The organism is Enterococcus sp. AZ077, from assembly GCF_051714965.1.
GTDB lineage: Bacteria > Bacillota > Bacilli > Lactobacillales > Enterococcaceae > Enterococcus_B > Enterococcus_B hirae.
In genome coordinates this window covers 926,715-967,500 of sequence record NZ_JBIOSX010000001.1, presented here as the reverse complement: position 1 = coordinate 967,500, position 40,786 = coordinate 926,715, and the positions used below count along the sequence as shown (strand labels likewise).

The 40,786-nt window shown below is 38.1% G+C and carries 33 protein-coding genes and 1 rRNA gene (2 of these 34 only partly in view); 4 read left to right on the top strand and 30 right to left on the bottom strand.

Annotated features, from left to right (window positions below; translation table 11 throughout):
- From IGL28_RS04505 to IGL28_RS04480, 6 genes are all read right to left on the bottom strand, one after another.
- Positions 1 to 1,091 (bottom strand): 16S ribosomal RNA (locus IGL28_RS04505) (it extends 469 nt beyond the left edge of the window).
- Between the two features lie 666 nt (positions 1,092 to 1,757).
- Complete coding sequence (locus tag IGL28_RS04500) at positions 1,758 to 3,257, bottom strand: HAMP domain-containing sensor histidine kinase (RefSeq protein ID WP_010719635.1); 1,500 nt, start codon at positions 3,255 to 3,257, stop codon at positions 1,758 to 1,760.
- A complete protein-coding gene (locus IGL28_RS04495; protein WP_005875038.1) occupies positions 3,254 to 3,940 on the bottom strand; it encodes a response regulator transcription factor in 687 nt (228 codons plus the stop codon). The genes IGL28_RS04500 and IGL28_RS04495 overlap by 4 nt, the downstream gene beginning before the upstream one ends.
- 187 nt (positions 3,941 to 4,127) lie before the next feature.
- Entirely contained in the window at positions 4,128 to 5,549 is a 1,422-nt protein-coding gene (gene gndA / locus IGL28_RS04490; protein ID WP_063626846.1) for an NADP-dependent phosphogluconate dehydrogenase, read from the bottom strand.
- A 209-nt stretch (positions 5,550 to 5,758) separates the two neighbouring features.
- Complete coding sequence (gene rpmF / locus IGL28_RS04485; RefSeq protein ID WP_010719637.1) at positions 5,759 to 5,938, bottom strand: 50S ribosomal protein L32; 180 nt, start codon at positions 5,936 to 5,938, stop codon at positions 5,759 to 5,761.
- A gap of 56 nt (positions 5,939 to 5,994) precedes the next feature.
- Complete coding sequence (locus IGL28_RS04480) at positions 5,995 to 6,564, bottom strand: YceD family protein (RefSeq protein WP_010719638.1); 570 nt, start codon at positions 6,562 to 6,564, stop codon at positions 5,995 to 5,997.
- Positions 6,565 to 7,069: 505 nt separating this feature from the next.
- On the opposite strand from IGL28_RS04480, the gene IGL28_RS04475 reads away from it, so the two are divergent.
- Entirely contained in the window at positions 7,070 to 7,972 is a 903-nt protein-coding gene (locus IGL28_RS04475) for a LysR family transcriptional regulator (RefSeq protein ID WP_053765615.1), read from the top strand.
- Between the two features lie 255 nt (positions 7,973 to 8,227).
- Here the strand turns inward: IGL28_RS04475 and pyk are convergent, their stop codons facing one another.
- The 3 genes from pyk to dnaE form a co-directional block, all read right to left on the bottom strand.
- Positions 8,228 to 10,012 carry a pyruvate kinase gene (gene pyk, locus IGL28_RS04470; protein WP_010719640.1) on the bottom strand — a complete coding sequence of 595 codons (1,785 nt, stop codon included), beginning with the start codon at positions 10,010 to 10,012 and terminating at the stop codon, positions 8,228 to 8,230.
- 120 nt (positions 10,013 to 10,132) lie between these two features.
- On the bottom strand, positions 10,133 to 11,095 hold the full coding sequence (pfkA, locus tag IGL28_RS04465) for a 6-phosphofructokinase (RefSeq protein WP_010719641.1): 963 nt from the start codon (positions 11,093 to 11,095) through the stop codon (positions 10,133 to 10,135).
- 167 nt (positions 11,096 to 11,262) lie between these two features.
- Positions 11,263 to 14,577 carry a DNA polymerase III subunit alpha gene (gene dnaE, locus IGL28_RS04460; protein ID WP_081128650.1) on the bottom strand — a complete coding sequence of 1,105 codons (3,315 nt, stop codon included), beginning with the start codon at positions 14,575 to 14,577 and terminating at the stop codon, positions 11,263 to 11,265.
- A 224-nt stretch (positions 14,578 to 14,801) separates the two neighbouring features.
- Between dnaE and IGL28_RS04455 the strand changes: the two genes are divergently transcribed.
- The gene (locus IGL28_RS04455; protein WP_010719643.1) at positions 14,802 to 14,990 is read left to right on the top strand and encodes a YjzD family protein; all 189 of its coding nucleotides are present in this window, start codon (positions 14,802 to 14,804) and stop codon (positions 14,988 to 14,990) included.
- 272 nt (positions 14,991 to 15,262) lie between these two features.
- On the opposite strand, the gene IGL28_RS04450 is transcribed toward IGL28_RS04455, so the two are convergent.
- Entirely contained in the window at positions 15,263 to 16,459 is a 1,197-nt protein-coding gene (locus tag IGL28_RS04450; RefSeq protein WP_010738119.1) for a multidrug efflux MFS transporter, read from the bottom strand.
- A 351-nt stretch (positions 16,460 to 16,810) separates the two neighbouring features.
- Positions 16,811 to 18,247: an NCS2 family permease gene (locus IGL28_RS04445; RefSeq protein WP_034700533.1), complete on the bottom strand. Its 1,437-nt coding sequence runs from the start codon at positions 18,245 to 18,247 to the stop codon at positions 16,811 to 16,813.
- Between the two features lie 310 nt (positions 18,248 to 18,557).
- Here IGL28_RS04445 and IGL28_RS04440 point away from each other — a divergent pair, with 310 nt between their 5' ends.
- Entirely contained in the window at positions 18,558 to 19,367 is an 810-nt protein-coding gene (locus IGL28_RS04440; RefSeq protein ID WP_301554821.1) for a Cof-type HAD-IIB family hydrolase, read from the top strand.
- A gap of 72 nt (positions 19,368 to 19,439) precedes the next feature.
- Here the strand turns inward: IGL28_RS04440 and IGL28_RS04435 are convergent, their stop codons facing one another.
- The 6 genes from IGL28_RS04435 to IGL28_RS04410 form a co-directional block, all read right to left on the bottom strand.
- Positions 19,440 to 21,593, bottom strand: a complete 2,154-nt coding sequence (locus IGL28_RS04435) for a peptidoglycan D,D-transpeptidase FtsI family protein (RefSeq protein ID WP_010738122.1) — start codon at positions 21,591 to 21,593, stop codon at positions 19,440 to 19,442.
- 259 nt (positions 21,594 to 21,852) lie between these two features.
- Entirely contained in the window at positions 21,853 to 22,701 is an 849-nt protein-coding gene (locus tag IGL28_RS04430) for a MurR/RpiR family transcriptional regulator (protein WP_010719648.1), read from the bottom strand.
- Between the two features lie 360 nt (positions 22,702 to 23,061).
- Positions 23,062 to 23,916, bottom strand: coding sequence for a hypothetical protein (locus IGL28_RS04425; RefSeq protein WP_081128648.1), 855 nt, complete (start codon positions 23,914 to 23,916; stop codon positions 23,062 to 23,064).
- A gap of 274 nt (positions 23,917 to 24,190) precedes the next feature.
- Positions 24,191 to 26,131 carry a threonine--tRNA ligase gene (thrS, locus tag IGL28_RS04420; protein ID WP_438843899.1) on the bottom strand — a complete coding sequence of 647 codons (1,941 nt, stop codon included), beginning with the start codon at positions 26,129 to 26,131 and terminating at the stop codon, positions 24,191 to 24,193.
- Positions 26,132 to 26,457: 326 nt separating this feature from the next.
- Positions 26,458 to 26,637: a 2-hydroxymuconate tautomerase gene (locus IGL28_RS04415; RefSeq protein ID WP_002287649.1), complete on the bottom strand. Its 180-nt coding sequence runs from the start codon at positions 26,635 to 26,637 to the stop codon at positions 26,458 to 26,460.
- A gap of 113 nt (positions 26,638 to 26,750) precedes the next feature.
- Positions 26,751 to 28,544, bottom strand: coding sequence for a heavy metal translocating P-type ATPase (locus IGL28_RS04410; protein WP_081128644.1), 1,794 nt, complete (start codon positions 28,542 to 28,544; stop codon positions 26,751 to 26,753).
- A 198-nt stretch (positions 28,545 to 28,742) separates the two neighbouring features.
- Between IGL28_RS04410 and helD the strand changes: the two genes are divergently transcribed.
- The gene (gene helD / locus IGL28_RS04405; RefSeq protein ID WP_081128642.1) at positions 28,743 to 31,022 is read left to right on the top strand and encodes an RNA polymerase recycling motor HelD; all 2,280 of its coding nucleotides are present in this window, start codon (positions 28,743 to 28,745) and stop codon (positions 31,020 to 31,022) included.
- 111 nt (positions 31,023 to 31,133) lie between these two features.
- Here helD and IGL28_RS04400 read toward each other — a convergent pair whose 3' ends face one another.
- From IGL28_RS04400 to IGL28_RS04340, 13 genes are all read right to left on the bottom strand, one after another.
- The gene (locus tag IGL28_RS04400; RefSeq protein WP_010719653.1) at positions 31,134 to 31,772 is read right to left on the bottom strand and encodes a hypothetical protein; all 639 of its coding nucleotides are present in this window, start codon (positions 31,770 to 31,772) and stop codon (positions 31,134 to 31,136) included.
- A 295-nt stretch (positions 31,773 to 32,067) separates the two neighbouring features.
- Positions 32,068 to 32,787, bottom strand: a complete 720-nt coding sequence (locus tag IGL28_RS04395; RefSeq protein WP_010719654.1) for a YebC/PmpR family DNA-binding transcriptional regulator — start codon at positions 32,785 to 32,787, stop codon at positions 32,068 to 32,070.
- Positions 32,788 to 33,069: 282 nt separating this feature from the next.
- Entirely contained in the window at positions 33,070 to 34,224 is a 1,155-nt protein-coding gene (locus IGL28_RS04390) for a nucleotidyltransferase (RefSeq protein ID WP_010738126.1), read from the bottom strand.
- A 376-nt stretch (positions 34,225 to 34,600) separates the two neighbouring features.
- Positions 34,601 to 35,341 (bottom strand): class I SAM-dependent DNA methyltransferase, encoded by a 741-nt coding sequence (locus IGL28_RS04385; protein WP_010719656.1) that lies wholly within the window; start codon positions 35,339 to 35,341, stop codon positions 34,601 to 34,603.
- A gap of 1 nt (position 35,342) precedes the next feature.
- The gene (gene rsfS, locus IGL28_RS04380; protein ID WP_010719657.1) at positions 35,343 to 35,666 is read right to left on the bottom strand and encodes a ribosome silencing factor; all 324 of its coding nucleotides are present in this window, start codon (positions 35,664 to 35,666) and stop codon (positions 35,343 to 35,345) included.
- Between the two features lie 56 nt (positions 35,667 to 35,722).
- Positions 35,723 to 36,310, bottom strand: a complete 588-nt coding sequence (gene yqeK / locus IGL28_RS04375) for a bis(5'-nucleosyl)-tetraphosphatase (symmetrical) YqeK (protein WP_010719658.1) — start codon at positions 36,308 to 36,310, stop codon at positions 35,723 to 35,725.
- Positions 36,300 to 36,947, bottom strand: coding sequence for a nicotinate-nucleotide adenylyltransferase (locus IGL28_RS04370; protein ID WP_081128640.1), 648 nt, complete (start codon positions 36,945 to 36,947; stop codon positions 36,300 to 36,302). Before IGL28_RS04370 ends, yqeK begins: the two co-directional genes overlap by 11 nt.
- 12 nt (positions 36,948 to 36,959) lie before the next feature.
- Positions 36,960 to 37,271 (bottom strand): ribosome assembly RNA-binding protein YhbY, encoded by a 312-nt coding sequence (gene yhbY / locus IGL28_RS04365; protein ID WP_010719660.1) that lies wholly within the window; start codon positions 37,269 to 37,271, stop codon positions 36,960 to 36,962.
- Positions 37,272 to 37,286: 15 nt separating this feature from the next.
- On the bottom strand, positions 37,287 to 38,396 hold the full coding sequence (gene yqeH, locus IGL28_RS04360) for a ribosome biogenesis GTPase YqeH (RefSeq protein WP_010738128.1): 1,110 nt from the start codon (positions 38,394 to 38,396) through the stop codon (positions 37,287 to 37,289).
- On the bottom strand, positions 38,393 to 38,920 hold the full coding sequence (locus IGL28_RS04355) for a YqeG family HAD IIIA-type phosphatase (RefSeq protein ID WP_010719662.1): 528 nt from the start codon (positions 38,918 to 38,920) through the stop codon (positions 38,393 to 38,395). The genes yqeH and IGL28_RS04355 overlap by 4 nt, the downstream gene beginning before the upstream one ends.
- Positions 38,921 to 39,196: 276 nt before the next feature.
- Positions 39,197 to 39,931: an amino acid ABC transporter ATP-binding protein gene (locus tag IGL28_RS04350; RefSeq protein ID WP_010738129.1), complete on the bottom strand. Its 735-nt coding sequence runs from the start codon at positions 39,929 to 39,931 to the stop codon at positions 39,197 to 39,199.
- 13 nt (positions 39,932 to 39,944) lie between these two features.
- A complete protein-coding gene (locus tag IGL28_RS04345; RefSeq protein ID WP_438843898.1) occupies positions 39,945 to 40,634 on the bottom strand; it encodes an amino acid ABC transporter permease in 690 nt (229 codons plus the stop codon).
- Between the two features lie 12 nt (positions 40,635 to 40,646).
- Positions 40,647 to 40,786 carry the 3' end of a transporter substrate-binding domain-containing protein gene (locus tag IGL28_RS04340; RefSeq protein ID WP_081128638.1) on the bottom strand. Its footprint extends 688 nt past the window's final position, so only the last 140 of its 828 coding nucleotides appear in the window; its start codon lies beyond the right edge, outside the window; it ends in the stop codon at positions 40,647 to 40,649.

Sequence of the window (40,786 nt, the reverse complement as noted above, 5' to 3'; positions counted from 1 at the left end):
CGAGCTGACGACAACCATGCACCACCTGTCACTTTGCCCCCGAAGGGGAAGCTCTATCTCTAGAGTGGTCAAAGGATGTCAAGACCTGGTAAGGTTCTTCGCGTTGCTTCGAATTAAACCACATGCTCCACCGCTTGTGCGGGCCCCCGTCAATTCCTTTGAGTTTCAACCTTGCGGTCGTACTCCCCAGGCGGAGTGCTTAATGCGTTAGCTGCAGCACTGAAGGGCGGAAACCCTCCAACACTTAGCACTCATCGTTTACGGCGTGGACTACCAGGGTATCTAATCCTGTTTGCTCCCCACGCTTTCGAGCCTCAGCGTCAGTTACAGACCAGAGAGCCGCCTTCGCCACTGGTGTTCCTCCATATATCTACGCATTTCACCGCTACACATGGAATTCCACTCTCCTCTTCTGCACTCAAGTCTCCCAGTTTCCAATGACCCTCCCCGGTTGAGCCGGGGGCTTTCACATCAGACTTAAGAAACCGCCTGCGCTCGCTTTACGCCCAATAAATCCGGACAACGCTTGCCACCTACGTATTACCGCGGCTGCTGGCACGTAGTTAGCCGTGGCTTTCTGGTTAGATACCGTCAAGGGATGAACAGTTACTCTCATCCTTGTTCTTCTCTAACAACAGAGTTTTACGATCCGAAAACCTTCTTCACTCACGCGGCGTTGCTCGGTCAGACTTTCGTCCATTGCCGAAGATTCCCTACTGCTGCCTCCCGTAGGAGTTTGGGCCGTGTCTCAGTCCCAATGTGGCCGATCACCCTCTCAGGTCGGCTATGCATCGTCGCCTTGGTGAGCCGTTACCTCACCAACTAGCTAATGCACCGCGGGTCCATCCATCAGCGACACCCGAAAGCGCCTTTCAAATCAAAACCATGCGGTTTCGATTGTTATACGGTATTAGCACCTGTTTCCAAGTGTTATCCCCTTCTGATGGGCAGGTTACCCACGTGTTACTCACCCGTTCGCCACTCCTCTTTTTCCGGTGGAGCAAGCTCCGGTGGAAAAAGAAGCGTTCGACTTGCATGTATTAGGCACGCCGCCAGCGTTCGTCCTGAGCCAGGATCAAACTCTCATAAAAAGTTCGAACAATCTTACGATTGTTAAGCTCAATTGTTTGCTAGCATATTGCTTGCTTGTTAAAAATGTTTGTTGTCTTGAATCAATCAAGACGCCCTACACATTTGGTTTGTCTTTGCTTTGTTCAGTTTTCAAAGGTCTACATTTTTCTTTCAACAACTCTTATATCTTAATATTTTCTTAAGGTTTTGTCAATAACTTTTTTCAAGTTTTTTTGACGGAGTTGTTTGCCGTGTTCTTAACGACTTGATTATCATATCATTTAAATTGTTATTTGTCAACAACTTTTTTCATTGATATTTCAATCTTTTCGTCACTTCTTAATTAAGCGACTTCGTTATTATAACATGGTGATTTTTCATCGTCAATATGTTTTTTCAACAAATTTTAAAGTGAAATTCATCACGCTTTATCAGAACAAATAATAATATATCAAGGACTGTCGAAAAATGCAATAGAAAAAAACATATTTTTCACTATAATTTTTAAAAGCGAATATTCCTCTCGATAATTAGTATTTTGACGTTTTTTTATAGTTTTTTCAGCGCGTTTAACACCAATTCAGATACAAAAGTTCGGTTCCGCGTATTTACGTTTTTTATAAATTCGAGCACTTCCCTATATTGTTTGTTTTTTGAATAAAAAAAACAAGTAAAGTTAACCCCCTTTACTTGTTTTCTTCTTTTACAATCGGAATAAAGATCCTAAAAATGGTACCCTGCCCAACGACACTTTCTGCATTGATTCTTCCTTTATAATTTTCAACCAATTGCTTAGCGATGGATAAGCCTAACCCATTACCACCTTTTGTTCGTGCTCTGGCTTTGTCGACACGATAAAAGCGATTGAAAATCTTATTAAGGTCTTCTTGTGGTATGCCTTCTCCAAAGTCTTGAATCGCAATTTCAAATTCGCTCAATGTAGAAGAAATCGAAATATGCACTTCTTTTCGATTGGTTGAATACTTCACTGCATTATCCAAAATAATAATGATTAGCTGTTCAAAGTGGTTACGATAAATTTGCAGAGTCACTTCTTTTGCTAAATCGTCATCTAAAGTAATGACATAATCTGGATATAGTATTTTGAAGTTATTGTAAACCTGGTAAGTGACTTCTTTCGCTAATGTCGTTTCATTCGCATAATGCATATCCACTTGTTCTGCTCTGGAAAGATCAAGCATTTCCTGAACCAAACTCTTCATTCGGCTAATTTCCTGCATGCTTGCAGCTAGTGATTCTTCTAAGATTTCAGGATCATCTTTCCCCCAACGATTCAATAAACTCAAGTGTCCCTCAATGATTGCTACTGGAGTTCTTAATTCATGAGAAACGTCTTCCACAAATTGTTCTTGCTGTTCAATATAAAGACGCATGCGATCAAGCATCTCATTGAAGATTTCAGCAAGATCAGCTAGTTCATCATTCGTATCGATTTCCGGCATATGAATATCTGATTGTGGGTCTTTACGAATCGTATCCATCGTGTCTCGTAAGACCTTTAATGGTTTTAAGAAATAAGAGGATAAGAAAAACCCGAGTATACTACTTAAAATCAAGGAAACAACTTCTAATACGATGAGTGTCAATAATAACTTGTTCCGAATATCATAAAAAGATGAAAGTTCATAAAAACTTTGAGCATAACCAATCTTTTCTCTCGTTTCTTTAGAATAGATCGGCTGGACAGAAAGAAAACCAGTTTTGCCATCTAACGTGACGATCGTTGGCACTTTTCTAGTTGTTTGGATCAATGAACGATCTTTTTCATGCGTTTTAAAAATTAATTTTTCATCTAAGTTATAGACATATAGATCCATTGAAGATTGTCCTAATTCAGAAATGAACGAATCGATTTTCATCAAATTACCTTCAATGATTGATGTGTCACTGATGCTCGTATTATTTTCTGCATTTGTTAAGTTGCGATAGGTGTTGACTAATGTCAGCTCTTCATTTGCATTGGCTAATCGTGAAGCGACTTCTGAGATCGTTCGTTCGTCATTGTTTCGCTCTTTTGCCACGATTAGATTGATTGAAGACTTATACGTAATGACCGCAAAAATGGTAAAAACAACGAATATAAAGAAAGAACTTGCAAAGGCCCACTTGATTGTCAAGGAGGGACCTTTAAGTTCTCTTTTTTCAGAATTTTTCGGTTTTATCACGAGCGCATCACATAGCCTGTTCCACGGACAGTTTGGATATAACTTTCTTCTCCAGGAACATCAATTTTATTACGAAGATAACGAATATAGACATCCACAACATTCGTTTCGACTTCTGTTTCGTATCCCCATACTTTGTTTAGTAAAACATCACGGGCTAATACAACATTTACATTTTCCATCAAAGTAAGTAACAATTCATATTCACGTTTTGTTAACTCAATGACTTCACTGCCACGTCGTACGACACGATTTTCTTTTTCGATCGTTAGGTCACGATAGGTGATCGTTGTTTGTTTCGCTACATTCTTGTCTCCTTCAATGTCGATACGACGTAATAAGGCACGTAAACGAGCTAATAATTCTTCAATCGCAAAAGGTTTAACGATATAGTCATCTGCACCATGATCTAATCCTGAGACACGATCGATTACTGAGTCTCTAGCAGTCATCATAATGATTGGTGTATTTTTAACTTGACGGACACGACGGCATACTTCTAGTCCATTTAATTCTGGTAACATCAAGTCTAATAAAATAGCATCCCATTCATTGTTTAACGCTGCATCTAATCCTGTACGGCCATTGTAATGTACTTCTGCATTGTAGCCTTCATGCTTTAATTCTAACTCGACAAACCGAGCTAAGTTTTTCTCATCTTCAATGATTAGAATATTACTCATCAATTTTTTTCCTTTCTATTCTACGGGCTTTTCAAAACTCTATTATTATACCGATAATCTACTTAAAAATCTATAACCATTTTATCATGGATAACAATTTTTAAAAAGAGCTGAAGTCTTCTCTTTTCAGTTGACTCCAGCTCTCATGTCATCTTTTATTTTTCTTCATCTTCAAGAAGCGAAAAGATTACTCTTCATGATACCATGAATAATGGAAGATTCCTTCTTTATCTACCCGTTCATAGGTGTGCGCACCAAAATAATCACGTTGCGCTTGGATAATATTTGCCGGTAAGCGTTCTGCTCTATAAGAATCGAAATAAGCAATCGCAGAAGAAAAAGTTGGTACTGGAACGCCTGCTTGGACAGCTAGTGCGACTACATCTCTTACTGCTTGTTGGTATTTATTGGTGATGTCGACAAAATAATCATCTAATAAAAGATTTTCGATATCAGAATCCTTGTCATACGCATCAGTGATTTTTTGTAAGAAACGAGCACGAATGATACACCCAGCGCGCCAGATCTTAGCAATTTCACCAAATGGCAGATCCCAACCATATTCTTTAGAAGCAACACGTAATTGAGCAAAACCTTGTGCATAACTCATAATTTTGCTGAAGTACAATGCTTCACGGATTTTTTCGATTAACTCTTTTTTATCTCCAGTAAATGAAAACTCATTCGTGCGGGTTAGCACTTTGCTTGCTTGGACACGTTCGTCTTTGTACGCTGAAATGTAACGAGCAAAAACAGATTCTGTGATCAATGGTAAAGGAACACCTAGGTCTAACGCACTTTGGCTCGTCCATTTTCCTGTTCCTTTGTTACCAGCAGCGTCCATGATGACATCAACGATTGGTTTCCCAGTTCCTTCATCATCTTTTCTTGTTAGGATATCTGCAGTGATCTCAATCAAGTAACTGTCTAACTCACCTTGATTCCATTCTTTAAAGATGTCAGCCATTTCTTCAACTGATAAGCCTAAGATGTTTTTCATCAAGTCATAAGACTCTGCAATCAATTGCATATCGCCATATTCGATGCCGTTATGAACCATTTTGACATAATGACCAGCACCATTAGGACCGATGTAAGTCACACAAGGGGCCCCGTCTTCTGCTTTAGCAGAGATTTGCTCTAAGATTGGCGCAACCAATTCATAGGCTTCTTTTTGCCCACCAGGCATGATTGAAGGTCCTTTTAAGGCTCCTTCTTCCCCACCTGATACACCTGTGCCGATAAAGTTGATACCAGAGTTAGCTAGTTCTTCATTCCGACGAATCGTGTCTTTGAAGAAAGTATTTCCTCCATCGATTAAAATATCTCCTTTATCTAAATGCGGAAGTAATTCTTGGATGGTTGCATCCGTTGCCGGACCAGCCTTTACCATTAGAAGGATTCGACGTGGTTTTTCGATCGAATCGACAAATTCTTCGATTGAATAAGTTGCTTTAAATTTTTTGTCTGGGTGTTCTTCCACCACAGCAGTTGTCTTTGATCCAGTACGGTTAAAGAGGGCAACTGAATACCCACGACTTTCAATATTAAGGGCTAAGTTTTTACCCATTACGGCCATACCGACAACGCCGATTTGTTGTTTTGACATATGAACTCCTCCTACATATGGGATGTTCTCCCTAATCTCTATCATTATAGCTTAACATGGCGCTATTGCAAACCAAAGAAGCATATATTTTTATGACGTTGTTTTAATATTAATGGACGAGCTAGGAAAGTTTTAAAGTATCACAAAAAAATAAACCTCAAGGCTCCATGGTTAGCCTTGAGGTTTTTACATTTTCTAATTAAAATGTATTAAGCTTCTTTAGACATTACGTCCTTACCATCGTAGTAACCACAATTTGCACATACGTGATGGCTTTTTTTCATTTCACCACAGTTTGCACATTCGTTTAAACCTTTGATTGTCAATTTGTAGTGTGTACGACGTTTTGCTTTTTTAGCTTTTGATGTTCTTCTAGCTGGTACTGCCATTTTGCTACACCTCCTTGTAAAGTCTTGCACCTTAATTGATGCAATATATTCCAATCTTACGCTTTATCATCTTCATTTGATGGTTCATCAAAAAGTTCCGATAATTTTGCAAGACGAGGATCTACTTTTGTCTTGGCATCTTCTGATTTTCTACGCTCATATTCTTCTTCGGAAACGACTTCCCAATCTGTTCCTTTCGGTAGGTCAGTTGCGAGTTCTTCTTCCTCTGTTAATACGCGCATCGGAATTGCCAATAAAATGTTGTCTTCAATTGATTCTGTCAGGTCAAGTTTTGCATCTTCGATTAACAAAATCTCTTCTGCAGACAATTGGTCATCTCTGAGTTGATATTGTTCTTTTGTCATAAACAATTCGTCAACAGCAAAGTCCATCGGTAATTCAACCGGTTCTAAAGAACGCGTAGATGGAACAGTCAGAGTCGTCTGCACAGTGTAATGAACCAGATAGCCTTTTTTATCAACTGAGACTAACCCTTGGACTGCAACAGGCGCAACATCTAGTATTAAATTGTCTCGCTCCATGAGTTCCGCTTTAAGATCAAGGGTCTCATGAAATGTTAACGGTGTCTCTTGGTATTTTCTCAATTCGAGTAAGGACCATTTCATTTTTCATCACTCCTAAGCAACAAAAGCAATTATACAGGGCAAAAAGGTCCTTGTCAATGAAATTTTCTTGACACCTTACACTTCATTAAAAAACATTTTTTTTATTTATTCGTTATGTTGTCTTATTTTTATTTACGAACAAATTTCCATGGCAACCCGCAACTAATAGAGAAGCCATTTTTTTAACTAAACTTTTTCTCTATTACGTGAAAGACTCTCTGTAAATTTTGACTTTTTCTCCTTATTGTTTCGTAAACTATATGTTTACCCCAAAAATTAACTGATGATTTTTAGAATAACATTCGATCATTCCTACAGAAGAACGATTTTTACTAACCAAGAATGATAACTAACGGTATAAAAACAGCAGTTTTGATCGTTTATCCGGCTAAATTCTTCTACAAGTTGTTCTGTGGCTTACATACTTGATGGTTTCTATTTGCTCAAGTATTCAAGATGAACTACAATAAACAATATTTATAAGAAAAAGGAGCAGACGCTTGTTATGAACACACGAGATATCGAATATTATGTTCAAATCGTCAAGCAAAAGAATTTTACCAAGGTAGCCAAGTACTTTCAAGTTAGTCAACCGACGATCACTTACGCACTTAAGCGCCTGGAAAAAGAACTTGACGCAGTTCTTATCACGAGAGATCGTTCACACCACGAATTAGTGATTACCCCTGCTGGCAAACAGTTATTTATCCATGCACAATCTATCTTGCAAGAGATCAAGATGGCAAAAGCAGAGATTACGCAATTGCAGAAAAAGAAATTACGATTTGGAATGCCACCAATCATTGGCAATGAATATTTTCCGAAATTATCCAGTTATTTTATTAAATCTCAGCTAATGGACCAAATTGAGATTACAGATGGTGGCTCTAGAGATTTGTATGGCATGATCCACCAAGGAAGAATCGATTTAGCGATCCTAGGCTCCACCCAACCAATTATCGATCAAAAATTAGAGATCGAATTACTTTTAGACAAGCGATTCATGATTGTTGTTGCTCCTACTCATCCTTTCGCTGACCGACAAACGATTTCTTTTAGCGACCTAACAGCTGAACAATTCGTTTTATTGAACGAGCATTACGTTCATCCTGCAGCTTTTAAAAAGTTAGCTAAACAGGCACATATTGAACCTAAAGTTGTTTACCAAAGCAATGACTTAGCCATATTGAAAAGCATGATTCGAGAAAATATCGGGATTGGTTTTTTAACTGAAATTGCTATTCACCCTGAAGATCATCTCGTATCGATCCCACTTTCCGATCAGCTCCAGCCGCACTTTCTGATTTCACTTGCTAAGCGTACTCAGCAAATTCCGACTCCTTTACAAGAAAATGTGGTTGAGGTCATCCAACAATTTATGAAAACTCAAAAGAAGAACAAATCTTAATTGAATGGCTATTAATAGAAATGAATAATAATTAACACTTTTGAATAAACAATAAATTATGATTGGACGGTAGTCTGCTGGTCCTCTCTAATTGACACCTTAGGTAACATCAGAAAAATTTCGTTTTAAACCCGTAGACTAAACACTAGAACGATCATTCTGCCACAATGAATGTTGTCTCATGATCCCTCTAAAAATCAACAAAAAAAGGATAAGACCTAGGTCTTATCCTTTTTTGATGATCAGCGAAGCCAATTAGATTGCTGTTGTTTCGCCACGGTATACAATACCACGACGTGAGTCTACAGTTACTAACTCGCCATCAGTGATTGTTGAAGTTGCATCTTGTGCACCAACGATTACAGGAATGTCTTGTGCAATTCCTACAACTGCTGCGTGTGAAGTCAATCCGCCTTCTTCAACGATAACTGCTGCTGCTTTTTCAATTGCAGGCATATATTCTTTATCAGTTGTTGGAACAACTAAAACCATGCCGTCTTTTGCTTTTTTGATTGCTTCTTCAGCTGATGAAGCAACAACTGCATTTGCAACGACTGATTTTTGACCAACGCCTTGAGCTTCTAATAATTTTGAACCAATCATTTGAATTTTCATTACGTTAGTTGTTCCACGTTCACCAACTGGTACACCAGCAGTGATCAAGATCAAATCGCCTTCTGAAGCAAAGCCTAAGTCAACTGCTTTTTGAGCAGCTAATTCAAACATTTCGTCAGTTGTTGTTGGTTTTTCAGCAACTGTTGGGTAAACACCCCAGTTAAGCATCAAACCACGTTTTGTACGTTCGTCAAAAGTAACAGCCAAGATGTCAGCATCTGGACGGTATTTTGAGATCATTTTAGCTGTATAACCAGATTCAGTTGCAGCTACGATTGTTTTAACGCCTAAGTTTTTAGCAGCGCGTGCTACAGATAGACCGATTGTTTCAGTCACATCAGTTTTATCAAATTCGTTTAATTGGAAAGTACCTAATTCTGATAATGCATTTTCAGCTTGTTGGTCAATACGAGCCATTGTTGCAACAGCTTCTACAGGGTAGTCACCGTTTGCTGATTCTCCTGATAACATTGTTGCATCAGTTCCGTCAAATACGGCATTGGCAACGTCAGAAGCTTCTGCACGTGTTGGACGTGGGTTTTCTTGCATTGATTCCAACATTTGTGTTGCTGTGATTACTGGGATACCAGCTGCATTACATTTTTTGATAATGCGTTTTTGAACCATTGGAACTAATTCGGCAGGAATTTCAACACCCATGTCACCACGAGCGATCATTACACCATCAGAAACTTTGATGATTTCGTCGATGTTGTCGATTCCTTCTTGTGATTCAATTTTAGGGAAGATTTGAACGTGTGTCATATCTTTTTCTTCTAAAATTTCACGAATATCTAAAACGTCTTGCGCTTTACGAACAAAACTTGCAGCGATAAAGTCGATATCGTTATCTAGACCAAAACGAATATCATCTGCATCTTTAGGAGTAATCCCTGGTAAGCTGATTGAAACGCCTGGTGCATTAACCCCTTTACGAGATCCTAGCATTCCAGCATTCTTCACTTCTACAACTAATTCACGAGTTGCTTCGTCTTTTTCAATGATTTCCATATCGATCAAGCCATCATCGAATAAAATGTGTCCACCTACATGAACGTCTTCAAATAGTCCAGGGTAAGTAACAGCGATTTTTTCTTTTGAACCTACATGTTCAGGATCCATTGAGATACGAGTTTTATCTCCTACTTCAAATTTGATGTATCCTGCACGACCAAAATCAGCTTCAGTTGTGCCTTGAACAGTTGTACGAATTTCAGCACCTTTTGTATCTAAAAGGATACCTACATCTTTACCTGTTTTTTTAACTGCTTCACGGACCATTGTCATACGTGATAATTGTTCTTCATGATCACCATGTGAAAAGTTAAAGCGGAAGACATTTGCCCCAGATTCAATCAATTTAGAAATAGTTTCTACTGAATTACTTGCTGGTCCTAATGTACTAACGATTTTGGTTTTTTTCATTTTACAAAACTCTCCCATTCAATTTTGTTTATTTAAAGCTGGTTAAAGCCTAAATACAAAGATAACAAGCTATACCTATTTTTAACTATAGCTTAAATTTCAAATAACAGGCTTTCAATCTTAGAATGAAAGTGAGTTATTTAAGTCATAAAGTGATAAGTCTGGTTTGTGTTTGTTGCTTTCTAGTGTTTCGATGATATCTGCAGCGACCATTTCATTGTCGCGGATACCCACACATAGACCACCTTTACCTGCACGAAGCAAGTCAACAGCATAAGCACCAAATTTGCTTGCTAACACACGGTCACGTGCGCTAGGTGAGCCACCACGTACTACGTGTCCTAAAATGGATACACGTGTATGGTAATCACCATATTCAGAAAGTTTTTCGGCAAATTCATTTCCGCCCATTACGCCTTCTGCTAAGATGATCAAGCAATGTTTTTTACCACGATCGCGGCCTTCTTGGATTTTTTTAGCCACAGATGCCATATCAAAATCATGTTCAGGAATGATAATTTCATCTGCGCCACCGGCAACACCTGACCATAATGCGATATCGCCAGCGTTACGTCCCATTACTTCAATAACAAACGTACGAACGTGTGAAGTTGCTGTATCACGAATGCGGTCGATTGATTCTAAAACTGTGTTGATTGCTGTATCAAAACCGATTGTGAAATCAGTTCCTGGAATATCGTTGTCAATTGTTCCTGGAACACCAACAGCTGGAAATCCACGTCTTGTCAATGCCATTGCTCCATGGTAAGAGCCATCTCCACCGATAACAACTAAACCTTCGATACCGAATTTTTTCAATTGTTCGATCCCTTTTAATTGACCTTCTTCAGTCGCAAATTCAGGGTAACGTGCAGAGTACAAGAATGTCCCACCACGTTGGATTTTATCACCCACATCTGCAACATCTAGACGACGAATATCTCCTGCAACTAATCCAGCAAATCCATAGTTGATTCCATATACTTCGAGCCCTTCATAAATCCCTTTACGAACAACGGCACGAATAGCAGCATTCATTCCAGGTGCGTCTCCGCCACTGGTCAAAATTCCAATGCGTTTCATAATAATCATTCACCTCATTAAAATACTTTATCCTAAGCAATGCTTAGGTTAATAACCTTCTTTGCGTTAACCACGACTAACATTCTAACATTATTTTTAGCAATTGTCTTGATTTACTGATAAAAAAATGAAAAAAAATGAAAGCAAATAGTATATTTTACCGTAAGTTATTTGAAAACAACATTTTCTGGTTGGAGCAAGTAAGCTAATTGACTCTTCAAGCTCTTACTTCCATCGACCCAATAAGCTTCTGCCAGCACTACTTTCCGTTGATTCTTTTCATGGTACATCACGACTGGAATGTACCCAGAATGTTTCTGAAAAATAGTTTGCAATTGTTTCATCGTTTGCGGATCGTCAAATTCTTCTTTGATTCGTAAGTAGCAAGTCTGATCTTGATATTGTTCTTCTAATTCTACAGGATCAGCAAAATTTTCGCCAATCAATTGCAACTCTTGGTTGTATTTACTCGTTTCTGTTCGTCCTTGAACAAAGATCACTTTATTCAACTCAAACAATGAACGAAATTGTCGATAGGATTTGGGGAATACAGTGATCGTGATTTCTCCACTGATATCTGTTCCTTCAACAAAAGCCATCAACTCCCCTTTTTTAGTTCTGATTTCACGGATATTTTTAATCATCACTAATACACTGACTGTTTGTTTCGGAATAACTTCAGTAATTAACCGGATTTTTTTAGCTAATTTCAAGCGTTCATAGCCTTCTGTTGGGTGCCCTGAAAGATAAACGCCTAAATATTCCTCTTCTAATTGCAGCTTTTCTTCTAAAGAATAGTCAGCCACTTCTTCTTCTTTTAAAGCCATGATCCCTAGGAGATCTAAGCTTCCACCACTATAAATGATGTTTTGTATTTTTCCTTCTAAATCGAGCATCAATTGTTTTCGGTTTGGTGCCAATTCATCAAACACACCTACTGCTACTAATGACTGGATCAACTCTAATTTTAGCCAGCGTTTATCTAAACGAATCAAGAATTGATCCACTGATTGATAAGCGCCATTTTCTTTTCGATCTTTTAAGATATCCTCAATGAAGTCTTTTCGGACACCTTTGATCGCAGTTAGACCAAAACGAATCTCTTCTGGATTAATCAGCTCAAAGCCATAATAGCTCTGATTAATGGAAGGTGCTGCTAGTTTTAATTTTTTCTTTCTTGCCTCAGCGATGTATTCTTTTAATTTGGTCGTATTGTGTCGAACCGAATTTAGTAGACTAACAAAAAATGCGCCTGGATGGTGGGCTTTGAGGTACGCCATTTGGAACCCAACAAATGAATAAGCAAACGCATGCGAGCGATTGAAACCATAATTGGCAAAACGTTCGATATAGTCATAGACTTCGACCGCTTTTTCTTTCGAATAGCCCTGACTTACTGCCCCACTGACAAAGTGTTCCCGCTCTTTGTCAATCACTTCTTTTTTCTTTTTACTGATTGCCCGACGCAAAATATCCGATTGGCCCAAAGAAAAACCAGCCATCTTTGCAGCGATTTGCATAATCTGTTCCTGATACACGATGACACCATATGTGTTTTTTAAAATAGGCATTAAGGAATCATCAGGATAATGGATCGTTTCTTTTCCTTTTTTGCGGGAAATAAACGTATCGATATTTTGCATTGGTCCTGGACGATATAACGCATTGACTGCCGCAATATCTTCAATTGTTTCTGGTCCTAATCGGCGTAAAACATTGCGAATACCCGCAGATTCAAATTGGAAAACCCCTGTAGTATCTCCTTGTTGAAAGAGAAAAAGTGTCTTAGGATCATTTAAAGGAATTTGTTTCAATCGAATTTCTTTCTTTTCTACTTTTTTAATAGCTTTCAATGCGTAATCAATGATCGAAAGATTTCGCAATCCTAAAAAATCCATTTTGAGTAGTCCGATCGCTTCCACGTCATTCATCGTATATTGAGTTAAAAATGCTTCATCTGATCCTTTTTGTAATGGAACCAGATCTAATAGATTCTTATCACTGATCACAACACCCGCTGCGTGAGTCGAGACATGTCGAGGCAATCCTTCTAAAATCGAAGCTGTTTTAAATAGTAATTGATTTTTTTCACTTAACTGAACTAACTCCACTAAGGGTTTCGATGTCCGATATGCTTCGGGTAAGGTAATTTTCAACTGATTAGGGATCGCCTTGGACCATCGATTGGCTTCGCTTTGTGATAAACCAAAGACACGAGCCACGTCCCTTAACACCATCTTAGCCGCCATCGTCCCAAACGTTGCAATTTGCGCCATATGGTATTGTCCATATTTTTCTCTGACATAATTCAAGACTTCTTCTCTACGATTATCAGGGATATCCAAATCGATATCTGGCATCGTATAACGTTCTGGGTTTAAGAAACGCTCAAAAAGCAACTCATATTGCAAAGGATCGACATCGGTGATCTCCAAGATATATGCAACTAATGAACCAGCCGCTGATCCTCGTCCAGCGCCAGTCACGATTTTTTCTCGATGAGCAAACGCCATGACGTCCCACACGATCAAGAAATAATCATCAAAGCCCATTTGATGGATAATCGACAACTCATATGCTAGACGCTCTTGATATTTAGGAGTGATTTCTTCGACTCGCTCTGCTAATTTTGCTTGGCACAATTCATCAAGGTACTGACCAGCACTTTTCTGATCTGGTACTGGGTAATGAGGTAGCAGCTTTTGATGAAATTGAAATTCAAAGGAAACCGATTGAGCTAAACGTTGCGCACCCTCTAGCGCATCAGCCAACTGTGCTTCATTAAACCGTTGGATCATTTCATTTTCAGCAAGTAAAAAACCTGTTTTAGTTTCTATCTTTTGTTGGTTGATTGCTTCCATAGAAAGTTGGCTCCCAGCTCGAAGATGTTTCATCGTCTCAAGCGCAAACAGTTCTTCTTGTCTTAAGCTGGCAATAGGTTGTAATGCACATAAGGAATAATTGTTTTCTGCTAGGAACGTTACCCAACCACTTGGTAGTTCTGAGAAACTTTCAGCGATTCCAACATAAAAATCTTGTCGACCTACTTTTTCTTTGAGTGCTTGCCAATGGGCAGTAAAGGTCTCCGTTTGATTAAATTCAGCTACTACAGAATGTTGGGGAGGAACGACGAAAATCAAATGATCTGATTCCGTAAATTCTGATAATGCGAGACTTTCTTGAATCATTTTTTTACTCGACAGCTTCATCAATTGCTGGTAGCCAACGCCATCTTTCGCATATACCAATAAATCAAAAGCTTGGGACTCATAAGTATAAGTAAGGAGCATGCCAACAATTGGCTTTATTCCTTCTTTGATACATGTTTGATAAAACTCAGGTATCCCATACAGTACATCTTGATCAGTTATTCCTAGGACTGTATAACCTAGTGCTTTTGCCTTTTGGACATAATCTTGGATCCTGATCGTGCTTTGCAACAGCGAATAGGAGGTTTTTGTATATAATTGTGGGAAAAACATGGTCATTCCACCTTTTGTATAGTTAGACAATTAATCAATGCGTTCATTTATCTACTATGAATATAGGATAAACGACAACGCATTTGTAATCATTCTCTTTGATTTGCATTTTTATTATTTTATCACATGGACTGGTTAAATCATAAAACTTGTTTTTTTACAACTAGCTTTCTTTACATTCAGCAAAATTCTGGTAAACTAAGCTTAGAAAAGAGGTGTTCTTTATGCGATATATCGTCACATTATTTTGGTCATTTGTCTTAGGTCAAGTCGTAGGTTACATTGGTGGGGCTCTTACAAGCGGTGGCTATGATTTTACTTTAACAACGATTATTTCATTGGTTGCAGGCGTTGTTGTCATTTTACTTGGTGCATTGGCAACTCCTAGAAAAGAAGCCTCATCACATTCATAAAAGCCAAATGAGGGTGGGACGCAGTCTCATCCTTTTTATGTATTTTGATAAAATCATTTCGCTTTCCATTAACTTTTTGGAGTGGAAAAGTTAAGCCTGGGACAAAAGGTCGTCCCGGGCTCTTTATCATGCGCAAAAATGAATAATTGTTGTTCCTTGAAATAAGCCTGAATTTCTCAAAACATGAGCGGTTATTTCAACAAATTCTTCCCTAGTGTCATCGGAACTGCGAGGTTTTAAAGACAGCGACACACGATCTTTTCATCATCTGATCAGAAGCGTTGTCGAAGAACTTTTCTGAAGTTAAATAAAGATAATAAGATATTAGATAAAACAAAGAGACTTGTAGCAATGAACACTGCGCGATAGTTAAAGGCATGCGCAACCGTCGAGCCCACCATCGGTCCAAAGACTTGTCCAAAATTACTACACATTTGATTGTAACTATAGATTCGACTCACTCCTTCTGGCGGCGTGATCTTACTGATGAGTGTATTGATGGATGGCATTAACGCTCCCGTTGAAAAACCAAGAATAAACCGTAAGATCCCCAACTGTAAAGGGGTTGCTACAATAGCCATGGGCAAGTAGCAACAAAAAGATAAGGTTAGCCCTGCAAGCAGTACTTTTTGGTTCCCTATTTTATCCCCTAATTTCCCTAGTTTAGGAGATGAAAAAACTGCAGACACACCTGAAATCGAAACGATTAACCCACTAACAAATAAAATATTTCCTGAATTCCCGCTTAGCTCACGAATATATAGGGTCAAAATAGGACTGATAGTTGTGATACCAATTTGAAGAATCAAAGTGGTCACAAATAATCCGATCAGAATGGATAAATGATCCATTTTGGCAAAGATTTCTTTTGTACTGATCATATCATTTTTTTCTACTGGTTGAAAATCTTCTTTTACCAAGAAAATGGTTAAAAGTGTTGTCACAAGTAATAATACCCCAGTAATCAAGAAAACATTCTCCATACCAAACCACTGCGCCAACGCCCCTCCCATTGATGGTCCGATCAAACTGCCGGCAATTGCTCCAGTCGATAAAGTTCCTAATGCCCAACCGCTTTTTTCTTTTGGCGCTTGTGAAGCAATCATCGCAGTCGCGTTAGGAATATAACCTGATAAAATGCCATTTAAAAAACGCATGACCAGTAACCAATACGCATTGGGAACAAAGGCCAACGATCCCATCGTTACCGTCATCCCTGCGGCAGCTCGGATCATCATGAGCTTTCGCCCTTTACGATCTGCCAAATTCCCCCATATTGGCGCTACGATAGCTGAAGCAAAGGCAGTAACAGATATCGCTAGACCGGAAAACAACTCAACTTGATCACTTGGTGTACCCAATTGTTCTACATATACAGGAATAAATGGCATAACTAAACTAAAACTAGCCCCTGTAAAAAAGCAGCCGATCCAAGCCACGAATAAATTTTTCTTCCATTGTATCTTCATTGATCATCCTCATTTCTTTATGTTTCTTTGCAAAAAATTTCTTTTTGAAACAGCATAAATTATGTATTGTTACTATATAAACGAAAGGCTTTGTTCCGAGCAGTACTATCTTCTACTTATTTACTATCTTAACAGTGAAAATCTTATGTTACAAAAAAACACTCTTAACAACTATATAAAATCGTTAAGAGTGCAAATACTACTTTTTTCGAATCATTCAAACGGCGATGCAAAAAGTGTTTTTTCTTATTAAGTTTGTGCTACTTTTTATTGTAAACTTACTCATGTTGCTGTTTCCTGACTTTTTAGCTGGTTCTTTAAGAAAATAGTTCAGCTACCAGTTAGGCTGGTTTACATCGTTGCTAAAATAATAAAGTTAAGGATAAACAAGACCACAACGATCCATAATGGGATTGAAATTTCTTTGAATTTCCCTTTGATTACTTTGACGATCGTGTAAAAAATGAAGCCGACAGCAATCCCATAAGAGATGCTATAACATAATCCCATAAAGATTGAAGCAAAGAATGCTGGTAGTGCTTCTTCCAGGTCAAGCCAATTGATATCTGTGAATGAAGCCATCATCATCACACCAACTAAAATCAATGCAGGTGCAGTTGCTTGAGTTGGAACGATAGAAATCAATGGTGAAAAGAAACTACTTAATGCAAATAAGACTGCAACCACTACTGAGGTCAAACCTGTTCGTCCACCAGCACCGATACCTGCAGCAGATTCTACATAAGTCGTCGTATTTGATGTTCCAAAGATTGCTCCTACAGATGTCGCAATGGCATCGGCAAAGAGCGCTTTATCCATTTTTGTCTTGAAACCTTTGCCATCTTCTAATGCTTCTTCATCTTCTTTTGAGAAGATCCCCGTACGGCGACCTGTTCCAATGAACGTCCCAATCGTATCAAATGTATCCGATAAACTAAACGCAATGATTGTCATGATTACTTGTGGAATCTTTGAAGAATCACTAAATAATGATTGCATCCCCTCTGGTCCAAAAGCAGCACCAAAAGTCGTGCCTAATTCTTTGAATGAACTTCCTAATGAATTAGCTTGCCAATCAATCGTACTTAAATCAACGACCCCCATCATAATCCCTAAGATAGTGGTTGCCACGATCCCGATCAACATCGCACCACGAACATTTTTTACCACCAGGATCGCTGTTAAAATCAAACCGATCACAGCTAATAAAATCGGTGCATTATTGAAGTTGGCTAAAGCTGGAACGATCCCACCATTGATTGTGACATTCGTTGCCTTGCCTCCGTCAACCACCGAACTAGTGATTGCTGCCTGATCAGCTGAAAAAGAGAGAAATCCTGCATTTTTGATCCCAACATAAGCGACAAAGATCCCGATCCCGCCTCCAATCGCATGTTGTAGACTTTCAGGAATGGAATGAATGATCAATTTTCGTATTTTGGTCACAGTAATAAAAATGTTGACCATCCCACAAATAAAGACCATCGCTAAAGCTTGTTGCCAAGAATAACCTAATCCAAAAACTACTGTAAAAGTAAAAAAGGCATTTAATCCCATTCCAGGTGCTTGCGCATACGGTACATTTGCAAACAACCCCATTACCAAAGTACCAATGATCGAAGCGATGATTGTTGCTAAGAACACTGCCTGAAAAGGCATCCCTGATGCTGACAAAATGGTTGGATTTACAAATAAGATATAACTCATTGCAAAGAATGTCGTAACCCCAGCCATGATTTCTGTTGGTACATTTGTCTTATTTTTCTTTAATTGGAAAAACTTTTCCATAAAAAATTTCCACTCCCTGAATTTTTTTGACGTAAAATCAAATAATAAAATAAAATAAGTCAATTATTCCGTTTACGTCGAACAATTATTGATTATAATTACAATTCGTTCGCTTTTCAATAAAATCATTAAAAAAAGCAATAAAAAAATGCTTAATGTTCGTGTTTTGCCTTATAAATGGTTATTGAACAAAATGTATCCGTTCTCTTTAATTTAAAAAAGACTTCTTTTTCCCTTACATTTGCACCTTGTTAAAAAAAATATATGTGCTAGACTGAAACACATACTAGCATTGAAAGGAATGACATTTTTGAATAGAAAGCTCATTGCCATTGATTTAGACGGAACAACTTTAAATCCGGATTCAATCATTACTTCAAAAACTGAAGAAACATTAAAAAAAGCGATTAACGCTGGTCACCATGTCAGTATTGCTACTGGGCGCCCCTTCCGAATGAGTTATCATTATTATCAGCAATTAGGATTGTCTACACCGATGGTCAACTTTAACGGTGCTTTAGTACATATCCCTAATCAATATTGGGCTCATGAAAAAGAAACCTCGATCGATAAACGCATCGTATTCGAGATTTTAGCTCAAAAACGCCAATTGAATTTAGATTTCATTGCTGCAGAAAATCGTGAAACTTATTTTATTGACAGCTTTGATTTTTTTGATGAAAAAATTTTTGCTGCATCAAATCCTAGCCCTCAAAATTTATTATCGCCTAAAAATCTGACAACTGATCCAACCTCTTTACTGGTTCGAACAGAAAAATGCTATGCTGAACAAGTTTCAGCTGAATTAACCCGTCAATTCGGTCATTTTGTTGATGTTCGTACTTGGGGAGGACCAATGGCCATTTTAGAAATCGTTTCTAAAGGAATTGAAAAAGCCAAAGGCGTTCATCGCATTGCCAATTACCTTGATATCGATCAAAAAGATGTCATTGCTTTTGGTGACGAACATAACGATTTGGAACTATTAGAATATGCTGGCTGGGGAGTTGCAATGAAAAATGGTACCGATCAATTAAAAGGCGTTGCTAACGATGTCACTGAACACACCAACCAAGAAGATGGCCTAGCTACGTATTTAGAAGACTTATTAGCCCTTTAAAATCAAAAAAATACCGTTCCAGAGAAAACAAATTGTATTTCTCTGGAACGGTCTTTTTAGTTGTTGGTCTTTTTATTTTGCCATGAACATATCGTAGTAAGTGTCCATGATTTCTTTTGCAATGACTAGATTCATATGATCTTTTTCATCTAATAAGTTCGGTAGAACGACACTAATTGCAATTTGTGGGTTATCACTCGGACCATAGGCCACGATATTACTATTTACTGTGGTAATATCTGGATGACCTTCAGCTACAGTTTCGGCTGTACCAGTCTTAGCAGACAAATCCATTTTTGCACTAGCTAAAGGTTTAGCTGTCGTATACGCATCTGTTCCATGAACAACTTGATGGAATCCTTCACGAAGGATCGACATATCAGCTGGAGAAATATCAACGGTATCTTCGACTTTTGTTTCCAGCTCTTTTTTCACCGGACCAAGGTTCCCATTTTCATCATTTCCATAGATTCCCTTGACTAAACGAGGTTGGATTCTCTTACCACCATTGGCTACAGTTGAAGCATATTGCGCTAATTGGATCGGTGTATAGGTATCAAACTGACCAAAAGCTAAGTCAGTAAAGTTACCTGGTGTGTACCATTGAGCACCATTATCTGCATTAAATTTCTTCATAAAATCAACAGAACGAGAAATCCCTGGTGATTCATTTGGTAGATCAATCCCAGTTTTTGTTCCTAAACCAAACTGTTTGAACGCTTTACGTAATTCTTCATAGGCTTTTGACTCTTCATTTAATGAAGGAAGTCCCATATTTGGTGTATATTCCAATCCCAGCATTTTCAACGCAACTTTGATCATATACGTATTCGATGATAGTTCAAGTGCTTTGACTGCATTGATTGCAATACGCCCGCTTCGGTTAAAGACCGAGCTCTTTTCAGAAGAGCCTTGTAATTTGATTGGCTCATCGACTAATACTTGGTTACCTGAGATCACATTCGTTTGCCAACCAGCAGTTAACGTACCTGCTTTGACTACTGACCCTGGAGTAAAGGCGCTAGTAATATTCCCCAAAGCATTTTCTGTCAACTCTTTGGACCCTTCTTGGTGGCTAAATCCTGTCATAGCCAATATCTCACCGGTTTGTGGATTCATCGCTACTGCATACGCCCCTGGCGAATAAGTTGCTTTTCCACTATCCACTAATTTTTGGTAGTTTGTCTTTAAGATATTTTCGACTTTGGCTTGGAAATCAGCGTTAAGAGACAACATGAGGTTGGACCCTTTTTCACCAGCAAAGATTTCTTTTTGATTCGTTACATTCCCATTACTATCGAGGGTTACTTCATATTGGGTTTTTGTTCCTTGTAAAACATCTTCATATTGCTTTTCAAGGTAACTTTGTCCCACACGATCATTACGAGAATAGCCTTTAGCTAAGTATTCATCTACTTCATCAGCTGGTAAACCTTGTTTTTCTGTTGTCACACTACCTAAAATACTTTTGATTGAGTCAGCAGCCGTGTATTGACGTGTCCAGTCGGTTCCTGTGGATACTCCAGGTAGTTCTGAAGCATGTTCGGAAACAACCGCTAATTCTTGATCAGTCACACCTGAATTTTTGATAAATACCGTGTTCAACTCATACGCACTATTCATGCGTTTAAAAATCGTCGCGATTTTTAATTGTTCTTCATTGAAGTTGATTTCACTATCGGTTACTTTATCAACTAACGCTTTGTATTGATCGCTGGAATCAAGTTGTTTTTCCTTTGCTGTTAAGCGTTCCGTTGCTTCTTTCAAATGCTTAGGATCAGCTAACCAAAAGTCTTTTTTATCTCGTTCAGTTAAATTTTCATCAACTGGCACATTGATTAATTGATTTAGTCTTGTCGCTACTTTAAGCAGATCCTCTGCCGTCATTTTTGTTCCTCTGGTGAAAGTAATTGCTTGATTCGCTTGGTTCGTCACCAATGGTTTACCTGTCGAATCGTAAATCATCCCCCTCGGAGAACTGGTTTGGATCGTTAGTGTCGATGATGATTTCACTTTGGCTTCCATTGCTTCGCCATTAACGATTTGTAGATAACCTAATCGTGCAATCAATGCGACGAATAATGTAAATATGATGAAAAAAAGAAAATTCAACCGAAAAGGGACATGTGAACGTCGAAATGTTTTGTTTTTCGGCTCTTGTGCACCTTTTTTCAATTTATCCATCCATGAATTGTTTAATAGTTTTTTCATAAACTCTCTCATCATTCCTATCTTTTTCCTACTTACGGTTATGTTTCATTGTACCTAAATTTCTTGAAATAAAAAAGAAGAAACGAAAATCACTAATAAATTCTTTAACTTATTTCAAGTTGATATTCTTTTTTTGTTTCACAGGATAAAATCGTGTCAAGTTTTCAAACAATTCAAACCTTTAAAAAATAAAGTTTTTTATTTAATTTATCATTTTCTTATCGTGAAACACAACAAATGATATTTTTACTGTGGAAAACTTTTTATAATGCTCTTACCGTTTTGAACCAAAGTATCCTTTAATTACTTGTCTGGTTTCACGAACTTTTTCCTTCAACTGTTCATTCTTTGTCATATATAAATAAAAAATAATATCGATAGTAACAAACTGAGCCAGCAAAGAATTTGTAGCAGCGCTTCGATTGGTAATTTCCTTTGGACGTGAGGTTTGTACAACAACATCCGCCAACTTACTTAAAGGATTATTTCCAAATTGCGTTAAAGCAATTACCTCAATCCCTAAATCTTTTGCGATTTCTCCAACTGCTACGACATCCGCGCTACTACCAGAATTGGAGACTAACCATAATACTTTTTTGGTTTCATTGCTTACTAATTGAGGAAGTAAAACATGGATATCTTTTTCAAAAATAATGGGTTTGCCTACTCTAGACCATTTTTGCAAAATGTCTTCCACCACTAAAGATGAAGCGCCCACGCCATATAAAAAGACTGTTTCAGCACTTTCCAGGGTCTCAACCACTTCTTGAATTTTTTCTTCATTTAAAATGTCCACCGTTTCTTTGATTGCCACTTGCGCATTATTTCCCAAAATGTGTTTGATCGAATAAAATGATTCGTTTGGATGAATATCACTGAAGCCTTCAACGATACCGGTTTGTAACTCGGTCGAAATATTTATTTTGAAGTCAGTCAAACTTTGAAACCCAATTTTTTTGGAAAATCGGACAACTGTGGGCGCACTTAACCCAGCAGCTTCTGCTAACTCGTTCGCAGTCATCGTGGGAATTTTTTCTACATTTTTGATGATATAATCAGCGAGCTTTTTTTCAGTTGAAGAATACTCCTCCATCATGCTCTCAATACGGCTAATAACGCTCATTTGTCTCACTTCCTTTTTCTCTTCCAGTCTAGCTAAGTATACCATATCCCACTAATAAGATCGTGACGTCTGACAAGAAAATTTTGTCATCATCTGTAAATAAATGTTGGAGAAAAAGTATGAGGCTAAAAAATAATTGATGAGGTTCGGCTACAGCAATAAAGCCCAAGGCAAGCCTTGGACTCTTAGATAAAAGATTAATTTTCAAGAAGAATGGACGATTGCAGCTCCTGGTTATCCTATCATTCATATGATAGTTGCACTCTTTATCATGAAAATTTTGTTGTCTCACGTTGAATACTCTTGATAGAAGTCACGAGTATTTAACTCTAATTTATAAATGATGTCATGACAGAACTTTTAGAGTTGGTGTTCCGCATGTGCTGCTCCTAATTGATTCCTAGAAGTTGAGAAGTTCATAGCATGTTGGATTTTCTCACTTATTTGTGCTAGTCTTTCTTCCTTAGTATTCTCGAATGGTTGTATTGATCGACTGAAAAGTTGTTCTGGCATATTATTTCTATTTGACGATCTTGCTAATATTTGTTCCATTGTTAACAACACTTGTTTTTCTTCATATTTTTCTTGCTGTATTTTTTCTACTACTATTTTGTTTAGGTCTTGATTCCTCATTTTTTGGCTATTGGAATATAACAGTCGTTTGAAAAACTGCTTAAACAAATTTTTTCTGAGACCAAGTTTAGTCTGCTCTTCATTTCTTTGTTTCATTTTGATTTTCGTTATAGGTAAAATATTCTCCATTTCATTCTTAGCACGAGGAGCTATTTCGATTTGATTCGTAAAATTACTTTTATGAGGAATCAAAGTTGTTTTGAACGCACGAATTTTTGTTGCCATTCTTTTCCGATCGTTTCTTATGTAACTGATCATTTTTGTTCTGAAAGAGCGGTCAAGCTTATGGATTTCCTGGTAAGTATTATTTAGTACTTTCTCAAGCATAGAAAAATCTCGCCTAATCAATTCCAACATTCGTTTAGCGGGACCAACGGACTTCGAATTTTTTTGATTCGTGGATTTATGTTGACTCCTTTGTTTAATCGCATGTTCAATTTTTACGATTAAATTTACTGCTAAGTTCTTTTTTTTACGATTGGCTTGTTTTGACTGCATTTCGTTTGTTTGCTCGCTTAACTCATTTTGAGCTACGTTATTTCCTTTTTTATTTAGCCTTTTATTTGTAAAAAAAGTTCCCATTTTCAGCCCTCCTTTTTTCCTTTTCAACCTAATAATAGCATAAGATGAAAGGCTTGCTTATTCATCTTTTCGTAATTTCAGAAAAAAAGATTCTCATTATCGCTTTGTTGTTTCAAATTGCACGATTTAGCTTTAACTCTTAAAAAGATATGGGAGAAGCGTAACAATTCACTTAGTAAAAAACCGATGGTATCAAAAATCGTTTTCGATTTTCGATACCATCGGTTTGATCTTACATTCTAGGGTAGTCAGGTCACTTTTTCGACTATTGAAATTAACCTTGTCTACTATAATTTTGGACTTCAGCAACCATCGCATCAACGAACATGTTGAGATCTTCTACCGAAGTTTCTTTGCTACCATATCGGCGAATATTGACCGTTGCATCAGCCACTTCTTTATCACCAACGACTAGTTGATATGGTATTTTTTGTGTTTGTGATGCACGAATCTTATAACCCATTTTTTCATTGCGGTCATCTACTTCGACACGTAGACCTTTCATTTGTAGACGTTCCTTGATTTCATAAGCATAGTCACTATGCGCTTCAACTGAAACAGGAATGATCGTTGCTTGGATCGGTGCTAACCAAGTTGGGAAAGCTCCTTTGTAAACTTCAGTTAAATAAGCAACAAAACGTTCCATCGTTGAAACGATCCCACGGTGGATAACTACTGGACGATGTGTATTTTCACCATCTTCACCAACATAAGTTAAATCAAAGCGTTCTGGAAGCAAGAAGTCTAATTGGATCGTTGATAATGTTTCTTCTGTTCCTAAAGCTGTTTTGACCTGAACATCCAATTTTGGACCATAGAAAGCAGCTTCTCCTTCTGCTTCGAAGTATTCCAATTCCAATTCATCCATTGCGGCTTTTAACATCACTTGCGCTTTTTCCCACATAGCATCATCATCAAAATATTTATCCGTGTTGTTCGGATCGCGATAGCTCAAACGGAAACGATAGTCTGTAATATTGAAGTCAGCGTAAACTGCGACCATCAATTCCAACGTACGTTTAAACTCATCTTTGATTTGATCAGGACGTACAAAGGTATGCCCATCGTTCAATGTCATTTCACGAACACGCTGTAAACCTGATAGCGCACCTGATTTTTCGTAACGGTGCATCATGCCTAGTTCAGCGATACGGATTGGTAATTCGCGGTAGGAATGGATCGCATTTTTATAGACCATCATATGATGCGGACAGTTCATCGGACGAAGAACTAACATTTCACCATCACCCATATCCATTGGTGGGAACATGTCTTCTTGGTAATGATCCCAGTGACCTGATGTTTTATACAATTCTACATCTCCCATGATTGGTGTGTAGACATGTTGGTAACCTAAGCTGATTTCTTTATCAACGATATAACGTTCAATTGTTCGACGAATCGTTGCACCTTTAGGTAACCAGAATGGTAAGCCTGAGCCAACTTGTGGTGATACCATAAATAGATCTAGTTCTTTTCCTAATTTACGGTGGTCTCTTTCTTTTGCTTCTTCACGTAGACGAATAAATTCTTTTAAGTCTTTTTTATCAAAGAATGCTGTCCCATAGACACGTTGCATCATTTGATTGTTTGAATTTCCACGCCAGTAAGCTCCAGCTACAGATAATAGTTTGAAGACTTGGATACGACCGGTTGATGGGACATGTGGTCCACGGCATAAATCGATAAATTCCCCTTGTTGATAAGCAGTGATTACTTCCTCATCTGGTAATTCACTGATCAATTCTACTTTATAAGGATCACTTGCAAAGATTTCCAGAGTTTCTTCTTTAGAAAGAACTTTACGTTCGATCGGTAAGTTTTCTTTCACGATTTTCATCATTTCTGCTTCGATTGCTGGAAGATCTTCGGCACTGATTTGGTTTTCACCGTTGTCTGTGTCATAGTAAAATCCTGAATCGATTGCTGGTCCGACACCGAAATGGATATTTGGGTACAAGCGTCTCATAGCTTGTGCCATCAAGTGTGCGGTTGAGTGACGTACCAATGCTAATGCATCTTCGTGGTCAGGTGTAACGATCTCGATTGATGCATCTTCTTCGATGCCACGATTCAAGTCAATCAATTGACCGTTCACTTTACCGGCTAATGCTTTTTTAGCTAAACTTTTAGAAATACCTGCAGCAATCTCAGCAGTCGTGATTCCCGCATCAAACTCTTTCACTGCGCCATCTGGAAAAGTAATTTTTATCATTAAAATAGCCTCCTTTGATTTTTTGATTGAATGAGTTGACACCAATAAAAAAGTCCCAGCACCTCATAAAAGAGATACTAGGACGAAAGATTCGTGGTTCCACCTAATTTCGAACGTTTACACGTTCCTTGAGCGTTATAACGGTACGACCGCCTTTGTTTCAACAAAGGTTTCGAAAGTGGTCATCCTTTGGTTTTCTTCTGGAAAAGTTTCAGCCTGGCTTTTCCTCTCTTATCGAAGACTCTCAAATTCAGTTGTCTTTCTCATCAATCAACTATGTGTTTATTTAACCACTAATAAAAAGAAAAATCAAGTGTGGGTGTGACTTATTTTTTCCATTCACCATTTACACCATAAGTGCCTTTTTTCATTTCATTGATAATCACATGGATATGTTCTTTTGGTGCTTGGGTATTTTTATGAACAGCTTCTGTAATATCTTTCATCATATTTTCTAATTGTTCTGGACTACGTCCTTCAACTAGTTCTACGTGTACAAATGGCATTGTCTCGTCTCCTTTTAATAATTGCTATCTTAAATGTAAGTGGTCTTTTCAACCCTTCTTCTATGCTATGATCATACCGCAAAAAAAGCAAAGAGAAAAGATCTTTTCTGATGTTACGTGTGGGATCGCTCATTTTTAGCCCGCAACGCACTTAAAATCGAAACAGTGTCTACCACTTCTTGGAGAACCGCTCCAAACAAAGCGGGGATTACACCCGTACTAGCAACCAGCATTAAAAAAACACAAATAAAAATACCGATTAAAACAGATTGTTTCGCTACTTTCATCGTATCTCTGGAAATCGTTATAGCAGTAGCAACTTTTGTCAAATCATCTTTTAGTATCACCGCATCAGCACTTTCACTAGCTGCCGTTGATCCGTGTGCGCCCATGGCTATTCCAACATCTGCGATCGTCAAAGCTGGAGCATCGTTGACCCCATCGCCCACCATCGTTACGGGACGTTCACTTTCGGGAATACTCTCAAGGATATTCAATTTGTCCTGCGGCAAACAACGAGCATGAACAGCCGTGAGCCCAACCTCCTTTGCAATTGATTCAGCGATAGCCGGTCCATCCCCTGTGATCATCATCAAATCCGCTACACCCATTGTTTTCAATTGTTCAATCGTTGCTTGTGCTTCTGGACGCAGCACGTCTGAAAATAAGATCGTACCCGAAAAATGGTCATCAATTGCAACATAGATAGCTGTTTTAGTAGATTGGCTTTCTTTGGCACCGACAAATGAAGCTCTGCCAACTTTAACGAAATGTCCATCTACTCTAGCTTGTATTCCTTGCCCCGTGATCTCTTTTAATTCATTCACTGGCAATAACTTTTCGTTATCGACTTCATGGACTAGTGATCGGGCTAAGATATGACTTGATTCTTGTTCGGCACTTGCCGCATAGACCAAGAGCGTTTCTGATGTTACACCAACTTCTGGATGAATACTTGCTACTTCGAGGACCCCTTTAGTGATGGTACCCGTTTTATCAAATGCAACTGTCTTGGTTCGTGCTAATTTTTCCACAGCAGTTCCTGTTTTGATGACGATTCCGTTTTTACTTGAACGACTCATTCCAGCCACTAAAGCAATCGGTGCAGCTAAAATCAAAGGACAAGGTGAAGCAACAACGAGAACTTCTGCGAAACGAACAGGATTCTTCGTGACCCACCAGGAAATACCTCCGATCAAATAAGCGATCAATGTAAAAGGCACCGCATAGCGATCCGCTAAGCGAACAAAATGAGCTGGTTTTTCTTTTGATTCTTCGACCAATTTAATAATTTGTTGGTATTGACTATCAGCTGCTCTTCTTTCAACGATCATTTGAACGGAACCGTCCCCATTGACTGAGCCAGACATCAGTTCATCGCCTGCTTTTTTTAATACAAGTTTGGCTTCACCCGTTAATGAAGACTCATCAAATTGCGACTCACCTTTCACTACCTTTCCGTCAACGGGCACTAATTCTCCTGGTTTCACCACTAATAAATCATTGATCTCAACAGCTTCTACTGGAATATCTTTCAATTGGTCATTCATCAATTGATGCGCTGTGCGTGGTGTATTGTCCAATAACGTTTGCAATTCTCGACTAGCTTTTTTATTGGCATAGTCTTCCAAACTGTCTCCGCCAGTCAACATGATCAGGATCATCAAACTGGCCCAGTACTCTCCTACCACTAATGTCGCAACAATCGCTGTGATAGCAAGAATGTCCACACCATATTTACCTGAACGTAATGTTTTAATCATCTCAATAAACATAAAGAAAGCCAAAATACCACCCGTGATCGCGATAATCAGAAATGCAAGTGTGGGTCGTTTAAAAATAAATTCGCAAATAAGTGCCGTCATTCCAATCAAAACAGTGATTGAAAATTTTTTAAAATGTGTCATATTGTTCACTCCCTACAATTTTAGGATACTGACTTAGAACTAGAATGAAAACTATTTACACTTAACTGAAAACAACTCTCACTCTCATTGATTTTCTTCTTTCACTTTCCTTCAAACGAATAGTCAAAGATACCTTTTTCTCACTTTTTGTGCTATACTTTTAATTCGTTATTTACGGCGGAAGGAGTAATATACGCAATGAATGAAAGACAACTAGAACAACAACACGTGGATGAAACCATTCAGTTGATCCAGCTTGAACAAAAGCTATTAAACACTAAACAACAATCTCTTACCCAAGAGATGCAAGATTCTACGAAAGACACCGCCAGCCATAAAATCAGAGGTGGGTCTAATGAATCCTTTTATGAATCAGCTGTCGAATACCGCCAACATGAGCAAGAATTGCTTTTAAAATACCATACGCTTGAATCGCAGCAAAAAAGGCTCCAAACGTTAACAGTTATGGAAGACAACCCTTACTTTGCCCGAATCGATTTTAAAGAAGAAACAGACGCAGAGACACTTTATCTAGGAATCGCTTCTTTAAGAGATCTCTCTGAAGAAACAATCGTAATCGACTGGCGTGCCCCAATTGCTAACCTTTATTACGAAGGGGAAATTGGACCAGCCTTCTATGAAACAGATACTGAAAAAATCAATGTTGAATTACTGCTGAAACGTCAGTTTAAAATCTTAGATGGAAAAATTATTTCGATGGTGGATACTTCTGAAGTGATCAACGATGATTTCTTACTAGAGATCCTAGACGATGCCTCAAGTGCGCATATGAAAAATATCGTCTCTACGATCCAAAAAGCCCAAAATGCCATTATTCGTGATACAACAAGTCAAGTGATGTTGATCGAAGGAATCGCTGGTAGTGGAAAAACATCTGCTTTATTACAACGGATCGCCTTTTTACTTTATCACAATCGAAAATGGTTAGATGCCGAGAACGTTTTACTTTTTTCTCCTAATCATCTTTTCTCTGACTATATTTCGACTGTTTTGCCTTCTTTAGGTGAAAGTGGTGTACCTACGCAAACCTTCAAGTCTTATTTGGAACAGTTATTACCTGAATTTTCATTGTTAGAAGAAGAGCAACAAGAAGTTGGTTTTTTATCTGGAGACAAGGACCCGATCCAAACCTTCAAAAGCGGTCTTCAACTAATCCATCAGATTGATCGTTATATCGATCATATTACTGGTTTTGGTCCCTTGTTTAGAGATATGAAAATTAACGGTCGGACGATTTTAGCAAAAGAATCGATCCGCAAATGGTATCAAGAAACCAATGAACTCTTACCGTTACATCAACGTCTCTCCTTGTTGCAAACAAAATTATTAAAAAAATTGGGTGGACTCCAAAAAGATGAGATGCGTCAAAAATGGGTCAAAGAATTAGCAGAAGAACAATTGCAAGACTTATATGCGAATGATCCGAACCTTGAGTATACGGAGCAAAAAGAACAGTCTTTACGGAAAAAACTAGCGAATCAAATCGTGAAGAAAAGATTCCGTCGAATCTACCGCGGTATCAATCAGTTTCAATTTGTCAATTTGACCAAACAATACCTTCACTTTTTACAAACCGTACCTCAGGCGCTGTTGGCTAAAAATGACATTAGCGCAACGATGTGGAACGATCATTCAGCCTTATTAAAAGAGAAGCTTCGTCAACGAGAACTACGACAAGAAGATGCAGTATTATTCTTCTTGCTGATGCGTCGCATCCATCCAGTGTCTGTGATGCAAAAAGCTCGCTATATCTTTATCGATGAAATGCAAGATTTCGCTCCCGCTCAGGTAGCACTTTTACAAGCGATCTATCCAAAAGCTAATCTCACTTTTTGTGGTGATCTAAATCAAAATGTTTTCGGCAATGAAACGATTACTGGCTCTTTGGATCAACTATTTAAAGACCAAGAAATCACACACTTCCAGTTAACGACCAGCTATCGTTCAACAAAAGAGATCACGGATTTTGCGAATCATTTTCTTACTGAGGAAAATCAAGTAGAAACGACGGCTCGCAAAGGTACGCTTCCTTCTATCGTGAAAGGTTCCTCCTTAGAAGAACGATTAAATTGGTTAAAAACTACGCTTGAAACGACTCAAGAAAATACCCGTTACTGGCGTACCGCAATCATTGGTAAAACACAGACTGAGTGTGAACAACTCTATGAACAGTTGCCCGAATACTTAAAAGATCATATCCAATTGATTTCTGATGAAACAGATTTTATGAAACGACAAATCGTCCTACTACCAGCATTCTTGGCAAAAGGGCTCGAGTTTGATCGCGTTTTCTTATGGGGCATCGATGATACAAACTTTGCCACTAACCAAGATCAATTAGTTCTTTACACCATGTGTACAAGAGCCATGCACGAACTCTTTTTAGTTACTTCTGAATCTGAAAGTCCTTTGATTGAATCCATGGACCCAGCATTATATACCACTATCAATATATAAAAATAAAGGGTTGTGACAAAATTTTTGTCACAGCCCTTTATTCTTAATAAACGGTGTTAAAGAAGTAGCTTCAAGAATAAGAAGCTAACCACTTAGTCACAACCTCGCCTTTTAAACAAATGATTCAGTATCTGGATACTTTAATTTAACTAATGAAATAATCATTCGCAATTCTTCTATATTTTCAGGATACTCAGGATCAAAGACTTTACTATGACGCCCAATCCCCCCGTTATCTATCAGCCGATAAATTCGATTCCAATCAATAAACTGTTCGATTGATCGGAAGTTACTGATCGGATAGCCTCCACTATCAAGGATTTCTGATAAACGAAAAGCTAGATAAGCACTGTCGATCACTTTTACTTTTTTAGAATCATATTTTTCATTTTTTTCAATTAAGATTTTTGTTGGTTGATGTTTTAAGCTCCATTCTAACAAACGAAAGAAAGCTTCCATACGATAATTTTCTTCAAATAATCGAAAGGTTGAATCTGAACGTCTAAAAAGTAAAGGGATTAAATAATTTCTTTTGTAAATCAACATGGGGACGCGATCAACCATACATTCCAAATAGCGATTAAGGTAACCAGTACCTACGTAATTTCCTAAACGATAACCTTCTACACCATAATGGGCATATTTTTTTGCTAATTTTGAACAGTCTGTGATATTCACAGCTAACTCTTCGATCTTTTGGTAACCGCTTAAAATACGTTCAAAAGGCTCTAAACTAATTTTTGCTTCCATAAAATTTCCCCGCCTACATCCACATTCCTATGTATCATTTTTCCAATAATACGTCTATATCAATAATAACACAGGACGAAACAGAATAAAAAATAAAACATACGAAAAAAAGATAAAATCATTGATTCGTCATAAACTACTGTTTTTTCAGAACGAATGATCTTCTCTTAAGCGTAAAAAAATAGTCTGAGAGACGAATCGTCCCAGACTATTAGCAGGTGTAAAAACGAAAAACGGATAAATCGCAAGTCGGAAGCTATCCGATGCTTTCACAACCTTCATTCGTTTTTATCGTTTAGTCTTCCAATGCTACATTATGGAAAACATGTTGAACATCTTCCAATTCTTCCAACGCATCAATCATTTTTTCAAATGTTTCTTGGTCTTCTGGTGAAAGTGTCACTTCATTTTGAGGAATCATTTGGATCTCAGCAATTGAAAAATCAGTGATTCCTTTTTCTTTCAATGCTTCTTGGATACTGTGGAAGTCAGCAACTTCACCATAAACGATGATTTGTCCATCTTCTTCCATGACATCACGTACATCAATCTCTTTATCCATCAAATATTCAAGGATCTCATCTGCATCATCGCCGGCAAAACCAAAAATCGCTGTATTGTCGAACATGTAAGAAACAGCTCCAGAAACACCCATATTTCCGCCGTTTTTACCAAAAGCAGCACGTACATCAGCAGCTGTACGGTTCACGTTGTTTGTTAAGGTATCAACGATGACCATTGAGCCATTTGGTCCGAATCCCTCATAACGTAATTCAGAATAAGTTTCATCTCCCGCACCTTTTGCTTTTTCAATTGCACGGTCAATAATATGTTTAGGTACATTATAAGTTTTCGCGCGTTCAATGACGAAACGTAGTTTTTGGTTAGCGTGTGGGTCTGGATCACCTGATTTTGCTGCTGCATAGATTTCAATCCCGAATTTTGCATAAACTCGGCTATTATTTGCATCTTTTGCGGTTTTTTTCGCTACGATGTTTGCCCATTTACGTCCCATATTCTCACTTCGCTTTCTAATTTTGATCGTTCATTTCTGATAGTGGTTAAGCACAAAAACGTCCTGTTCCATTATACTTGTGAATCTGGATTCTGTGAAGTATTTTTTCTAAATCTAGTCATTTTTTAGGGAGGTGTTTCCTTTTATGATCGATTATAGTCGTCTCTTGGAATAGCTACTCAACAAGCTAGACAAAGAATTTTTTACAAAGCGACATATTCAAAATATTGAACTAAACTTTCATTCAGATTAGTCATTTCACTTTATTCCCACCAACCAGGTTTATTTCGAAACATAAGGTCTTCTTCCAAAATTTTGTTCAGGTATCGCCCCACCGAGTTGATAGATTTGATCACTCCGAACCAAAAGGTGTGCCAATTCTGCTTCTTTTTTGCCGATTTTTGAGATCAAGGGTATCTCTTTCTTTTCTTTTAAAAACTGTTGTCCTGCCTTGGTAAATCCTAAAATATTCAAGTAACATTTAGCTTGTTGGTCATGGATTTCCTCATGATGGATGTTCAATAATACGTAACAAGCTAAACGTTGGATTCTCGTCCAAGTATATCTTTTCGTCTTGACTAAAGTGACAAATTCCTCGAAAGAAGTGGCTTTCTTCGCAGCCGATTGCATTCTCACTTCAAGTCCTTCCGTCATCTGATAGATAGTTTTCAAATTGGCTAGCTCCGTAGAAAGCAAACGATAACGTAACAAGGGCCAGTAATTCGCCCATGTTTGTTGCGAACCTGCTTCGATCATCGCTGCGGTGGCAGCAGGTATAAAATTCGTTACGGAGCGTTGTTCACTGAGCGCTTTGCGAATAGCGGTCGCACTTGCGATGGAGGAACTGCTCCATTCTTCATCGTGATAACCAGCACTTTTTCTGGTAATCGGTACTAATTTCATTGGCTGGGCATACTGGGCATTTTCTTTCGCATAGCTTAACCCTAAAATGTGATTAGGAGAAGAAAAATCGAGAGCGATTTCTGGATAAAGTGTGTTGAACACTGCTGTCATCTTCTGCGGATAGCTCATTCCTTGATCAGATAAACGTTGAAATTCACGGTCAATCCTTAATTGGTTTTGCTGTACAAATTTCCCAAAAGCTTCGTAATTAAATGTCGACTCTTCTTCTGTACCAAAACAAAGATGTGTACAGCCGAGCATCTGTAATAATCGCACAGCTCCTTTGGCAAAGTAATCTGCTGATTGCACAGACCATTCTATTGGTAGTTCAATGACCAAATCCACTCCGTTTTGGAGGGCAGCAGTTGCTCTGGACCATTTGTCGATAATTGCAGGCTCACCACGCTGTAAAAAATTTCCACTCATCACTGCTATCACGATATCTGCGCCCGTTTGTTCACGAGCCATTTCCGCATGGTAGCGATGCCCATTATGGAAAGGATTATACTCAACAATAATGCCACAAATTTTCATCACATTTCCTCCTTTTCTTAATAGGAATAAAACAAACAGTTCATTCTTTCGGTCAATCCAAAAATGATCGATTCGGTTTTTTACTGTAAAAAAATAAGCAGGAGAAATCGAAAAATCGTTTCTCCTGCTTTTTAAATGACGCTTCAGCTTATTTTTCATCAAGATATTTCTAAAGTATTTTTTTCGTTTTTTAGCAGAAAAACGTCACTATTTGGCGCAGACTTTGTTGATGATTTACTCGTCTTGGCCATTATTCGTTACTTTTATACTATTATAATACTATCTGAAACAACGCGATTCACGACAGTTTTTTTTTTGCGATTACACCTCGCGATAAGGTAATGTTTCGTATTCAACAAAAGACTTTTTTCGTGTCCTATTCCTTATATGCCACAAAAAAGAGACGTTTTGTATCTTCCTTTGGTTGTTCGTCGGTGAAATCACCAAATGCTTCTACCTTAGAAAAGCCACTGTTTTCTAACATTCTTAAATAATTATCCAAAGAATAAGTTTGCTCTTGATGCAGTTCGTCTTCTCGAATGAACTTACCTGCTTCTTCGGGATCTTCCACGAAGAAAGTCAAGAAATGTTCAATACTATGCTTTTCCTTACCTGGGTAGCTATCCCATAAAAAGGCAAACTGATCATTTTGATAATGGTAACTGTATTCAGGAAAAACCGTGTCGATTTGATAGATAGAATGAACATCGAATATAAAACGTCCATTTTCTTCCAACGCTTGATACACTTCGTCAAATACTTGCTGCACTTCTTGTTCATTCTTCATATAGCACAAAGAATCTGAGAAACAAGTGATTGCTTGGTATTGACCAATTTCTGACAGATCAAGCATGTTTCCTTCAACAAATTGGATTGGTGTTTCCTCTTCAAACGCACGTTGGCTAGCAATCATCAACATCTCTTCTGAAAGATCTAACCCTGTGACATGGTACCCAGCTTTAGCAAAGGCAACAGCTAGAGCACCTGTTCCGCAAGCTAATTCTAAAATATTACATGTTTCACTTGGTAAGTGTCGTTTTGAGAAATCTAACCATTGTTGATATAAGGTTTCATCCATTACCTCATCATAAACGAAAGCAAATGTTTCGTAAGCCATATTAATCGATCCATTCATTTAGGTCAACAAGTGGTGCATCTGACCATAATTTTTCTAAATTATAGAAACTTCTTTCTGGCGCATGGAAAACATGGATGATCAGATCTCCTAAGTCGATCAGGATCCATTTTCCGCCTTCTTTTCCTTCGATACGTTTTACTTCGTAATTGTTTTCTTCTTCTTTTTCAATGATTTCTTCTGTAATTGCATTTAGTTGTCGTTCACTGTTTGCCGAACAAATCATGAAGTAATCTGCTAGTAAAGATACTTCTCTCACATCTAAAGCAACGATATCTTCTGCACGTTTTGAATCGGCAGCTTGCACTGCAATTTGTAGTTGTTCTTTGCTATTTATAGTAATTTCCTCCTAATGGGTAGAGATTATTTTTTAGCTACCCAATGATTATATGTTTCAATTGTTTTTGGATAAATCTGTTGTTCTTGTTCAATCAAGTGAGCTAATGTGTGCTTTGTCTCAAAAGCTACCGCTTCGTCTAAATCAAGCAACGCTATTTCACGCGCATCTTGGACTCCAGGAAACGAGCGACCAGGTTCAATATAATCTGCTACATAGATGATTTTATCTAATAAAGACATTTCAGCCGCACCAGTGGTATGAACCCGAATGGCATGAAGGATCTCTTCATCTGTGATACCAAGCTCTCTTTCAACAAAAGAGGCGCCAACTAAACCATGCCAAATCGCATTTCCATAATGAAGAAGCGCTGGGTCATAGCCATCTCGCTTGATAACTAAAATAAATTCATCATCAGGCCGTTCTTTCGCATAATCATGTGTCAAAGCAGCAATACTAGCTTTTTCTAATGAACAGCCGTATTTGCCGGCAAGGGCAATCGCCGTCTCTTCCACCCCAAGAACATGCTTGAAACGTCGTTCACTCATTCGCATTTGGACTTTTTGCATCAACTCTTCTCTTGAGTAAGTTGTGTATTTATTACTATAGTCCATCTTGATATAGCCCTTCTTTCTCGATATACTCAATGACCTTATCAGGTACTAGATAACGAACGGAACAACCTTGCTGGATCTTCTGCCGTATTTTAGTTGAGCTGATATCAATGGTTGGCACATCGACCCAAATCACTGGGTAAGGCGTTTCGGTTGAGTAACCTGCTCGACGAATACCAACAAAATTGACCATTGTCACTAGTTCATCGATTTTATACCATTTTGGTAGATATTCTACCATGTCGCCACCGATAATAAAATAGTAATCGGTATTAGGGTTGTTTTGTGTCAGAGCTTTCATCGTATCATAAGTATAGCTTTTGCCTTTTCGAGATAACTCGATCGGTTCAATAGCTAAAAAAGGATTATCTGCTATCGCAAGTTCAAGCATGTTTAAGCGATGATTGGCAGCGATTGTCGTTTTTTCATCCACATGTGGTGGTTGATAAGAAGGCATTAAATAGACCTTATCCAACCCTAAATTTTTTCCTGCCTGTTCTGCCATAACCAAGTGTGCCAGGTGAACTGGATTAAAAGTACCACCTAAAATCCCCACCTGTTTGCGTTTTTCAAAAATTTGAGGCATCTCTTGAGGAAATACTTGAGATTCGACAAAAGCTTCCGCTTGCGATTTCATATTAACCACTCCTTAAATTGCGTTTACTTCTTTAGAGATACGTTGATATTTTTCCTTTGAAGAGGGTTTATATAATACAAGAACTCGTCCAATGATTTGAACAACTTGACATCTGACTGTTTCTTCTAAAATACCAGCTACCTCTTCAGGAATCTCATCGGTATTTTGTAATAACGTTACTTTGATTAACTCACGTTTTTCCAGCGCTTCTTCAATCTGAACCATCATGGCAGAATTGATTCCACCTTTACCAATTTGAAAAATCGGTTGTAAGTGGTGTGCCTGGCTTCGTAAAAATCTTTTTTGTTTTCCTCTTAAAGTCATATTCTTCCTTCTTCCTTAAATCAAGGCCTTTCGTTTCATCACATTCACACCTTTTGGCGCCCAACCTGCTACGACTGCCGGTTGTGTCACTGTGATCCATCCTAAGCCAGCAAATACGATATCTGTTTTTTCTTTTACCGAAAATTCAAAACGAACCAATTCGGGAAATTCATTTACTTCATCGGGACGAGGTGGTTGTAATAATCCACCGACGTGTTTCACATAAAATTCATCGGCTTTTGCTAATTTCGTTCGATGAATAGTGACATCATTTGAAACATAAGCAATAAATGAACCGCGTTGCCCACTGATAAAATCAAACCTTGCTAAACCGCCGAGAAAGAGTGTCTGTCCTTCATTCAATTGGTATCCTTTAGGCTTGATTTCTTTCGTTGGTGCAATGATCCTTAAATCTTTTTTTCCAAGATAATGCGCCATTTGATGTCGATGGATAATCCCAGGAGTATCAATCAAGAAGTGACCATCATCTAAAGGAATCTCGATCTTATCTAAAGTTGTCCCTGGAAATTGAGAAGTCGTAATAACATCTTTGACACCTGCTGTGTTCTTGATGATTTGATTGATCAATGTCGATTTACCGACATTTGTCACACCAACGATATAGACGTCACGACCTTCACGATACTCTTCGATCTTTTTGAGTAGATTTTCCATTTCATTCGCTTTTTTTGCGCTTGTCAATAATACTTCAACCGGACGCAATCCAGCTTCATGTGCACGCTCTTTCATCCATTGGATCATTTTTGGTTTCTTCAGTGATTTAGGTAAAATATCCACTTTGTTTCCGACCAAGAGCACCGGGTTATTACCTACAAAGCGATGTAGTCCAGGGATCAAAGAACCATTAAAATCAAAGATATCGACAACATTGACGATCAAGGCATCTTCTTGTCCTAGTTCATTCAGCAGGCGCAAAAAATCATCATCTGTCAGTGAAACATCTTGGATCTCATTATAATGTCTTAACCGGAAACAACGTTGGCAATAGACCTCACCTGATTCTAGTCCTTTTTCTAATGCTGCTTTTGGTGTATACCCTAATTCATTAGGATGGTCGGTTTGGATCGTTGCTCCACACCCAATACACTGTAGTTCTTCGTTCATTCAATTCCACCTCGCCAGCCCATATCAGGATTGTGTGCTAATAAATAGGCCATGATTTTGCGTTCCCAAAAACGATTGAATCGTGTTTTCCAACTATCCGTTTCAATAATTGGTTTAACCAAGATACTTCTGATACCCGAACGATTAGCTGCTCGGATATCTGTCATGATTTGGTCACCGATCATCACAATTTCATCATCTGAAAGATTCAACATTTTTTTTGCTCGATTCATTCCTACGGCTAAAGGTTTTAATGCCCGAGCAACATACGTTAATTCAAATTTATCGATCGCTCGTGCTACTCGTTCAGAGCTATTGTTTGAAACAACCACTACTGGAATACCAGCATTTCTCATTTCTAAGATCCAGTCGAGTAATTCCTCTGTTCCATCAGGATTGTTCCAAGCGATCAACGTATTGTCCAAGTCAGTCAAAACTGCTTTAATCCCTAAGTTTTTTAATTGTGCAGGGGTTATCTTGTAGATGGCATCGACCATCCATGTTGGTTTATATTTTGAAAACATTTTGTCTCCTCATCTGCAAAAAATGAAGGAGCACGAAATGTACTCCTCAGCCCTATATTATACTTCATTCTTTCCAAAAAAACTACCTCTACACCTGAATCCTTCTGAATAAACAACTATTAACCTGAAATGATGAACAGACCGAAGTCACCAAACACTTTTAAAAGAGAAGAAATCATCCGTCTGACTACACTGATAAAATAAAAACTCTCCAAACACGAGAAACTGTTTCGAGAGTTTTCATTCGATTTTTTATTCTTTGGATGTTACTGACTTTTATAATATTTTGGATAAAAATGCGACTGTTCGTGGATGACTGGTTTGTTCAAAAATAGCCGTCGGTGTACCTTCTTCAAGAATGGTTCCTCCATCCATAAATAGAACTCGATCACTGACTTCTTTTGCAAAGCCTATTTCGTGAGTCACAATGATCATAGTCATCCCTTCACGAGCTAATTGAAGCATGATTTCTAACACTTCTCCGACCATTTCCGGATCAAGAGCTGAAGTCGGCTCATCAAATAGCATGACGTCGGGTTGCATGGCTAAAGCTCTCGCAATGGCGACCCGTTGTTGTTGCCCCCCAGATAAAGACTGAGGATAAGTATCGGCTTTTTCTAGCAGACCTACTTTCTTTAGCAGATCTCTAGCAATCTTTGTTGCTTCTTCTTTTGATTGCTTTTTGACTTTGATTGGTGACAAAGTGATGTTTTCTAAAACCGTCATATTAGGGAATAGATTAAACTGTTGGAAAACCATTCCCATTTTTTCTCTTGTTTTAAAAATATCATTTTGCTTGTCGGTAATTGTCATTCCTTCAAATTTGATTTCACCAGAAGTTGGTATCTCTAATAAGTTGATGCATCTTAGTAAAGTGCTTTTTCCCGAGCCTGATGGTCCTAAAAGTACCACGACTTCTCCTGGATAAATTTCAGCGGAAACGTCTTTCAGTACTTCCTGTTCACCGAATTTTTTATTTAAATGTGTAATTTTGATCAATGATTTGGCCATTTATTTTCACCCTTCATCCTTGGTATCCTTTACCTAATTTTTTCTCCCAGCGATTTAGTAACCGAGAAGTAGCAAACGTCATGATGAAATAAACGGCTGCTGCTATAAAATAAGGCTCTAATGGAACATACGAATTGGATATGACGATTTGCGTCGCTCCCATCAGTTCATTGATTCCGATCGCAGTCAATAGGGAAGAATCTTTAATCAACGTAATAAATTCATTGCCTAAAGGAGGCAAAATATTTCTTAATGCTTGTGGTAAAATCACGTAACGCATCGTTTGTGCTGGACGCAACCCTAATGAATAGGAGGCTTCTGTTTGACCGTTGTTCACTGCCAGGATCCCCCCACGGATGATCTCTGCCACATAGGCACCGGAATTTAAAGATAACACGATCATTCCTGGAAGCAGGCGGCCAAGATCAACAGTTAAAACACCTACTTCTAGATCTTTTGAAGGAAAAAATCCTTGAAGCAATAAAAAGCCGATCATGATTTGTAGAAGCATCGGTGTTCCTCGTAACACTTCGATATAGACATTAGCTAAAACATTCAACGGTTTCTTTTTGGACAATTTTAGTAACGCCATCAGTAAACCGATACCCGTTCCCAAGATCACTGTGACGATCGAAATCATGATTGTTATTCCTGTACCTGATAAAAAATAAGGAAAATATTTATCTAAAAAAGAAAAATCCACTCTGACTGACCTCTATTCTGCCGCTGTTTTTTCAGCTAATTCGTTATTTTTTTGAATAAATTCCTCAATTTTTCCTTCGTCATTCAACTTTTTGATGATTTGGTTTAATTCTTTTTGTAATTCACTGCTTTCTTTAGGTAACGCAATAGCAA

Excerpts from the sequence above, each read along its gene's own strand:
- thrS (WP_438843899.1), bottom strand. The coding sequence starts at position 26,131 with ATGATAAAAATTACTTTTCCAGATGGCGCAGTGAAAGAGTTTGATGCG.
- IGL28_RS04395 (WP_010719654.1), bottom strand. The coding sequence starts at position 32,787 with ATGGGACGTAAATGGGCAAACATCGTAGCGAAAAAAACCGCAAAAGAT.
- IGL28_RS04410 (WP_081128644.1), bottom strand. The coding sequence starts at position 28,544 with ATGACACATTTTAAAAAATTTTCAATCACTGTTTTGATTGGAATGACG.
- yhbY (WP_010719660.1), bottom strand. The coding sequence starts at position 37,271 with ATGACTTTAAGAGGAAAACAAAAAAGATTTTTACGAAGCCAGGCACAC.
- yqeK (WP_010719658.1), bottom strand. The coding sequence starts at position 36,310 with ATGGACTATAGTAATAAATACACAACTTACTCAAGAGAAGAGTTGATG.
- dnaE (WP_081128650.1), bottom strand. The coding sequence starts at position 14,577 with ATGTTTTTCCCACAATTATATACAAAAACCTCCTATTCGCTGTTGCAA.
- gndA (WP_063626846.1), bottom strand. The coding sequence starts at position 5,549 with ATGTCAAAACAACAAATCGGCGTTGTCGGTATGGCCGTAATGGGTAAA.
- IGL28_RS04350 (WP_010738129.1), bottom strand. The coding sequence starts at position 39,931 with ATGGCCAAATCATTGATCAAAATTACACATTTAAATAAAAAATTCGGT.
- rpmF (WP_010719637.1), bottom strand. The coding sequence starts at position 5,938 with ATGGCAGTACCAGCTAGAAGAACATCAAAAGCTAAAAAAGCAAAACGT.
- IGL28_RS04480 (WP_010719638.1), bottom strand. The coding sequence starts at position 6,564 with ATGAAATGGTCCTTACTCGAATTGAGAAAATACCAAGAGACACCGTTA.
- pyk (WP_010719640.1), bottom strand. The coding sequence starts at position 10,012 with ATGAAAAAAACCAAAATCGTTAGTACATTAGGACCAGCAAGTAATTCA.
- IGL28_RS04425 (WP_081128648.1), bottom strand. The coding sequence starts at position 23,916 with ATGGGAACTTTTTTTACAAATAAAAGGCTAAATAAAAAAGGAAATAAC.
- IGL28_RS04450 (WP_010738119.1), bottom strand. The coding sequence starts at position 16,459 with ATGAAGATACAATGGAAGAAAAATTTATTCGTGGCTTGGATCGGCTGC.
- IGL28_RS04415 (WP_002287649.1), bottom strand. The coding sequence starts at position 26,637 with ATGCCATTTGTACACGTAGAACTAGTTGAAGGACGTAGTCCAGAACAA.
- IGL28_RS04435 (WP_010738122.1), bottom strand. The coding sequence starts at position 21,593 with ATGATGAGAGAGTTTATGAAAAAACTATTAAACAATTCATGGATGGAT.
- IGL28_RS04385 (WP_010719656.1), bottom strand. The coding sequence starts at position 35,341 with ATGGCTTACGAAACATTTGCTTTCGTTTATGATGAGGTAATGGATGAA.
- IGL28_RS04370 (WP_081128640.1), bottom strand. The coding sequence starts at position 36,947 with ATGAAATCGCAAGCGGAAGCTTTTGTCGAATCTCAAGTATTTCCTCAA.
- IGL28_RS04495 (WP_005875038.1), bottom strand. The coding sequence starts at position 3,940 with ATGAGTAATATTCTAATCATTGAAGATGAGAAAAACTTAGCTCGGTTT.
- IGL28_RS04455 (WP_010719643.1), top strand. The coding sequence starts at position 14,802 with ATGCGATATATCGTCACATTATTTTGGTCATTTGTCTTAGGTCAAGTC.
- IGL28_RS04400 (WP_010719653.1), bottom strand. The coding sequence starts at position 31,772 with ATGGAAGCAAAAATTAGTTTAGAGCCTTTTGAACGTATTTTAAGCGGT.
- IGL28_RS04355 (WP_010719662.1), bottom strand. The coding sequence starts at position 38,920 with ATGTTTTCAAAATATAAACCAACATGGATGGTCGATGCCATCTACAAG.
- IGL28_RS04430 (WP_010719648.1), bottom strand. The coding sequence starts at position 22,701 with ATGAGCGTTATTAGCCGTATTGAGAGCATGATGGAGGAGTATTCTTCA.
- yqeH (WP_010738128.1), bottom strand. The coding sequence starts at position 38,396 with ATGAACGAAGAACTACAGTGTATTGGGTGTGGAGCAACGATCCAAACC.
- IGL28_RS04390 (WP_010738126.1), bottom strand. The coding sequence starts at position 34,224 with ATGAAAATTTGTGGCATTATTGTTGAGTATAATCCTTTCCATAATGGG.
- pfkA (WP_010719641.1), bottom strand. The coding sequence starts at position 11,095 with ATGAAACGCATTGGAATTTTGACCAGTGGCGGAGACGCACCTGGAATG.
- helD (WP_081128642.1), top strand. The coding sequence starts at position 28,743 with ATGAATGAAAGACAACTAGAACAACAACACGTGGATGAAACCATTCAG.
- IGL28_RS04445 (WP_034700533.1), bottom strand. The coding sequence starts at position 18,247 with ATGGAAAAGTTTTTCCAATTAAAGAAAAATAAGACAAATGTACCAACA.
- IGL28_RS04475 (WP_053765615.1), top strand. The coding sequence starts at position 7,070 with ATGAACACACGAGATATCGAATATTATGTTCAAATCGTCAAGCAAAAG.